48 protein-coding genes and 1 riboswitch (1 of these 49 only partly in view) are annotated in these 52429 nt (G+C 61.4%); of the genes, 14 read left to right on the top strand and 34 right to left on the bottom strand.

Annotated features, from left to right (window positions below):
• From ACFFSY_RS28175 to ACFFSY_RS28160, 4 genes are all read left to right on the top strand, one after another.
• The coding region (locus tag ACFFSY_RS28175; protein ID WP_377500441.1) for a DNA polymerase IV at window positions 1-895 on the top strand (895 nt) is incomplete at its 5' end.
• Window positions 892-1227, top strand: a complete 336-nt coding sequence (locus ACFFSY_RS28170; RefSeq protein ID WP_377500439.1) for a YolD-like family protein — start codon at window positions 892-894, stop codon at window positions 1225-1227. The genes ACFFSY_RS28175 and ACFFSY_RS28170, both read left to right, overlap by 4 nt.
• A gap of 124 nt (window positions 1228-1351) precedes the next feature.
• Window positions 1352-3010 (top strand): diguanylate cyclase domain-containing protein, encoded by a 1659-nt coding sequence (locus tag ACFFSY_RS28165; RefSeq protein WP_377500437.1) that lies wholly within the window; start codon window positions 1352-1354, stop codon window positions 3008-3010.
• A gap of 221 nt (window positions 3011-3231) precedes the next feature.
• Complete coding sequence (locus ACFFSY_RS28160; RefSeq protein WP_377500435.1) at window positions 3232-3621, top strand: hypothetical protein; 390 nt, start codon at window positions 3232-3234, stop codon at window positions 3619-3621.
• Between the two features lie 68 nt (window positions 3622-3689).
• On the opposite strand, the gene ACFFSY_RS28155 is transcribed toward ACFFSY_RS28160, so the two are convergent.
• Together ACFFSY_RS28155 and ACFFSY_RS28150 are read right to left on the bottom strand one after the other, a co-directional pair.
• Window positions 3690-4463, bottom strand: a complete 774-nt coding sequence (locus tag ACFFSY_RS28155; RefSeq protein ID WP_377500433.1) for an IclR family transcriptional regulator — start codon at window positions 4461-4463, stop codon at window positions 3690-3692.
• A gap of 655 nt (window positions 4464-5118) precedes the next feature.
• Window positions 5119-5493 carry a hypothetical protein gene (locus ACFFSY_RS28150; RefSeq protein WP_377500431.1) on the bottom strand — a complete coding sequence of 125 codons (375 nt, stop codon included), beginning with the start codon at window positions 5491-5493 and terminating at the stop codon, window positions 5119-5121.
• Between the two features lie 337 nt (window positions 5494-5830).
• Here ACFFSY_RS28150 and ACFFSY_RS28145 point away from each other — a divergent pair, with 337 nt between their 5' ends.
• Both ACFFSY_RS28145 and ACFFSY_RS28140 read left to right on the top strand, forming a co-directional pair.
• On the top strand, window positions 5831-6988 hold the full coding sequence (locus ACFFSY_RS28145; RefSeq protein ID WP_377500429.1) for a MerR family transcriptional regulator: 1158 nt from the start codon (window positions 5831-5833) through the stop codon (window positions 6986-6988).
• A 111-nt stretch (window positions 6989-7099) separates the two neighbouring features.
• Complete coding sequence (locus ACFFSY_RS28140; RefSeq protein WP_377500427.1) at window positions 7100-7798, top strand: class I SAM-dependent methyltransferase; 699 nt, start codon at window positions 7100-7102, stop codon at window positions 7796-7798.
• A 77-nt stretch (window positions 7799-7875) separates the two neighbouring features.
• On the opposite strand, the gene ACFFSY_RS28135 is transcribed toward ACFFSY_RS28140, so the two are convergent.
• Window positions 7876-8613 (bottom strand): GTP cyclohydrolase II, encoded by a 738-nt coding sequence (locus ACFFSY_RS28135; RefSeq protein WP_377500425.1) that lies wholly within the window; start codon window positions 8611-8613, stop codon window positions 7876-7878.
• A gap of 298 nt (window positions 8614-8911) precedes the next feature.
• Here ACFFSY_RS28135 and ACFFSY_RS28130 point away from each other — a divergent pair, with 298 nt between their 5' ends.
• The gene (locus tag ACFFSY_RS28130; RefSeq protein ID WP_377500423.1) at window positions 8912-9244 is read left to right on the top strand and encodes a winged helix-turn-helix transcriptional regulator; all 333 of its coding nucleotides are present in this window, start codon (window positions 8912-8914) and stop codon (window positions 9242-9244) included.
• 129 nt (window positions 9245-9373) lie between these two features.
• Here the strand turns inward: ACFFSY_RS28130 and ACFFSY_RS28125 are convergent, their stop codons facing one another.
• The 4 genes from ACFFSY_RS28125 to ACFFSY_RS28110 form a co-directional block, all read right to left on the bottom strand.
• On the bottom strand, window positions 9374-10045 hold the full coding sequence (locus tag ACFFSY_RS28125) for an HAD family hydrolase (protein ID WP_377500421.1): 672 nt from the start codon (window positions 10043-10045) through the stop codon (window positions 9374-9376).
• The gene (locus ACFFSY_RS28120) at window positions 10038-10556 is read right to left on the bottom strand and encodes a GNAT family N-acetyltransferase (RefSeq protein WP_377500418.1); all 519 of its coding nucleotides are present in this window, start codon (window positions 10554-10556) and stop codon (window positions 10038-10040) included. The genes ACFFSY_RS28125 and ACFFSY_RS28120 overlap by 8 nt, the downstream gene beginning before the upstream one ends.
• 274 nt (window positions 10557-10830) lie before the next feature.
• The gene (helD, locus tag ACFFSY_RS28115) at window positions 10831-13218 is read right to left on the bottom strand and encodes an RNA polymerase recycling motor HelD (RefSeq protein ID WP_377500415.1); all 2388 of its coding nucleotides are present in this window, start codon (window positions 13216-13218) and stop codon (window positions 10831-10833) included.
• Between the two features lie 552 nt (window positions 13219-13770).
• Window positions 13771-14691 (bottom strand): LysR family transcriptional regulator, encoded by a 921-nt coding sequence (locus ACFFSY_RS28110; RefSeq protein ID WP_377500413.1) that lies wholly within the window; start codon window positions 14689-14691, stop codon window positions 13771-13773.
• A gap of 182 nt (window positions 14692-14873) precedes the next feature.
• Here ACFFSY_RS28110 and thrC point away from each other — a divergent pair, with 182 nt between their 5' ends.
• A complete protein-coding gene (gene thrC, locus ACFFSY_RS28105; RefSeq protein WP_377500461.1) occupies window positions 14874-16136 on the top strand; it encodes a threonine synthase in 1263 nt (420 codons plus the stop codon).
• A gap of 205 nt (window positions 16137-16341) precedes the next feature.
• On the opposite strand, the gene ACFFSY_RS28100 is transcribed toward thrC, so the two are convergent.
• Window positions 16342-17076: an SDR family NAD(P)-dependent oxidoreductase gene (locus ACFFSY_RS28100; RefSeq protein WP_377500411.1), complete on the bottom strand. Its 735-nt coding sequence runs from the start codon at window positions 17074-17076 to the stop codon at window positions 16342-16344.
• A 239-nt stretch (window positions 17077-17315) separates the two neighbouring features.
• Here ACFFSY_RS28100 and ACFFSY_RS28095 point away from each other — a divergent pair, with 239 nt between their 5' ends.
• Together ACFFSY_RS28095 and ACFFSY_RS28090 are read left to right on the top strand one after the other, a co-directional pair.
• Window positions 17316-18356 (top strand): hypothetical protein, encoded by a 1041-nt coding sequence (locus tag ACFFSY_RS28095; RefSeq protein WP_377500409.1) that lies wholly within the window; start codon window positions 17316-17318, stop codon window positions 18354-18356.
• A gap of 451 nt (window positions 18357-18807) precedes the next feature.
• A complete protein-coding gene (locus ACFFSY_RS28090; RefSeq protein WP_377500407.1) occupies window positions 18808-19869 on the top strand; it encodes an LLM class flavin-dependent oxidoreductase in 1062 nt (353 codons plus the stop codon).
• 166 nt (window positions 19870-20035) lie between these two features.
• On the opposite strand, the gene ACFFSY_RS28085 is transcribed toward ACFFSY_RS28090, so the two are convergent.
• The gene (locus ACFFSY_RS28085; protein ID WP_377500405.1) at window positions 20036-20584 is read right to left on the bottom strand and encodes a hypothetical protein; all 549 of its coding nucleotides are present in this window, start codon (window positions 20582-20584) and stop codon (window positions 20036-20038) included.
• A 206-nt stretch (window positions 20585-20790) separates the two neighbouring features.
• Between ACFFSY_RS28085 and ACFFSY_RS28080 the strand changes: the two genes are divergently transcribed.
• Entirely contained in the window at window positions 20791-22014 is a 1224-nt protein-coding gene (locus tag ACFFSY_RS28080; RefSeq protein WP_377500403.1) for a low temperature requirement protein A, read from the top strand.
• Between the two features lie 80 nt (window positions 22015-22094).
• Here the strand turns inward: ACFFSY_RS28080 and ACFFSY_RS28075 are convergent, their stop codons facing one another.
• The 10 genes from ACFFSY_RS28075 to ACFFSY_RS28030 all read right to left on the bottom strand — a co-directional run bounded on the left by ACFFSY_RS28075 (window position 22095) and on the right by ACFFSY_RS28030 (window position 31336).
• A complete protein-coding gene (locus ACFFSY_RS28075) occupies window positions 22095-22682 on the bottom strand; it encodes a GNAT family N-acetyltransferase (RefSeq protein ID WP_377500401.1) in 588 nt (195 codons plus the stop codon).
• Window positions 22683-23386: 704 nt separating this feature from the next.
• On the bottom strand, window positions 23387-24403 hold the full coding sequence (locus ACFFSY_RS28070) for an SDR family oxidoreductase (protein WP_377500399.1): 1017 nt from the start codon (window positions 24401-24403) through the stop codon (window positions 23387-23389).
• Window positions 24404-24512: 109 nt separating this feature from the next.
• A complete protein-coding gene (locus tag ACFFSY_RS28065; RefSeq protein ID WP_377500397.1) occupies window positions 24513-25013 on the bottom strand; it encodes a VOC family protein in 501 nt (166 codons plus the stop codon).
• A gap of 12 nt (window positions 25014-25025) precedes the next feature.
• Complete coding sequence (locus ACFFSY_RS28060) at window positions 25026-26387, bottom strand: helix-turn-helix domain-containing protein (RefSeq protein ID WP_377500395.1); 1362 nt, start codon at window positions 26385-26387, stop codon at window positions 25026-25028.
• A gap of 252 nt (window positions 26388-26639) precedes the next feature.
• Window positions 26640-27479 carry an alpha/beta fold hydrolase gene (locus tag ACFFSY_RS28055; RefSeq protein ID WP_377500393.1) on the bottom strand — a complete coding sequence of 280 codons (840 nt, stop codon included), beginning with the start codon at window positions 27477-27479 and terminating at the stop codon, window positions 26640-26642.
• 70 nt (window positions 27480-27549) lie between these two features.
• A complete protein-coding gene (locus ACFFSY_RS28050) occupies window positions 27550-28476 on the bottom strand; it encodes an alpha/beta hydrolase (RefSeq protein WP_377500391.1) in 927 nt (308 codons plus the stop codon).
• 186 nt (window positions 28477-28662) lie between these two features.
• Window positions 28663-29022, bottom strand: coding sequence for a Lin0512 family protein (locus tag ACFFSY_RS28045; protein ID WP_377500389.1), 360 nt, complete (start codon window positions 29020-29022; stop codon window positions 28663-28665).
• A 23-nt stretch (window positions 29023-29045) separates the two neighbouring features.
• Complete coding sequence (locus ACFFSY_RS28040) at window positions 29046-29507, bottom strand: GNAT family N-acetyltransferase (protein WP_377500387.1); 462 nt, start codon at window positions 29505-29507, stop codon at window positions 29046-29048.
• 268 nt (window positions 29508-29775) lie between these two features.
• Window positions 29776-30915: a zinc-dependent alcohol dehydrogenase gene (locus ACFFSY_RS28035; RefSeq protein WP_377500385.1), complete on the bottom strand. Its 1140-nt coding sequence runs from the start codon at window positions 30913-30915 to the stop codon at window positions 29776-29778.
• A gap of 130 nt (window positions 30916-31045) precedes the next feature.
• Complete coding sequence (locus tag ACFFSY_RS28030) at window positions 31046-31336, bottom strand: hypothetical protein (protein WP_377500382.1); 291 nt, start codon at window positions 31334-31336, stop codon at window positions 31046-31048.
• Window positions 31337-31529: 193 nt separating this feature from the next.
• Between ACFFSY_RS28030 and ACFFSY_RS28025 the strand changes: the two genes are divergently transcribed.
• The gene (locus ACFFSY_RS28025; protein ID WP_377500379.1) at window positions 31530-33044 is read left to right on the top strand and encodes a phytoene desaturase family protein; all 1515 of its coding nucleotides are present in this window, start codon (window positions 31530-31532) and stop codon (window positions 33042-33044) included.
• Between the two features lie 125 nt (window positions 33045-33169).
• Here ACFFSY_RS28025 and ACFFSY_RS28020 read toward each other — a convergent pair whose 3' ends face one another.
• The 4 genes from ACFFSY_RS28020 to hrpB form a co-directional block, all read right to left on the bottom strand.
• Complete coding sequence (locus ACFFSY_RS28020; RefSeq protein WP_377500459.1) at window positions 33170-33967, bottom strand: EcsC family protein; 798 nt, start codon at window positions 33965-33967, stop codon at window positions 33170-33172.
• 643 nt (window positions 33968-34610) lie between these two features.
• Window positions 34611-36695 carry a HelD family protein gene (locus tag ACFFSY_RS28015; RefSeq protein ID WP_377500377.1) on the bottom strand — a complete coding sequence of 695 codons (2085 nt, stop codon included), beginning with the start codon at window positions 36693-36695 and terminating at the stop codon, window positions 34611-34613.
• A gap of 205 nt (window positions 36696-36900) precedes the next feature.
• Window positions 36901-37176, bottom strand: a complete 276-nt coding sequence (locus ACFFSY_RS28010; RefSeq protein WP_377500376.1) for a DUF1294 domain-containing protein — start codon at window positions 37174-37176, stop codon at window positions 36901-36903.
• Between the two features lie 46 nt (window positions 37177-37222).
• Window positions 37223-39703, bottom strand: coding sequence for an ATP-dependent helicase HrpB (gene hrpB, locus ACFFSY_RS28005; RefSeq protein ID WP_377500374.1), 2481 nt, complete (start codon window positions 39701-39703; stop codon window positions 37223-37225).
• Between the two features lie 259 nt (window positions 39704-39962).
• Here hrpB and gluQRS point away from each other — a divergent pair, with 259 nt between their 5' ends.
• Both gluQRS and ACFFSY_RS27995 read left to right on the top strand, forming a co-directional pair.
• Window positions 39963-40931 carry a tRNA glutamyl-Q(34) synthetase GluQRS gene (gene gluQRS / locus ACFFSY_RS28000; protein ID WP_377500372.1) on the top strand — a complete coding sequence of 323 codons (969 nt, stop codon included), beginning with the start codon at window positions 39963-39965 and terminating at the stop codon, window positions 40929-40931.
• Between the two features lie 20 nt (window positions 40932-40951).
• On the top strand, window positions 40952-41377 hold the full coding sequence (locus ACFFSY_RS27995; protein WP_377500370.1) for a GNAT family N-acetyltransferase: 426 nt from the start codon (window positions 40952-40954) through the stop codon (window positions 41375-41377).
• Between the two features lie 105 nt (window positions 41378-41482).
• On the opposite strand, the gene ACFFSY_RS27990 is transcribed toward ACFFSY_RS27995, so the two are convergent.
• The 11 genes from ACFFSY_RS27990 to ACFFSY_RS27940 form a co-directional block, all read right to left on the bottom strand.
• Window positions 41483-42199, bottom strand: coding sequence for an adenosylcobinamide amidohydrolase (locus ACFFSY_RS27990; protein WP_377500368.1), 717 nt, complete (start codon window positions 42197-42199; stop codon window positions 41483-41485).
• The gene (locus tag ACFFSY_RS27985) at window positions 42196-43953 is read right to left on the bottom strand and encodes a cobyric acid synthase (RefSeq protein ID WP_377500366.1); all 1758 of its coding nucleotides are present in this window, start codon (window positions 43951-43953) and stop codon (window positions 42196-42198) included. Before ACFFSY_RS27985 ends, ACFFSY_RS27990 begins: the two co-directional genes overlap by 4 nt.
• Window positions 43950-45131 (bottom strand): threonine-phosphate decarboxylase CobD, encoded by a 1182-nt coding sequence (gene cobD / locus ACFFSY_RS27980; protein ID WP_377500364.1) that lies wholly within the window; start codon window positions 45129-45131, stop codon window positions 43950-43952. Before cobD ends, ACFFSY_RS27985 begins: the two co-directional genes overlap by 4 nt.
• Window positions 45132-45157: 26 nt before the next feature.
• Window positions 45158-45964, bottom strand: a complete 807-nt coding sequence (gene cobS, locus ACFFSY_RS27975; RefSeq protein ID WP_377500362.1) for an adenosylcobinamide-GDP ribazoletransferase — start codon at window positions 45962-45964, stop codon at window positions 45158-45160.
• Entirely contained in the window at window positions 45943-46926 is a 984-nt protein-coding gene (gene cbiB / locus ACFFSY_RS27970; protein ID WP_377500360.1) for an adenosylcobinamide-phosphate synthase CbiB, read from the bottom strand. The genes cobS and cbiB overlap by 22 nt, the downstream gene beginning before the upstream one ends.
• On the bottom strand, window positions 46923-47681 hold the full coding sequence (cobU, locus tag ACFFSY_RS27965; RefSeq protein WP_377500358.1) for a bifunctional adenosylcobinamide kinase/adenosylcobinamide-phosphate guanylyltransferase: 759 nt from the start codon (window positions 47679-47681) through the stop codon (window positions 46923-46925). The genes cbiB and cobU overlap by 4 nt, the downstream gene beginning before the upstream one ends.
• A gap of 23 nt (window positions 47682-47704) precedes the next feature.
• The gene (gene cobT / locus ACFFSY_RS27960) at window positions 47705-48766 is read right to left on the bottom strand and encodes a nicotinate-nucleotide--dimethylbenzimidazole phosphoribosyltransferase (protein WP_377500357.1); all 1062 of its coding nucleotides are present in this window, start codon (window positions 48764-48766) and stop codon (window positions 47705-47707) included.
• 33 nt (window positions 48767-48799) lie between these two features.
• Window positions 48800-49582, bottom strand: coding sequence for a heme ABC transporter ATP-binding protein (locus ACFFSY_RS27955; protein ID WP_377500355.1), 783 nt, complete (start codon window positions 49580-49582; stop codon window positions 48800-48802).
• On the bottom strand, window positions 49579-50613 hold the full coding sequence (locus ACFFSY_RS27950; protein ID WP_377500353.1) for a FecCD family ABC transporter permease: 1035 nt from the start codon (window positions 50611-50613) through the stop codon (window positions 49579-49581). Before ACFFSY_RS27950 ends, ACFFSY_RS27955 begins: the two co-directional genes overlap by 4 nt.
• Window positions 50614-51618, bottom strand: a complete 1005-nt coding sequence (locus ACFFSY_RS27945; protein WP_377500351.1) for an ABC transporter substrate-binding protein — start codon at window positions 51616-51618, stop codon at window positions 50614-50616.
• 185 nt (window positions 51619-51803) lie between these two features.
• Window positions 51804-52051: riboswitch (cobalamin riboswitch) on the bottom strand.
• A 135-nt stretch (window positions 52052-52186) separates the two neighbouring features.
• Window positions 52187-52429: the 3' end of a PAS domain S-box protein gene (locus ACFFSY_RS27940; protein ID WP_377500349.1), read on the bottom strand. Its footprint extends 1299 nt past the window's final position; 243 of the gene's 1542 nt are visible here — the last part of the coding sequence; its start codon lies off the right edge, out of view; the stop codon is at window positions 52187-52189.

Below are 52429 nucleotides of genomic sequence, written 5' to 3'. Positions count from 1 at the left end.
CACCGCCGAGGAACTCGCTAGACATATCCGGATGCGCGTCTGGAAGGAAACCGGCATTAATACCCGCATCGGCGTCTCCGAGAACAAGATTCTCGCCAAGATCGCCTGCGATATCTTCGCCAAGAAGAACGACGCCGGCCTATTCGAGCTGACGCGGGACAACATGCACAAGATGTGGGAGCACGAGCTGAACAAAATGTTCGGCATCGGCACGCGCACGATGATGCATCTGCACAAGATCGGCATTCGCACGATCGGCGATCTGGCGCAGACGCCGCTCGAGACGCTGCGGAGGAAAATGCGCGTGCTGCTCGGCCGCAACACGGATATATGGAGCGAAGTGCTCTGGCGGACAGCCAACGGCATCGACGAGTCGCCCGTCAATCCGGATGCGTTCGACGGGCAGAAGGGAATCGGACGGCAGACGACGCTCCCGGTCGACTACTACAGCGCGGAAGACATCCACGTCGTGCTGCTGGAGCTCGCCGCGCTCGTCTGCGAACGCGCCCGCAAGAAGCATTACCAAGGGGCGGTCGTCAGCGTCGGCGTGCAGGGCGCGGACTTCGACAAGCCGACCGGGTTCAGCCGCCAGATGAAGCTGGATGTGCCGACCAACCTCACCCGCGAGGTGTACGCCGCCGCCAAGCAAGTGTTCGCGAAGCATTGGAACGGCCTGCCGGTCCGCAAGGTGTGGGTCCAGCTCGGCAGCCTGCTCTCCGACGAGGCGGTGCAGCTGACGTTGTTCGACGACCGTCACCGCCAGCTCGTGCTGGAGCAGACGATGGACAATATCCGCGACGCCTACGGGCCGACCGCAATCTTCTACGGCTCCTCCGCCTCCCGTTCCGCCCAGCTTACCAACATCGCCAGAAAAATCGGAGGTCATCTCAAATGAGCAAAAAACTGCAGGGCAACGGCCTATTCGAATCGTCGCGCATGATGCTGTTCGAGCATCGGGATGCGCTCATCGCGCGGGGGCGCGAGCCGATCCCCGCCACCACACCCTCCGCCCGCCGGGCGCTCGACGACCAGCGCCGCGAGGAGATCGCCGCCCGACTCGGCGCCGCGCTCTCCCACGGCGCGCCAGTCCGGCTGACGCTTGCCGCCGAGCCGGACAACGTCACGCTCGAAGGCGTGCTCGTCCGCTACGACGCCGCCGGACGCCGCGTTCGCATGGACAGCGGACAGTGGATCAAGCTGGATCAACTCGTCGATATTGACGAATAATAACAAGCAACGCCGTGTCCGAAGTCTCTCCCCAAACGAGTGACAATCAGTTATAATAATGTCATATTGCTTTCGACATTATTCGACTAGTTTTTTGTCGATTCACTTCATGGAGGAGATCGTCGTGTCGTTTTCACTTAATTTGCGAACTAGCTTCGCTATTATATCCGCCGTACTAATCATCTTGCTGTCCACCTTGCTCAGCTTTACGATGTCGAACCGGACCAGCGCCGCCATCGAAGCGGAGATCGGTAACTCGCTGTCCGAGATCTCATACCAGATGGCCGAGAAGCTTGATCATTACATGTGGTCCCGCGCCGGCGAGATTGACGTGCTCAGCCAGCTGGATACGCTGCGTCAACCGGAAGATCCCGCCGCGATCCGCCGACTCCTCGATGGGCTGCAGAAGAGTATCCCGTCGTTCACCTGGGTCGCCTTTCTGGATACCAAGGGGAATGTCGTCGCTTCGACGGCAGGCATTCTGACCGGGCAGAATATCGCGAAGCGCCCTGTCTTCCAGAACGGCATCAAAGGCCGGTTCATCGGCGATGTGCACGAGGCCGTGCTCCTCGCGAAGCTGCTGCCCAATCCGAGCGGCGAGCCGCTGCAATTCGTCGACATCAGCGTGCCCGTCAAGAACAGCGCGGGAGAGACGGTCGGCGTCCTCGCCGCGCATCTCAGTTGGGAATGGTCGGAGGAAGTCGAGCAGTCGATTCTGCAGCCGCTCAAGGATCGCAAATCGAGCTACGATATTTTTATCGTAAGCAAGACGGACAACAGCGTGCTTCTCGGCCCGGAGCAGCAGGTGGGCAAGAAGATTGCGCTGCCCGGTTTGGCCGCCGCCCAGGCGGGCCGCAACAATAACGGCACGATGGAGTGGCCGGACGGACAAACCTATTTGACCAGCTTCGCTTACGGCAACGGCTATATGGACTATCCAGGACTCGGCTGGACCGTCATCGTCCGCGAACCGGCGGACAGCGCCTTCGCGTCGGTGGCCGAGCTGCGCAACCGCTTCATGTGGCTTGGCGGCATATCCGCACTCGTCTTCGCCATCATAGGCTGGTTCGCCGCCGGCTTCGTCTCCAAGCCGCTGAAGAACATCGCGCAAGCGGCGGAACGTCTCCGTCAAGGCGAGGATGTTCCGATCCCGCAGCACCGCGGCATCCGGGATATCGAGACGCTGTCGGTCTCGCTGCAAAGCCTGGTCGACGATTTAACCCGCACCGAACACGCGCTGGATCGGATGGAGAGCCTTGCCCATCATGATAGACTGACCGGCCTGCCGAACCGGATCGCTCTCGATAGCTATATGGAGGAAGCCATGCGTCGGGCGGAGGAGAACGGGGAGACGCTCACCTTCCTGTACTTGGACTTGGATGGATTCAAGGGCATCAACGATACGCACGGCCATTCGGCCGGCGATGCCCTGCTGCAGAATGTCGCTGCCCGGCTTTGCGCCTGCACGCGGGGCGACGAAATCGCGGCCCGGCTCGGCGGAGACGAGTTTCTCGCGATTCTGAACACTTCGGCGGTCGGAGCCGAACAAGAGGCCGCGGCCGTGGCTGCCCGCTTGATCGAGACGCTGAATCAGGCGTTCGTCCTGGACGGCCGCATCGTCCGCATCGGCTGCAGTATCGGCGCCGCCGTATGGCCTCTTGACAGTCGTGATCCGATCGAGATCGTCCGTCTCGCCGACGAAGCGCTGTATGCTTCCAAGCGCGCCGGGAAGAACCGGCTCACCTTCTATGGCTTGCACCGCTCGAACACTCATACAGGATAATCGGCAGTTGCCTCAGTCGGAACCAGACTGCTGCCCCTGCAAGCAAGACGCTTTAGCCATCGCGCCGAAGCGTCTTTTTTGTTTTGACGTCGCCCTTGATCCAAGTAACTTTTGCCCGCTTACCCGCGTCATAGGAGATGTAATGCTTTTTGTACGAGGCAGCACCGTTGCAGCCTTCGTTTCCCGTTCATCTGAAGTAGCCGTCGAAAGGAAGATTTAGCATGATTCGAAGAGAGCTCATCTTGAACCTGTTCGCGCTATCGCTGCTGCTCGCCGTGGGGCAAGCGGCTTGGCTTGCGCTGGGCACGCCCGCACAAGACCAGCTGCTCGAAAGTTCCGCGTTCACGTTCTTCGCCGCCTTGCTGCTGCATTACCCGCTCAATCTGGCCATCAGCGTCATCTTGGCGGTCATCGCCCGATTCGTGCCCGGCCGCATCCATGCCCTTCTCCTGTTCAATGCGCTTGGTCTCGCGGCAGTCGGTTATTTCATCTATGAGGCAGGCAGCTGGTCATTGGCTTATCTATATGTCTCCTTTCTCGGCCTCTCCGCGCCCGCCGCGATCGTATCCTTCCTCCGTCTGACTTCATCGCGCACCTCATCATCCCGCTGACAACCAAAAGGCAGGCTCCTCCAAGCCTGCCGCCATCATTCGCCTCGTCCTCGTTCCCGTCACCAACCTTACACATTCATCCGATACAAATCCCGGTAACCGAGCTCCTTCGAGATTTTCTCGGCATATTTCCTGACATGATAACTATGCCGCTCGAGCAGCTCGGGCGTGAACCTCATCGAAGGTCCTGCGCAGTTCAAGGATCCGACCACCGTGTTGTCGTACGAGAAAATCGGAGCCGCGATCCCCGTCGTCCCTTCGGTCGCCTCCCCGGTCGATACCGCATAACCGAGCCGACGGATGCGCTCCAAATCCTTCTCGACCCCTTCGCGCGTAAGCGGCTTGAGTGCAGGCGTCATCGACCAATCGACGCCATCCAGCACGGCTTCCCTCGACCGCTGCGGCAGATGCGCCAGAATCGCCCGGTTCGACGCGCCGATGTACAGCGGTAGGCATAAGCCCACGGGCTCGGATATCCGGACGGTCTGCGGCGAATCGATGCTGTCGATGAAGATTCCCTCATGGTTCTCGAACACGGCCAGATAGACCGTCTCCTCCGTCTGTTGGCGAAGCGCCTCCACATAGGGCCGCGCCGCCTGACGCAGCATCAGGCTGTCCCAGATCCGGTTGCCGGGCGCTTGCTGCACGCGGCCCAGCTTGAATCGCTTCGAGCCGCCGTCTTGCAGGACGACCCCCTCTTGACACAAGGAGCCCAGCAGCTGCTGCGCGGCGTGGACCGGCATATCCAGCTCCCGGCTGATTTCATCCGCGCTGACCTCCTTCTCGATGCCCTGCGGCAGCAGGAAGTCCAACAGACGAACCGCTTTCGAAATGACAGACATGATTTCACCCCATCCAAAGGTAATGTTATATTTTTTAACATTATAATAACACCACATTACCATATCGTCTATTGCCGCTCATCAATTCCCGCCTTGGTTTAGCTGACCTCCTCTGCCAGACCAAATCGCTTAGGCAATTGAAGCGTATCCTATATGAGCGAGCGACGATTCGGCGACTGCAGGTTACGGCACGCCGATTCCGGCTGATCCCGGACATCCTTGCGCTCCAACAGCAGCAGGCTCGTCCACGCATCGCCTCCGACGATCTAACCAGCCCCAGGCGGCACAAAGACACTAGCACACCAGGACAACGCAACCGAGAAGCAGGGTTCGTCCAACACGTACTCCCGGGCATCCTCGCCCCAGCCGCAGGCGGCACAAAGACACCATACCGGGCAGCAGGGTTCGTCCAACACGTTACTCCCGGGCATCCTCGCCCCAGCTCCAGCGGCACAAAGACACCAACACAACGCAACCGAGCAGCAGGGCTCGTCCAACACGTTGCCTCCGGATGATCTTGCCTCAATCCCCTCCACGCAAAGACACCCGCACATCTCCGCTTAGCAACCGACTCGTCTACCGCTCTCCCTGGAAGACCGCGCCGGCCCCCCTCCACGCGAAAAAACCGGCGCATCCCGCGCCGGCCCCCCCGCCGTTAAATCGACACCGTCGTATAAATCCCCAACGCAAGCGCCATCATCGAAACCGCGCTGCACCAGTATGTGTGGCGTGAATTCTTCCCTGTGCCGCGCTGACGCCAAGCGAGCGTCAACTGCCGAACGGCGTAAAACATGCTCACCAGATTGATGAGGAATAGCGCAAGCATCAGCACGCCCATCGCGATATCGCCGCCGGACGAGCCGCCGCTCATGCCGGCATGATGGTTCATATGCATGCTCGCGGCCGCACCGAACAGCAGCGGCGCCGCCAGCCAATGCACGAGATGAAGCAGCACGACGCCGATTAGCGAGACAAACGACAGCCCCGTGTAGTGAATTTCCTTCCCCATGCCGCGCAGCTTCCGAAGCATGCGTCCCCCTCCTTCGCGCAGGCGCAATCGATTCCTATCCGCGGGTCAACCTTCCCGAAGCGCGTTCGTTTACCTTCCACCATTATATGGCGCAAAACGCGGTTCATGCGCAGACTGGCCTAGGCGGAGAGGAGCGTCATCATCCGCGTCGTAACGTTTCCCCGGCGTCCCCCGGCAGTCCTCGCGCGCTTCGCCCCTTACCTTCACCTTGCGTGAAGGTTTATAATGAGTCTACATGGAAGCGGCGCTGACGCGTATGTCCGCTAGGACATAGCTAGCTTCAACTCCCCTCTAGCGGAGCAGCCCCTCCACGAATCCCAATCTAAAGGACGGCGCCATGAACATTAACGAACTTGCCAAACGCCTCGATCTGACGCCCCGCGCGATCCGGCTCTACGAGGCCAAGGGACTGCTAATGCCAGCCCGCAATCCGGACAATGATTACCGCGTCTATACCGAACGCGATGCGTGGAGACTGCAGACGATCGCCGCGCTGCGGGAGATCGGGCTGAGCTTGGCGCATATCCAGAAGCTGCTGCTCGGCCGCGACGACGGAGACACTGCCAGAATACACCACGAGCTGGAGCTGCAGCGCATGGCGATGGTATCCAAATGGGTCGAGGCCAAATCCGCCATCGCCGTCATCGACGAGCTCATCCGCCGTCTGGAACGGCAGCAAGATCTGCAGCTCTCCGACTTGTCCCAACTGTCGGAGCAGCTGCGGCAAATTCACAAGAGCCGTGATAGCTGGAAGGATGCGTGGGACTTCGACCGGATTGCCGGCGAGTACGACGACGACGCGGCCTATTACGCGGCTGGGCCGCTCGTGCCGGTGCTCGTCTACGAGCAGGCGCTCGACCTGATCGTGCAGTGGATCGCGCCGCAGACTGGTGAAGTCGGACTCGACATTGGCACAGGCACCGGCAATCTTGCCGCCAGGCTTCACGGCAAGGATGCCGTGATGCACGCCATCGACCAATCCGCGCAGATGCTCGCCCGCTGCCGGGCCAAGCACCCGTTCATTCAAGCGAAGCTCGGCAACGCGCTGGCGCTGCCATACGTGCAGGAGCAGTTCGACTTCATCGTCAGCGCCTTCGCCTTTCACCATCTGAACGAAACGCAGCAGACGCTGGCTTTAGAGGAGATGGACCGCGTATTGAAGCCGGGCGGCCGGATCTGCTTGGCCGCGCTGATGGAGGATCACGGAGAGCGCCCGGCTCGACAGCCGAGAGCCGAACACCCGCAGACCGAGCAGCCGCCTGGGGAGACACCCGATGGACGGGCGATACCATTGGATGAGATTATCCAGGATCGTGTACATGCCGACCATACGGATCGGCCGGCAGCCGCCGCGGGTTCGCCTGCGAATGCCGCGCACAAATATCCGGCCGACCGCGCCCGTCTCGTGGAGTGGTTCCGCGGCCGTAACTACATCACGATCCAACAGCGGCTTCACGATGGCGTGCACGCGGTCTACGCGGTGCGCAAGTTTTAATCGCTTGACCTTCACCTAAGGTGAGGGTTTACGTTGATGTTGGCCGGGCGAGCAGCGCCAGAGAGCGTACGCGTCAGCGGTCAACATCACCGATAAGGGAGCGATAACGTAATGCCGGATCATGAGCAAATTTACGCCCGCGAGGCGGATATGTACGAACAACTAGTAGCCAGAGAGGATCGCGAACGCCAATTGGAGCGGACGCTTCACTCCATCGTGCCCGAGCTTGCCGGGTTGGACGTCGCGGACATCGGCGCGGGGACGGGAAGGTTAGCCTGCATGCTCGCCCCGCTTGTCCGCTCGGTCGTTGCCATCGACCGGTCGCCGGCGATGCTGGAGGTCGCCCAGCGAAGACTTGGCGGAACAGGCTTCTCGAATTGGGTGGTGCGCACAGGCGAGCACCATCGGCTTCCGGCGGCGGACGCGTCCGTCGACCTGGTCACGGCAGGCTGGACGATTTGCTACGAGGCGAGCGCGAGTCTTCCGGAGTGGAAGCTCCGTCTGGAAGCCATCCTTCGCGAGGCTCGCCGCATTACGCGGCCAGGCGGTTTGATGATCATTTTCGAGACGTTCGGGACCGGTTGCGAGCAGCCGAATCCGCCCGAGTTCCTGACCGCCTATTACCGCGAGCTGGAGCAAACCTACGGCTTCGACCACACCTGGATCCGTACTGACCTGCAGTTCGAATCGGTCGAGGAAGCCGAGCGCCTCTGCCGATTCTTCTTCGGCGACGAGCTGGCAGAGGACGTCCGAGTCAAAGGCTCGCCTATCGTGCCGGAGTGCACAGGCGTCTGGTGGAAGCGGCTGTAGTCCAATGGATTTGCACACAAAAAGGCCGGCGGGACGCTGCTTCAAGCGTCCCCCGGCCTTTCTCATTCCCGCTGCCGTTACTGCAGCACGTGCGTCTCGTCCAGGTGGCCCGAGCGGCCGACCTTCGTGCGCAAATAATTTTCATTGTACGACGAAATATCGCCCCAGAGCGGCACCCGGCCGTCCACCGTCATCCCCGCCTTATGCAGCGCATCCAGCTTCCTCGGATTGTTCGTGATCAGCGTAACCGGCTTGTCGCGAAGCGCGCTCAGCACGTTCACGGCATCCGTGTAGCTCCGCTCGTCGTCGCCGAAGCCCAGTTCCAAATTCGCCTCGACCGTATCGTAACCCTGCTCCTGCAGCAGGTATGCCAGCGCCTTGCTGAACAGCCCGATGCCGCGGCCTTCGTGATCGGCCAGGTAGAACAGCGCGCCTGCGCCCTTCGCCTTGATCATCCGCATCGACTGGCGCAGCTGGAAGCCGCAATCGCAGCGCTTGCTGCCGAAAATATCGCCCGTATGGCAAATGCTGTGCATCCGGATGTACGCCTCCGGGGCTTCGGCGAAATCGCCGTAGACGAGCACGCTTGACTGCTGGTGCTCCGCCAGACGGCTGGAGGACAGCAGCTCGATAATTTGAGCGGTGTCGCGCGGAACCAGATCGGCCTTCAGCCAGCAGTACCATTGGAATTCGACCGTCTCCCCGTCGAGATTGACGGGAAGGCGAATCGGGCCGACAAGGTAGAGGGCCTTGCCTTCGCTTTGAACCAAACGTATTTTATCTTCTACTAGAGAAGCGGCATGCGGTGCAAACATGGGGATACACTCCTTTTCGTCTATCGGTCGTCTCGGGCGCTTCTTACTCGGCCCGCGCATTTCATTCCCTTGCGATGCGCGAATCCGCCTCGCGTTTGCCCACAAGGAATCCGAGACACCTGCGCTGCGATTTTTTTTGGGAATAGCGGCAAAAATAGCAGTATAATAATAGTTACTTAATGTAACTTAGTTTACAATCTTCACAAACAATCGTCAAGTTATAATCCCCTGTTTTTGTAATATTGTTTTGTAAAGTAATCTTAAGCTATAATGTAAGCAATACCTCGAGGTGATATGAATGGAACTTACGCAAATGTGTCCTCGCTTCGAACGGGCCGTCGAGATGCTCAGCAAGCGCTGGACCTCGTTTATCGTGTTTCAACTATTAGGCGGACCGCTCCGTTTCGTTCAAATCGAGCAATCGCTTCCCAATCTGAGCGGCAAAGTATTGTCCGAGCGGCTGAAGGAGCTGGAGGCGGAGGGCATCATCAACCGTCACGTCTATCCCGAGACGCCCGTGCGGATCGAATATTCGCTGACGGCGAAAGGACTTGCCCTTGCCCCGATTTTGAAGGAAATCGGCAATTGGTCGTCGGAGTGGCTCCCTGTCCCGAGCACGCCGGAAGCGTAAATGAGCGAGGTCGAGGCTTGCCGCCCCAAGCGGCGGAAGCCGTTTCTCGTGTTTGTACAAAGAAGCGCCCAGGACTTCTCGTCATGGACGCTTCTTTGTGCTGCTTAAGGGGATCTGCCGCTCCTCCCCTTACTTCCACTCTGCCTCGATATCGCGGATAAGCTCGCCAAGGGTCACATCGGCCATCGAGGCGAGCCTGCGGCGCACTCCGTTCGGGAACTCCATCCCCGACGTCGTCGGATTCGGCACGATGACGCAGTGCATGCCGGCCCGAACCGCGGCTAGCGAGCCGTTCGGCGAATCCTCGAAGGCGATCGCTTCTTCCGGCTGGATGCCGAATTCGGCGAGCACGAGCTGATACAGCTCCGGATCGGGCTTCGCCCGCTTCACGTAATCGAACGTGCGAATGCACTCGAAATGCTCTCGCAGCCCGAGGCGGGCAAGCAGCGGCACGACCCAATCCTGCGAAGAGCTGGACGCAAGCCCGATCCGCAGGCCGAGCCGCCCCGCCTCCTCCAAGTAATCGACCACGCCTGCGCGGGCCTGCTCCGAACGGAATCGCTCCTCGAACAGCCCGCGTCGGATATCCTTCAGCGCGGCGTGTTCGAGATGCAGATGCGCCGCCCGGCTGCGCATGTCCTCGTAGGGATCGAAGCTGTCCCGTCCGCCGATCCGGCGCAAGTAGACCTCCTCGGGAAACGCCACCCCGTGCATGGCGTACAGCTGCCGGTAAGATTCGATCTCGCATGTCTCCGTATCCAGAATAAGTCCGTCAAAGTCGAATACGACTGCTTTAATCATGCGCATGCCCCCTTACCGAGGACTCGCCCGGCGCTTCTGTCAGCGCCATCCGAAGCCGGACCATGTCGCGGCACGGAATGCCGTTCTCCACGATCGGCTCCTCATAGTTGCGGACGAAGAAGTCATGGTCGATTGCCACCATGCGAAATCCGCATTTCTGATACAGATATAGCTGCTGAAATCCCGAATTGCCCGTACCGATCTCCATAAAAACCGCCCCGCGCCTTCGCGCTTCTTCTACGGCCTCGGCCAGCAGCGCCTGCCCGAAGCCGCGTCCCTGATAGCGTTCCGCTACCGCGATGTTCATGATTTCCAGCGTGCCCGCATGCTTCTCGAGCAGGACGAACACCCCGATCGTCTCGCCGCCAAGCTCGGCGACGTGACACGTGCCCGCGCTTAGGTATGCGTCAACGAGCGGCTTCGACGGATCCGCGAGCAGCAGCAGCTCATATGGCGGCGTCTCCTCCGCGCGTAGCGGCCGAATGCGCAAAGCCTCAATATGCTGTCCCATCTCCTGCCCTCCCGATATCCAATTGAACTCTCAATGTAACATGGGGAGGAAAAAGCTGGCAAGGTACAAAAGGCCGACCAGGCTGAACGCCGATCGACCTGGGAGCTAAGAATGCCCCGAATGACATCCTCATGCGGCTGGCCGAAGGCACGTAGGCCCCCAACCCATGGACGCGAATCCTGCGCCATCGAATCCCCGTCATCCTAAATCCAGACCGCCGTGCTCTACCTCGGTTTGACCGCCGACGTGTGACCGAACCCCGCGTGCCGGGCTGCTATACCTGGGCCTCTATGTTGGTAGCGGTTGCCGGCCCCGGCTCGCAGAGCGCTCTCGCCTGCCTCGAGATGAACGGACTCCAGACGCCAGCCGCGAACAAATGCAGCTCGTGCATCGCGCGCGTGCAGACGGTGTAGAACAACCGGCGCTCGCTCTCCAGCGCGTACGCCGCATCCGACGCGTCCTCCACCAGAACGGCATCGAATTCCACGCCCTTGGACAAATACGAGGGAATGACGACCGTTCCTTCCTCGAATTCGTTCGTCTCTTGCCGGATCAGCGACAGTCCGGCTATGCGGCCGCGGAGCGCCTCGAATACGCGCTCGCTCCGCGCGGCCGTCTTGCAGATCACCGCGATCGTCCGGTGCCCGGCTGCCTGCAGCGCTTCGATTCGGTCGGCAATGGCTGCCTGCGCCGCCGCCTCGTGAGAGGTTTCCGTCAACGTCGGCTTCAAGCCATCTCGGTTGAACGGCTCGATCGCCTCCCCGCCGGGGATGAGGGTACTCGTGAACTCGACGATCGGACGCGTGGAGCGGTAGCTGCGTGTCAGGACAATCCGCTCCGTCTCCTCCGTGTCGTACAGCGATTCCAGCGCGTCGAAGCCGCCGTCCCCGCCGGTCGCATGCGCGTTGATCGACTGGTTAAGATCTCCGAGCGCGGTGACCTTGGCTCTGGGGAACATCCGTCTGAGGAACGCGAATTGGAACGCCGTATAATCCTGCGCCTCGTCGATCAGCACATGGCGGACGCCGGTATTCGTCTGGAAGCCGCGAATCCGCTCGACGACATACAGGAACGGCGTCGCGTCCTCGTAAGCCATCTCGCCTTGGTCGAGGCGTGCAGCCGTCTGGTCGGCGATGGCGTCCCATTCGCCGGGCAAAGCTTCGCCTTCCGCAAGCAAGGACGAAGCGGCGCCATTGCCGAACAGCTGCCGGAACACCCCTTTAAGATCGACGAAGCCCAACTTCTTGATCCTTGCGCGCAGCGGCTTGAACCGCTCGCGCACGACGTATTCGGCCAGCACGGCTTTCTCCATGTCGAAGTCGTCGAAGGAGTCGGCCGCGAACCGCTTTTTGCGGCGCAGGCTTTGGTACGCCTTCAAGTACGTCTCTTTGTCGAGCAGCTCGATCTCTTCGTCTACCCACGGCTCATCAAGCGCCGCGGCCTCCCGCTCCTTCAGCCGGACAAGCAGCCGCTCCGCCACCAGCTTCAGCCGGTTCGGCAGCGAGATCGAACGATCAAGCGAATAGAACATTTCCTCGATATCCGTCGCCTTCACGATCGATTCGCCCCGGAATACAAGCGGCTTGAACCGCATCCCGCCCGAACGCAGCGAATCGAGGTAGCGGTCGATTAACCGGACGAATGCCGCCGACGCCTTGTAGCGTATCGCCTCCATCCGAACGGTATAACCGGGTTCGTCGACGCCGGCCAGCGCATATTCGAGCTGTTCGTAGGGCCCTTCCAGCCGGAAGGCGCGGCCAAGCCGGAAGTGCAGATAATCCTGGAACGTCGTCTGCTGCATGTTCTCCTCGCCCAGCTCCGGCAGAACGGTCGCCACGTAGCTGTTGAACATCGGATTCGGCGAGAACAGCACAATCTGATCGGCCGTCAGCTGGCCGCGGAAGCGGTACAACAAATACGCGACCCGCTGCAGCGCCGCGGACGTCTTGCCGCTGCCGGCCGCGCCCTGGACGACGAGCAGCCGGCTCCGTTCATTGCGGATAATCCGGTTCTGCTCGCGCTGGATCGTCGCCACGATGCTTTTCATCTGCGCGTCGGACTGTTTGCCGAGCACCTCTTGCAGCAGTTCGTCGCCGATCGTGACGCCCGTATCGAACAAGCTGACGATCTCCCCGCCGCGGATGACGAACTGGCGCTTCAGCTGGAGCTCGCCTTGTATAGTGCCCATCGGCGTCTCGTACTCCGCCGGTCCCGGCGGGTAATCGTAGTACAAGCTGGACACCGGTGCGCGCCAGTCATAGATGAGATAGTCCTCGTCCTTCGCATCCCGCAGCGAGGCGATCCCCAGATAGATGAGGTCCGTGCTTTCCCCGCCCGCTTCCGTGAAGTCGATTCGGCCGAAATACGGGGACGACTTCAGCTTGCGCAGCGTCTTCAGCTGCTTATCCGCTTCACGATGCGTCCGCTCCCGCTCCGACAGCAGTTCAGCCTGCTGCTTCATGCTGGCATACGTCTCGGCGGCTTCGGCCGCGTCTTCGAAGTTGACCGTGACGTCTTCCCAGAAGTTCTTCCGGATGTCGATCATCTCGCCTTTGGCATCCAGCGTCTGGTCTTCGAGCTTATCAATCCTCCGGTCGATCTCACGGACGATACCGGTTACCCGCTCCTGCTCGCGGCTCCATTGTTCATCCGGCTTTACCATTCGGCCACCCTCCCTTTCTTCCCCTGAAAATTGGGCGCTAGCGCCGCATTAATCGTTCCCGCGGCCCGTTCCCTCATGCGGACGCGAGTCTCTTAAGCTATCCGTCGGCCATCCTGCCAACTGTCGGAGGTAGCCCCCTCATGCAACCGGCGCATCGTTACAGGCTATGCTTGCCCTGTGACGGTGGATAGTCGAAAAGTTCAATATTGACACATTAAAAACCAACATGATATAATTACCGTGGATATTTACACTTCTTTTCCTCTAACCCCAAATGAAAGCCAGCTATGATTGTAGCAAATTGCCGCAATCCGGTCAACACCAGCATATCGAAGGAGCCGTCTCTATGGACAGGCTCCTTTTTTGTATGCGACGCTGGCCGTATGCGGCGACGGTGGACGGCAACCAAGAAGTTAACCCATTCGCAGCCGCCGCTAAGACAGCCACGGCAATAACATACCGCGCATACCCGTCTTCCGAATCAGCCAGCTCTCGCTCCTTCGAACCCGTACTCGGAACCATTCGGTCAACCGGCCGGCAGCCTGGTTATCGTCACGAACCCGCCTCCTGAACATCTCTCCTGCCGAATGCGGATCGTAGGCTCCGTGCGAACCATTCCGCCTGAGGCGTCGGCACTTCGCCGCTGCGAACGTAGAGCGTGATCGGGCTTGCGGGCAATTGCGCATCGGCGACGCGCACGCGGGAGAGCAATCCTCCCGAGACCGCCGCCTCGGCTTCCAGCGCCGATACGAGCGCGATGCCAAGACCTGCGCCGACGCATTGCAGCGTCTCCCGGACGCCGCCTACTTCAAGCGCGCAAGGGGGCGTATGAAGGCCGCGAGCCCGGAAGATGCCGTCCAACTGCCGTTGGGCCGCGCTGCCGGCTTCCCGCATGACGAAGGGGTAGACGGCAATTTCGGAGAGGCGGACATCGCCGCCTGCAAGCGGATGACTCGCGCTTGCGACGAACCACGGCTCATCCTCCATGAGCAGCGTGCCGTCCAGCCCCGGCTCGGCGCCGGACGTTCCCCCGACGACGGCCATATCCGCTTCGTAACGAAGCAGCGCTTCGCAGCACGTGCGGGCGTTCAACGTCCGAAGCTCCACGCGCACCTCCGGATATGCCAACCGGTAGGCAGCCAGCCTTGCGGGCAGAAGACAGCTGGCCGGCAGCGAAGTTGCGGCAAGACGCAGAATGCCAAGCTCGCCTCTTCGGTAGCCATCTAGATCCCGCGCGATATCCCTCTCCAGCGCAACGACCCGGGCCGCATGTGCGGCTACCCGCTCCCCCGCTTCGGTCAGAAGGACGCCTCTGCCGCGCGGGGCCAGAAGCGCAAGCCCCAGCTCCTCGCCCAGCTTGCGCACATGGGCGGTAACCGCCGGCTGGCTAATCTGCAGCCGCTCCGCCGCCCGCGTCACGCTTCCCGATTCCGCCACCTGATGAAACACGCGCAGCGCGTATAAATTCAACATACGACAACTCCTTCTGAGCCGTTCTTTTCTTCATTTTACTCATAACGAAAAGTTATGCAGAACAAATAAATCGATATTGGAATTATGAATGATTCCCCGCTATTGTATAGCTAAACGAAGGAGGATGGCTACCCTTCTCTTAAAGGGACCTTGCTTCTTCTTGAATGGAGGGAATCGGAATGATTCAAGCAGAATGTATCGCGTGCGGCAGGCCAATGCCGCTCTGCGCACCGATGGCGTACAGCTGCGATTGCGGCGGATTGCTGGACGTGCGGCGGTCGTTGAAAGGCATCGATGCGGATAACCTGAAACGAATTTTCGAGGAAAGGAGAGCGCTGCGGGGGTCGATCTACGCCAGCGGCGTGTGGCGATACAAGGAGCTGATCGCTCCCGAGCTGCCCGATGCGGTGATCGTTAGCCGCATGGAAGGAAACACCGGACTGTACCAGGCGGAGGGCGTCACCCGCTATGCTGGCATGCGCCGCGTCTGGCTGAAGGCGCAGAGCGAGAATCCGAGCGGATCTTTCAAGGATAACGGCATGACCTGCGCCATCTCGCACGGCAGAGCGCTCGGCTATCGCCGGTTCGTCTGCGCGTCGACTGGCAATACGTCCGCTTCGCTGTCCATGTATGCCGCCTATGGCGGCGCAAAGTCCATCGTGCTCGTGCCAAGGCGCGAGATCTCCGAGAATAAGGTGCTGCAGTCGCTCGCATACGGTGCCGAGGTCCGGACGTTCGATGGCACATACGACGACGGCATCCGGTTCCTGGCAGACCATGCCGAGCGGCTCGGGCTCTATGTCTGCAACTCGCTCAATCCGATGCGGATCGAGGGCCAGAAGAGCATCGCCTACGAGCTGGCCCAGGACATGAACTGGCGGCTGCCCGATTGGATCGTGCTGCCCGGCGGCGCGCTCAGCAACGCGGCCGCGCTCGGCAAAGCGCTCCGCGAGCTGCATAGCCTCGGGTTCATCGACGCCATGCCGCGCGTTGCCATCGTGCAAGCCGAGAGGGCCAGCCCTTTCCACCGCATGCACGCAGGCGGACGGAAAACGCTGGTACCCGACCCGGCTCCGAAGACGCGAGCATCAGCGCTCAACATCGGGCATCCGCCCAGCTGGCCGAAAGCGCTTCGGCTGCTGGAGGAGACGCGCGGCGTCACCGTCTCCGTCGAAGACGGCGAGATTATGGAGGCCAAGACAGTGATCGACCGCGGCGGGATCGGCTGCGAGCCCGCTTCCGCCGCCGCGCTGGCCGGTCTGCGCCGTCTCGTCCGTCAAGGGGTCGTACATCCGGACGAGACGGCGGCCTGCTTGTTGACCGGCCATCTGCTCAAGGATACCGATGCGATCCGGGAGTACCATCTAGAGGGTCGCTGGGGCGCAAGCATGCGCAATCCGCCGCGGCCGGTCGATTTGGCGCAAGCATCGCGCGAAGACCTATAAGCCGTCGCTGACAACCCCCAAAATGATAGGGCCAGCGAGTCAGGCCAATCCGTTCGCCTCCCAGCGCGCACGCGTTTATGAGGGGACAACGAACGCTTCGCCCCTCGCTTGACTAAATCCGAAGCACCGCCTGCTCATCCGCGCCATGCTCATCAAGCAACCGCACGCGCGAGTTGGGGCAGCGAACGCTTACCCCTCGCTTGACCTAAACCTTAAGCACCGCCCGATCGTCCGCGCCGTGCTCATCAAGCAGCCGCACGATCCGCTCGGCGACGTCTCGCGGCGCGAGCACCTGACCTGCGTCATGCGCCTGCTGAAGCAGCGTACCGACCGGGAACGACTCGCCTTGACGCGAGCGGGCATAGGCTTGCATATCCGTCTCGGCCATGCCTGGATCGATCGCAATGACGCGTGCCGGCCGCGGGGAGAGCCGCTGTTCTTCTCGCACGCAGCGCGTAAACATGTTCAAGAACGCTTTGGAAGCACAGTATAAACTCATCGAAGCGGCGGGAATGCCGGCAAGGCCGGACGTCAAGGTGGCTACCGTGCGGGGCACCGGCCAATCGGCCGTCTTTTGCAGAAACAACGAAGTAAGCAGCACCGGCGCGGCCGTGCCGACATGCAGATGAGCGGCGATATCGCTCGAGGCGCATGCTTCGATCGGTGCCAGAGGCGCAAGCGCGGCCGCATTGTTCACAAGCGTGATGCCGCTGATCGCATCAGGCGTCAGCGTCTCGAACAGTCGGTGCATCGCCATCTCGACCTCAGCCAAGCTGCTTAAGTCTACATTGACCGCCTTGAACTGCTCGTGGGCGATCGTCTGCTCCGATACCCCCCGCGACAAGCCGACTACGCAGTCCCCGCGGCCCAGCAGCGCAAGCGCCAGCGCTTCGCCGATCCCTCTGGAAGCGCCGGTGATCAACACAACGGATGGTTTCATCCCAATCCCTCCTCATCGTTACTACAAGTATTCGCCGCCAGCCACCCAGAACCTTCCACTTGCAAGGAGTCTAAACACCGACGGCGCTGCAGGGGAGTCGGACGAACGACTTGCGAAATAGCAATAGCCGGGCTTATCGCGTTCGCGTTAGCTCGCTGCTCAGCTTACCGCCCCCGACTGGCGAACGAAACAGCGGCCGTATAAGATAGAGGATATGACGCAAGCTTGGAGGGACGCGAATGAATATCGGTCAGGCGCGCGCGGCGGCCAAGGAATGGGTACATCTTCACGCGAGCAGTACGGCGGGATTCGCCGGTGCCTATTACAGCGGGTCGACCGTGGGCAAAGCGGACGAGGAGGAGCTGCCCGCCGCCTCCGACGTAGACATTGTCATCGTCGTCGCGATGGAACAACCGCCGATGAAACCAGGCAAATTCCGTTATCGGGACGTCCTGCTGGAAGCGACTTATCTCTCTGCGAGCCAGCTTGCTTCGCCGGATCGGGTACTGGCTTCCTACCATCTAGCCGGCAGCTTCCGGACGAACACCGTCATTGCCGATCCGACCGGCGGCCTGAGGAAGCTGCAGGCCGAAGTGGCTCGGCGGTTCACCGCTTACGACACGGTACGGCAGCGCTGCCAGGAGGCGCACGACCGCGTCCATAACGGACTGCTCGCGATAGACACGGAAGCGCCGCTCCACGACCTCGCGACATCCTGGCTGTTCCCGACGGGCATCATGGCCCACATTCCACTCGTCGCGGCGCTGCGCAATCCGACCGTGCGGCTGCGCTACGCCGCCGCGCGGGAGACGCTCGCCGACTACGGCTGCGACGCACTGTACGGCAAGCTGCTGGAGCAGCTCGGCTGTGCGGATTGGAGCCTGGACCAGACCTTGCGGCACGTGCGCCAGCTGGAGCGCGTCTTCGATGCGGCCGCCGCGGCCGCGAAGACGCCCTTCTTCTTCAGCTCCGACATCACCGAGTCCGCCAAGCCGATCGCGGTGGACGGCAGCCTCGCGCTCATTCACGCGGGTCTTCACCGGGAAGCAGTCTTCTGGATCGCCGCCACGTTCGCGCGCTGCCATAAAATATTGGCCGCGGATGCAGATCCCACGCTGCAGGAAGCGCATCTTCCGGCTTTCCGCGAGCTGCTGGCCGACCTCGGATTCAAGGATAGAAGCTCGTTCGTCACGCGTGCCCGCCAAACGCTGATGCTGCTGCCCGAGCTGTGGGACGCCGCGGAAACGATGCTGCGGACGAATCCCGACATCCGACGGTAGAAGCAAGACGGCTGCATGACCCGCGCCTAGTGCGGCCGTCCGCTTTCCGCTTGACTTGGCGCCATCAACACGAAGCGTCCCTCGCCTCACTTCTCGTCGACAACCCTCATTGACATGAGGCACCTCGACACGACACATCCAAGAATGCTCCCGCGGCGGCAGAGCGTTCCTTCCGTGTTTTGCGCCGTATGAACCTGAGACCCTTTCTCTGCTACCCGTAACGATTCTGCCGGTCGACTGCTATGTGTCCTCCCGCGCTCCCATCAGAGCTCTTCTACTTACGCCGCTGATGATTGCCTCCCCTGCTTGTCCATCGCGTTAAGCCACGATCCTATCGATTGCAAGGACCGCTCCTCAATCCCCACCCGAACTTCCTAATTACAACTTACTATACTTGTGAAAGTTCGTAGAAACGGGTACACTAGAAGCAACATTCTAGGAGGCGAAACATATGACCGACCACGCACGCACGATGGAAATTGGAATCAGCACCTTTTTGGAGACGACGCCGGACCCGGTTACGGGCGAAATTATAAGTCACGCGGAGCGGCTGCGCAACGCGGTCGAAGAGATCGTATTGGCCGATCAGGTCGGCCTCGACGTTTACGGAATCGGCGAGCATCATCGCCCGGATTACGCCGGCAGCGCTCCGGTAACCGTATTGGCGGCCGCTGCCGGCATGACGAAGCATATCCGGCTGACCAGCGCGGTCACCGTCCTCTCCTCGGACGATCCGGTCCGTGTGTACCAGCAGTTCGCGACCTTGGACGGCATCTCGAACGGACGCGCGGAAATCATGGCAGGCCGCGGTTCCTTCATCGAATCCTTCCCGCTGTTCGGCTACGACCTGAACGATTACGACGAGCTGTTCGAAGAGAAGCTGGAGCTGCTGCTGGCGATTCGCAAGTCCGAGAAGGTCACCTGGCGCGGAGGCCACCGGCCGGCGATCCAGAACTTAGGCGTCTACCCGCGCGCGGTGCAAGAGCCGCTCCCGGTGTGGATCGCGAGCGGCGGCAATCCGGAGTCGGCCATCCGCGCCGGCATGCTGGGCCTGCCGATCGCCTTCGCGATCATCGGCGGCATGCCGGAGAAATTCGCGCCGCTCGTCGAGCTGTACAAGCAAGCTGCGATTCGCGCCGGCCATGACCCGCGCAAGCTGCAGATCGCGACGCATTCGCACGGCTTCGTCGCGGACACGACGGAAGCGGCCGCGGAATCGTTCTATCTCCCGACGCAGGCGCAGATGAACGTCATCGGCCGCGAGCGCGGCTGGGGACAGCCGTATGACCGCGCGACCTACGACGCCGCTCGCAGCCTCCGGGGCGCGCTCTATGTCGGCGATCCGGAATTCGTCGCGGAGAAAATTTTGCTCCTGCGGCAAAACCTCGGCGTCACCCGCTTCTTCCTGCACGTCAACGTCGGCACGATGCCGCACCGCGAGGTGCTGCGGGCGATCGAGCTGCTCGGCACGCGCGTCGCACCGATCGTACGCAAGGAGCTGGCCAAAGCATAAGCGAGCCCAAACATCCAGTCATGAATGCACAAAGCAGCGGACGGCATAGCGCATTCCGCTGCTTTTTTGCTTGTCGCGCGCCCTCGCTCCTGCTGTGCTTCGAGCGCGACCTGCGTTCCTACTGTTCATCGGGCGCACGCGCTAACGCCGTTGCCCTATCTGCCAATTACGGACGATCGTACGGCACTTTCGGATAGATCGTCGTCCCATCCGCGGATAGCCCGTAAATTTCGATCGGCGCATGGATTGGAATGTCGTGGTAGGCCAGCCATAACCGGGTGCCCTCCGGCGTCGCGACGATTTTGGCCGTCTGGTCGATCGATCCGTCCGGCTTGCGAATCCGGACAGTCGCAATATTCGGATCATACAAAGCCCCATACGTATAGTTCGCCGGTATGTCCCGGTTATTGCTGGCCATCCAGCTCAAGCCTGCGTCCGCGTCCGTCTCCGCTTCCACGCCGCCATCGCCGATAACCCACCGCCAATCATCCCCGGATAGCCGAACGAAGCCAGCGTTCACATAACCTCCCTCATCCCGGTAGAAAATATGAAGTCCATCGCGCAGCGGCTCCATATGCAAAATTTCTGCAGCAGGCATTTTGGCATCCGCCATCGCCGCCTTTACCTCGTCCACGATCATGCGCGGTTCCGATCCCGTACAGCCAGATAACCCCGGCAACAACAGCAACAGACAAAGCACAACCGCGAGTCTCACGTTACCCCTCCCATATTTCCACATCCATCCATTTTAATCCATAACCTGCATTTTGAAAATCGCCTCTGCGCTCACATGCGGAAACCAGCCGTGGAAACTCCGACCAAATCCCTGTACTTCGCCCGGGTTAGGCATGCTATAATCTTGTCTAGCGTTCGCATTGGCAGATGTATCCAACGCACACACGAACGACAAGGAGGAAAGGAATGAAAAATTCCGTTTCGAACGCGATGCTATTCCGAACCCGGGGGCATGCAGACTCCGGGAAAGTGTCCTTTATCGAGCTGTTCTTCGATCTCATCTTCGTCTTCGCCGTCACGCAGCTGTCGCATTCCTTCCTAGAGCATTTCACGCTGGAAGGCGCCCTGCGCCTCGTTCTGCTGACGATGGCCGTCTGGTGGGTATGGATCTTCACCGCGTGGGTCATCAACTGGCTTAATCCGGAGACGATGCCGGTACGGCTTCTCTTAATCGGTCTCATGCTGCTCGGACTTGTCATGTCCACGTCGATTCCCGAGGCCTTCGAGACGACCGGTCTGTATTTCGCCTTGTCCTACACGCTCTTCCAGATCGGACGTTCCGCCTTCACGGTATGGATGCTGCGCAACGGCTCGCAGCAGCTGCGGATCAACTTCATCCGCATCCTGAGCTGGCTCACCCTCTCCGGAATCTTCTGGATCGCCGGCGGCCTCGCGCACGACGAGTGGCGGCTTGGCTTGTGGGCGGTCGCGCTTGCGATCGAATACGCGGCGCCATCGCTCGGCTTCTGGACGCCCAAGCTCGGCAAGACGCCGACCGCCGTATGGGACGTGGAAGGCTCGCATATGGCCGAGCGATGCGGCTTGTTCATCATCATCGCGCTCGGCGAGTCGGTGCTGGTGACCGGCGCGACCTTCTCGAAGCTGGACTGGTCGCCCGTCACCTTGGCTGCATTCGCGATCGCGTTCATCGGTACGGTGGCGATGTGGTGGATTTATTTCGACACGACGGCCAAGACAGGCCACCACTTCATCGCCCACTCCGCCGATCCCGGACGGGTCGCGCGCTCGGCGTATACGTACACGCACCTGCTGCTCGTCGCCGGTATCATCATCTCCGCCGTCGCCGACGAGCTGATGCTCGCCCATCCGACCGGTCACCTGGAGCTGAGGACGGCTGCGGTCGTGGTCGGCGGACCATGGCTGTTCCTGCTCGGCAATCTGCTGTTCATGCGGATCGTGGTCGGCACCATGCCGCTTCCTTATTTGGCCGGACTAGTCGCGCTGGCGCTGCTCTTCCCACTGGCTAGTGTCCTCAATGCGATCATGCTCGCGCTGCTGAGCGTAATCGTGCTCATCGCCGTCTCCGCGTGGGGGCATGCGTACTCGGAGCGACTGTGCCGAGCGCAGCCCGGCAAGGCAGCCGGGCATTCCAACTCTACGGCAGGCTAACGCAAAGACAACAACAAAGACCATCCTGAAGGATCGCGCCCTGGTCGAGGCATCGTTCCTTCGGATGGTCTTTTGTTTGCTTACTCGCGCGCGTCCGCGAGCTCGCCGCCTCGCAGCTGGTCGCGCGTCATCGCATACATCCATTCCCCGTTGCAGTCTGCGTCGTCGCCGCTCAGTCCTTCAAGCACACGTCCGAATCGAAAACCCACCTTCTCCAGCACCTTCCGCGATGCGCTATTACGCGGATCCGCCTTGGCATGAAGACGTCCAAGACCGATGACTTCGAACGCGTATGCCGCCAGGGCGCTGGCCGCTTCGGTTGCGTAACCGCTCCCCCAATGCTCCCGGCCGATCAAATAATACAGCTCCTTGTCCGGCGCGCTGAAATCCAGCTCGCCCACGCCGCACCAGCCCAGCAAGGCGTCGTCCGACCATCTGCGAACGGCGAACGAATATTTGAACGGCGCGTCGATCGGCGTCTGGTAGCTATCAGTCAGCCAATCAAACAAGCCCCGGTATTCCTCGATCGTCATGACATTCATATGCAAATAGGCAAACAACGCCGGATCTTGCATCAGATGGAACGATTCCATGAAGTCGCGCTCGTCATAAGGACGAATGAGGAGGCGCTTCGTCTCCAAGCGCATATCGGATATAGCTATCGTCATAGGCGAACACTCCTCCCCCCGCGTTCTGTGCCGCAGTTGGCGCGGCCATGCGGGTCAAGAAGCAGCATAAGTCAAGAAGCGCTTCAACGACAAGGGAAAGATCGGTTGTAATCAATTGCAGCCGGGCATGCGTGCACGGTGCGTTCCATCGTGCTTAAGGCACCTCCCGATCTACTATTCGACTGTTCTCGTTATCGTGAATCGCTGCCGATCACGGCGCGAAATCGGCATGCAGAAACCGGTAAATCGTAAAGGCGATCCAGCCCAACATCGCCGCCAAGACCAGCAAAATCACCAACCAACCGTGCTTAAGCAGAAAGTTCAACGCAAATCCCTCCCGTCCCCCCCGGCACCGGCGCTAACGGATACGACCATATAGCAGCCGGGCGGTACTGTTCTGATACTTCCATTATCCAGGGCGGGCTGGCCGCCGGGTAGTACCATTTTGGCCTGGTACCCTCCGCGGGAAGTAACAATTGGGATCAACCGTTAACCGCTCATCGCCGTACGATAAACGAGAAACTCGTCATTGGCGCGATGAAACCAAAACGAAGGCCTCGTTGGGCATCGGGCGCACACCAAAAAAACCACCCTTCGCAGGGTGGTTCCATAGCACGATTCTTCTTCCAAATCGCCGATTACAGCTGTACTGCGACGAACCGTCAATAGCGGAATCGATGCCGCGCTAACGCCTGGCTGGCCGATCACCCCTTGATCGCAGCGACCGCCCCGTCCAGCACGTCGATCACTTTGTCGCACCAGCTGTCGAACTCGGGGTCCTCCACCTGATACTCCGGATGGGCGAGGATATATTGCACCGTCTCCTTGATGCCTTGGTCGAACCGCTTGGTCGCGGCGAAGCCCGGCACGAGACGCTTCAGCTTGCTGTTGTCGAACACGACGGAATTCGCTTTGTCGCCGATGAGTCCGCCGGTGTAGTCTTCCTTGCTGCAGGCGGCCAGGAACGCCGACGGAACATGAACAGCCCTCAGCTGGACGCCCAGCGCGTCCGCAATCGCCTCGTAAATCTGGTTCCACGTAAGCGACTCGTCCGACGTAATCTGCACGGCTTCGCCGATCGCGTGCAAGTTGCCCATCAAGCCAATGAAGCCTTTGGCAAAATCGCTATTATGCGTCATCGTCCAGAGCGAAGTGCCGTCCCCGTGAATAATGACCGGCTTGTTCTCCAGCATCCGCTTAGCCACCTGCCACGATCCCCGGCTTCCGTGCACGCCGAGCGGAATGGAGCGTTCGTCATAGGTATGGCTCGGTCTGACGATCGTGATCGGAAAACGGTGCTCGCGGTACTGCTGGATCAAATATTCTTCGCACGCGATTTTGTTCCGGGAATATTCCCAGTACGGATTGGCCAGCGGCGTGCTCTCCGTAATGCGATAGTCCGACAGCGGCTTCTGGTAGGCGGAAGCGGAGCTGATGAATATAAACTGCTTCGTCTTGCCGTGGAACAGCCGGAAATCCCGCTCCAGCTGAGCCGGGTGGAAGGCGATAAAATCCGCGACGACGTCGAACGCCATATGCTCGATGAGCTCCGCCACGCGGGCCTCGTCGTTAATATCAGCCTGCAGCAGCCTGACATTCTCCGGCAGACGGTCGCCGCGGTTGCCCCGGTTCAGCAGGTACAGCTCGCACCCTTGCTCCGCCAGCTGCCGCGTGATGGCCGAACTAATAATTCCCGTTCCTCCGATGAAAAGCGCTTTCATGTCACAATCCACCTCCGCAAAAAATTCGAGCCTGACTCCGTACCTATTCGCCGCGGCGCGGGAATAGTCCTTCGAAGCCTTCGCGGGGTTCGTTTTTGGTTAGTTTTGTCTACTCCCGGCACACCATCAGCAGGTTCCCGTCCGGGTCCTTCACGACGAACCAGTGGTCATGCTCGATGCCGGTCACCAGATCGGCCCCGATCTCCCGCAGGAATTGCAGCGAGCCTTCCAAATCGCCCGTGAGCAGCATGAACGCCGGGGTCGCGATCGGCGGGGCGCCGCCCGGGTCGCTTCCGCCCCAGCGCGGCATCGTGTCAAGTACGATCCCCGTCCCCTCCATCGGCAACGGGCACAGATGGCCGAAATGCACCGGACAATCGGCCTCGTTCAAGCCCAGCACCTGGCAATACCAGCTGCGGGCGCGTTCGATATCCCGGACGGGAATGAAAATGCCGCCGACCTTATTTCGGACTGGGCTGGCGCTCGCAGCGCCCTGTTCTACTCCGTTATCTGCCATAACTCTTCCTCCTTGAATCATCGTCAATGCCCGAGGCAGCAGCCGCGGACGATAGCTCCCCGGCAAACCTTCCTTCTCTGAAGGCATACTCATGCCCTTCCCTCCTTATGTCTGGCGCCGCAGGATCGGCACACAGCATACCGCGGTCGCCGAGAGCGGCCTCTGCTCACCCGTTGCCCGTGTCGCAAGCCCAGCTTCCGAATCCGTTTCGAAATAAACGTATCCGATCCTGCTCGCATCCAGTTTGTATTCGGACGATCCGGCAAGAAACCGATGCACGGTCTCGATCACCCCGTCCATCGGTCCGTATACGTTGGTTCGCAGACAGGCGAACAATCCGCCCTCAAGCACAGTCTGGACTGCGCCCGCTCCCGGCTCAATGCCGCCGTCGAACGCCAGGACGAGCAGGCAATACGGCTCACCGCCTTGCGAAGAGCCGCGGTTGACGTACAGCCGAGGACGCCGCGTCAGCCGCGGCATCCGCTCGGCCAACCATCGGACGGCTGCTTCATCCGCCTGCGATTCGCATCGCTCGCCTTGAGCCCGGAACGAGATGCCGCTGACCGGCGGCCGGTCCGCGATGGCAAGCGAAGCAGCTCCCCGGCCGCGAACGACGGGCAGGTACAGCTTCATCCGCGCGATCTGCCCGCCGAACTGCTGGTATTCTTCCAGGAAGATTCCGCTCCGCAGCTCGAAGGCGCTGCGCGGCAACCATTCGCCGAGCAGTCCGTTCCAGGCGGCCGTCACCGCGGACGCAGGGCTCGCCGGCGCCCAGACTGCGGCATGCAGACCTTCTGGCAGCGACACGGGCTGCAGGCCGCATAACGCGGTTGGTACCGCCTGTTCGCAGACGGCGACAAGCTGGTACCCGCAGCAGGACGTGTCATCCCCCTCCGGCAGATCCACGTTCCAACCGAACAGTCGGGCCTGGCCGATATCCACGCCCGCGAAGGCCAGCAGCTCGCGGAATCGCGCCATCGCCGCATCTTCGATTCCTTCTTCGAAGGCGGCCGCATGCAGATAGCCGATTCCCCGTCTCGGTTGGAGATGGATCACCCTCACGTCGGACAGCTGCCCGTGCGACTCGCGCGCCTCCGCCGCCGAAGCCGGTTCGGGCAAGTCGATGGGCTCAAAGCTGTAGATGGAGGCCGCTTCCCGATACTGCCCGGGCGTCAGGCCGGTCATGCGCTTGAAGGTGCGCAGGAACGTCTGGTAGGTATCGAAGCCGCAATCGAACGCGATCTCGATCGCCGGCAGCGCAGTATGGCGAAGCAGACTCGCCGCCTCGCTGATTCGCCTGTTCCGGATATACGTCTTGATCGGATGGCCGGTCACCGCATAGAACAGCCGGTATAAATTCGGGACCGACATGGCGGCCGCGTCGGCAATGCGCGCAAGCGTAAGCCGTTCGCCCAGATTCGCTTCGACGTAGTCGATTGCGGGTTGGATGGCCGAATCGGACCGCATGGGCCTCCCTCCCCGATCCGCGCATGTTCGCGCGTTTGATGATAGTAGCATACCAAATGTTCAAGCCATTGGACTGTCTTTTTTTATCGCAAACGGCAGCGACGTATGATTCTGTGCGCGTATTCTGACGGCCCGACTCGGCTAACGCCGGTCAGGCCGAGAAGGCCACCCGGTTACCGAGCGGCCGTCCCTGATCTATTCGCGAGGGTCAGGCCCGCAACCTCACCTTCATGCAGCTCGTACTTCCGCTCCCTACGCCTGGCCGGTATGCCGAACGATCGCACCGAGGATCGTTTCCCAGTCATCCGGATGGACTTCGTGTCCCGTGCCGGGGAGCCGCAGCAGCGCCGCGCCCGGTATCACGTCGGCCAGCCTTTCGCCGTGCGGCAGCGGGATGATCGGATCCTCCGTGCCGTGGATGACTAGCGCAGGTGCCGTGATCTCCGCCGTGCGGGCCAAATACGATTCGTCGCCCGACAGCAAGCCGTGATTGTTGATGCGCGCCATATCCTCGCTTTGCTTCACTTCTTCTCTTGCCAGCTCGCGCACGCGACCTTCGTCGAATGGATGGGCCGATCCGGCCAGCACGCGCCATTTGTCAACGCCGAACTCCACGACCGCCTCGTCGTTCGCCCAGTCGATATCGGCCGCTTGGGCGAAGAACGCCAAGACCTTCTCCTCCATCGGCGGCAGATCCGGCGCGAAATTGGACGTGGCCAGCAGCGTGACGCTGAGCACGCGGCCGGGATGGCGCAGCGCGAGGATTTGGGTCAGTAAGCCGCCCATGGAGATCCCGACGATATGCGCCTGCGCGATGCCGTACGCATCCAGAATATGCATGGCGTCGTCCGCCATGTCTTCGAACGTATAAGCAGGATTGCCCGGTTCGCAGCCCGACGAACGGCCGGTGTCGCGGTTATCGTAACGAATGACGAAGCGGCCCGCATCCGCCAGCTTGGCGCAGAACGCTTCTTCCCACCAGATATGCGACGCCTGCGCACCCATAATCAGCAACACGGCCGGGTCTCCGGGATTGCCGAAGCTCTCCGTATATAGCTCCACCTCGTCATGACGCACAATCCTATCTTCCATCCTCATATCCCCCATTCCGATTCAATTACCCTTCGATTCGCGCCAGCCAAACCGATCCTCTGCAGCCTCTTTACTCCTTGCCTGCGTAGAACAACAGGTAGCGCTCCAGCTGACTGCTCCAATAGCTGACGTTGTGTCCGCCCGGAGCCGGGGACCAGACGGCGTCGATACCTTGCGCCTTCAGCGCTTCGTAGAGCGCTTGATCCGGCACAAATAACGGGTCACCCTCCCCCGCATCCAGATAGACGCGCATCCCTGCCAGCTTCTCCCGCGACGCCAGCTTGAACGGGTCTCGCCTGGCGCGCAGCGCATCGGACGCATACAACCAATCGCGCTGGTCGGTGAACAGATCCGATGGCGAATACGTCCACAATGCGGCGCTGTGGGCGCCAACTTTGCCGAACAGTTCGGGGTAACTGAAGCCAAGGTACAGCGCGGCATAACCGCCCATCGACGCGCCGCCGACATACCGCCCCGTCTTGTCGCCTTGCGTGCTGTAATGGCTGTCCACGTACGGAACGACCTCCCGAATCAAATAATCCTCGTAGCGGCCGATGCTGACCGAGCCGGGATCAGGTCCGTCTTCCACGCTCGAATTGACGCCGAAGCTGTTCCCATAATCGGGCGATGCGATAAGAAGCGGCTGCAGGCGGCCTTCCCGAATAAGCCGGTCCGCGACGTCGTCCATGGACAAATAATCGAACCACGACGCATGCGTGCCTCCATAGCCATAGAGCGCATACAGCACCGGATAGCGCACGTCGGGATCGTATCCCGGTGGAAGGTAGACGGATAGCGTCATATCCCGATTCAGCGCCTGGCTCGATATGCGGACCTGCTCGATTCTGGAGCTTGACGATTCGGCTGGCAAGGCGGATGCCGGAACCGGCGTAACCGGGACGGTCGTGCCCGACGCATTCGGAGGCGCATCCGTGCAGCCCCCAGCGACGCCCAATGCCAGCAGCCCGAACAACGTTGAAGTATACAGCGCTTTCATGATGCCGCCCTCCATCCCGATCGTGGATAGATGCTTAAGCAATGTCGCGACACTCTTGGTATTATATTACCATAATTGGCAACCCTAGAAGCGCCGAGAATGGCTGCATCTGAATCGTCCCTCTCTAAGATCGGCAGCGAAATACGGCATCCCTTCGCAGGAATGCCGCCTCGTTAAGCCTATTGTCTAATACCCTACTTCAACCGAGGCAACGACGACGTAAATGAGATCGTTCTTGTCGTCCTTGTCCGGCAGCACGACGCCGCTCGTCGTCAGCATGCCGCCCTCGACAACCTCGATCGTGACCGTGCCGTAAGGAAGCACGGCCTTGACCGCGGCATGATCGAGCAGCTCCCGGTCGCATGGGACGGCTAGCTTCACGTTCACCTTCATGTTGTCCAAACTGCCGCCTGGCAGCACCGAGCGCAGACCGGGCATCGAATTGTGGTGAATGGCATTCTGGACGGCGCGCACCGCCGCTTTCGTAATGTTCTGTCCGTGCAGATCCGTGCCCATGCCCAGCTCGATAAACATGACTTTCTCCATGTAATGTTCGCCTCCCGCTTCCATTATTGGCCGTTCGTTCGCAAAAAATAATGATAGAAGTCCACGTCCCGCTCGAAGCCGTTGCGCTCGTACAACCGTTGAGCAGTCTCATTGTCCGCGGCCGTCGACAGCTGCAGCCCCTTCGCTTTCGCGGATACCGCGTACGACTTGGCCGCATCCAGCAGCCGCTGCCCCACGCCGCCCTTGCGGTGCGCTTCCGCGACGAACAGGTCGTTCAGCACGAGCACGCGTTCCATGGACACCGAGGAGAAGATCGGGTACAGCTGCGCGATCCCCGCCGCCATCTTTCTTGCTTCGTCCCTCGCGATAAAAATAACGGATTGGCGGTATGCCATCCGATCGAACAGAAAAGCTCGCGCTCCTTCAAGATCCGGCTGTTGTCCGTAGAACACCCGGTATGCGTTGAACAGCCCGGCTACCTCGTCCAAATCCGCCATGTCCGCCTGTTTGACTTCGATTCCCATGCCTTGCATCCCCCTTCAGCTTCCAAAAAAACTTCCTGCCTAACGGCTAGTCCTGCCCGTAAGATTCGCTAGACGAACTACGGCGTCCAAGCCATTAGCATAGCATAATCGAACGGGGAGGAACACGGCGAAAAACGCGGCAGTTGGGCCATGGCGGCTAACTATGTCTGGTTCAAGGGAGCAAGGTCGAAGGACGCCAACAAGCCCCCTGGCCCGGAAGCCGGGCGGGGGCCTGCGATCATTCGCGCGTCGAACGGCAGCTTGACAGCTACGGCTTCAACACGACTTTGATGCAATCGTCTTCATGGTCGTTGAAAATCTGGTACATCGTGCTCGCATGCTCGATCGGCGCGATGTGCGTGATGATTTCGCGCGGATCGAATTCGCCGCTTACGATCTTGTCGAACAGGAGCGGCATGTAGTGGATGACCGGCGCCTGGCCCATCCGCAGCGAGATGTTGCGCTCGAACAGCCGCCCCAGCGGGAACATGTTGTAATTCGAGCCGTACACGCCCGTCAGCTGGATCGTGCCGAACTTGCGCACCGCCTCGATGGCGATATGTACCGCGCTCAGCGTGCCGCCCTGCAGCTTCAGCTTCTGGCCGAGCTTCTCGAGGGCGGACTTCTTGCCGTCCATGCCGACCGCGTCGATGACGACGTCGGCCCCGCCCTTCGTCTGCTCGCGCAGGAACCCTCCGATATCGTCGTAGTCTTCCAAATTGAACGTCTCGACCTGGTTCATCTGCTTCGCTTTGGTCAACCGGTACGGCAGGTTGTCGACGGCGATTACCCGGCCGGCGCCCTTCATCCACGCGAACTTCTGCGCCATCAAGCCGACTGGCCCGCAGCCGAGCACGACGACGGTGTCGCCCTTCTTGACGCCCGCGTTCTCGACCGTCCAATAAGCGGTAGGCAGCACGTCGGACATGAAGAGCAGCGACTCGTCCGGGAGCTCGCACGACGCCGGAACGACGAATGGCATGAAGTTGCCGTACGGCACGTGCAAATATTGGGCTTGTCCGCCTGGATAGTCGCCATAACGCTCCGTGAAGCCGAAGTACCCGCCGGTATCCAGCTCCGGATTGTGATTCGAATTGTCGCACTGGCTCTCCATGTCGTGGCGGCAGTAATGACACGTGCCGCAGGCGACGTTGAACGGAATGACGACGCGGTCGCCCTTCTTCACGCGCGTGACGTCAGGGCCGACCTCCTCGACGATTCCCATCGGCTCGTGACCGATGACGTAGTCCTTACGCGCGGGAACGGCTCCTTGGTAGATATGAAGGTCCGATCCGCAAATAGCGGTCGACGTGATGCGGACGATAATGTCGTCCCGCTTGTGAATCGATGGCGCTTCGACCTCTTTGACTTGAATATCCTTCGCTCCCTGGAACGTGACGGCTTTCATTCGATCATCTCCTTCGAATTGGCGTTACGTTGTTTGTAACCAGATTCTAGAGAGATGAAAGCGCATCTTGCCGAAAAGCCTTGAAGTGGAGGTCTTTAGGGCGACGGCGGAATCGAATTGCGGCGTGCGTTTATGGAACCGGCCTAATACCGGCTTCCCGCGCTTCGGCGGCGCGTTCCTCGGATAACAAATGCGGACGATCCGTTAACAGCTGCCGGGCGCCTTCAAGCGCGGAGACCGGAAGCTTGCCGGCATTCACCGCCGCAAGGATGGGAGCCGTCTGTTCATAATCGAGCCTGCTGATCTTCGGTCGAGGCTCCAGCATAGCGCCGGTTTCCATGTCCGTCTCGGCTTGCGCGCAGATGACCGCCGCCGCGATCAGCGCCGCGGCAGCCGAAGCGACGAGCATCGACTTGTTCACGATTTCGCCTCCTTGGATGTTTTTACAATTAGTAGACGACATGAGCTTCCTTAAGGTTTGCAAAAATGTCGAGTTGCCGTCCGATCCAACCGTATGTCCACCTCAGGATGGGTAAAGAATGGAAGCTATAGATCGGACTGCCTGCACGGGTAATCCGAATCCCTACTGCGCACATTGGAGGAGGAACATTCGCATGTCCGATATTGCCAAAAAAGTCATTGTCATCGGCGGCGGCATCGGCGGGTTGGCCGCGGCCATCCGGCTGCGGGCGGACGGCCGCGAGGTAGTCGTACTGGAGAAGAACGAGCGGGCCGGAGGAAAACTGAACATACGCGCGGGCCAAGGCTTTACGTTCGATACCGGGCCCTCTTCGCTTACGATGCCTTGGGTGCTAGAGCGACTGTTCGCTTCGGCTGGGCGCCGATTGTCCGATTACGTCACGCTCTCGCGAGTGGAGCCGCAATGGCGCGTCCTGTATGAGGACGGCACGGAGTTGGATTTAAGCGGCGACCTGGCCCGGATGCTGGACGCGATCGGCGCCGTCTCGCCGCGGGACCGCAAGCGGCTGCTGCCCTATTTGGAGCATGCGCGCAAGCTGTACGACATGAGCTTGAAGAGCTTCTATAAGCACAGCTTGAGCGGTGCGCCCGATCTGCGGCAGCTTCACTCGCTGAAGGAGCGGATTGCGCTGGATTCGCGGAAGACCGTTGCCCAGACGACGGCGCACTACTTCCAAGATCCCCGCATTCGCCAGCTATTCGATCTGTTCTCGGTACAGACCGGCTCGTCACCGATGGCCGCGCCCGCGCTGCTCTCGCAGCTGGCGTTCATGCAGCTCGGCCTCGGACTCTACTACGTCGAGGGCGGCATGTACAATATCGCCCGCGCGATGCTCGCGCTGCTGGACGAGCTGGGCGTAGAGATACGGACGAACGCCGAAGTCGAATCGATCGTCGTCGACCGCGGCGCGGCGGTCGGCGTCCGGGTGCGCGGAGGCGAGTTCATGCTGGCCGACGCCATCGTGTGCAACCGGGAGGCTATACCGGCCTATGCCACGCTGCTCGCCGATCATCCAAGGCGGGATGACGCCGTGCGCAAGCTCGCCCGGTACGCCCCATCGGCATCCGCGCATATTTTGCTGCTGGGCGTCGGTCGTTCGTACCCGAATTTGCGGCATCACAACTACTTCATGTCCGAAGATCCGGCGCGCGAATACCGCCGAATCTTCCACGAGAAGCTGCCCGCGGAGGATCCGACCGTCTATGTCGGCATCTCCAGCAAGACCGATCCGACCCAGGCGCCGGAGGGCAAAGAAAACTGGGTCGTCGTCACCCATGTGCCGCCGATCGGCGAAGGCGAGAGCTGGTCGTATCGCCGGGACTATTACCGCGACCTCGTGCTGGACAAGCTCGAGCGCATGGGCGCATCCGGGCTTCGCGCCGCGATCGAGTTCGAATACGATTTTATCCCTGACGATCTGCAGGCGCTCTATGGCGCGACCGGCGGTTCGCTGTATGGAGTCGCCGCTGACCGGAAGCGGAACGGAGGCTTTAAGATCCCGGCCCGCAGCGCCATCGTCGACAAGCTCTATTTCGTCGGCGGGGCCACCCATCCGGGCGGGGGTATCCCGATGACCGCGCTCGGCGGTCAAATGACGGCGGATTTGATCCGCAACGATTTTGCCGCTCAGGCGGTTATCTCTATGTAAGCCAAAGAACCTCGGGTTATCGTCCTACGACGGTGCCCGAGGTTCTTCAGCCTTTATCCTTTATCCTTATCCTTAATCCTTAATCCTTCATCCTTCATCCTACATCCGCGCCTGCGCCTTCGCGTTCAGCCCAGCTGATCCAGCCGCTCCAGCACTCTGCGCTTACGATACAGCATCGTGGCCGCTTCGGCCACATCCTGCAGCGTACCCCGATTGATGAACGCGCCGAAAATCATACCCGCGACCGGGATGAGCTGAAACAGCTTCTTCCACCCGTAATTGTCCCGGTACACCATGATGACCTCCCGCCAGCCTTGCAGCTGCGATGCCATCTGGTCATGCGATCGCTTCCGGCCGTACAGCGACAGCTCGTCGAGAATCGCCTTCTTGCCGACAATGTCCGAGGACGCGAACTGTAGGCATTTTACGGCGAAGATTCGCTCTTCCTTCAGCTTCGGGTCATACCCGTAACAAATCGCGATCTCCTGGATGACCTTCAGCGACAGCCCCAGCAGCGCCGGGACGTCGATCGCGAGCGTGAAGACGCCGCCGAATCCGGTCGTCGCGCCTTGCATCGTGGCCAGCGACTTGCGGCTGCTCGCCAAACCGGCCGCGACGGTATTCATGTTCGCAAGCGGCATCCCGGATACTTGCGCGATGGAATCGGCTTGCATCTTGCGCAAAATTTCGCGTTCGGAGATTAGATAACGGCCGCCCGTCTGCACGTAGCTGCCGACTTCGTCCAGCGCTTGGCCAATCTTCTGCTGCAGCATTTTTGGCGTCAACTTGTCGAGCAGCATGAACGGTATCCGGCCCAGCTTCTCGAAGAACCAAATATCCTTCTGATCCTTCTCCCATGTCTCGATCGATTGGAGGGCGGCCCGAAGCTGCTCCTTCGTCTCCGGCGGAGGTGAAGACGGCACCGTATGGACCGACGTCTGCTCTAGCTGATGGGCTGACGGGAACGGCGTTCCCTCTGTGGCCGATTGCACCGATGATCCGCTGGCGGCTTGGTCAACTTCGGTCATCCCGCTTCCGCTAACGTTGTCGCCGCTGGCCTGTTTTCCTTCCTGTCCGTTGGCAGCTGGCTGTATTTCATTCGCAGCACCGCCCGGTGCCCCCGTCGTACTCGCGTTGTCGCTTACCGCCGCCTCGCGTGCTGCGCTCTCGCTTCCCGTTTGCGTCATTACGCTTGCTTGAGATTCTTCCTGGCTCGCGGGTGCTGCAACCGCGTCTTGTTCGTGTCGCTCCGACATATCGGCACGCTCCTTTTCTCTTCCTTTAATCATTAGTACACTCGTACGCGCGGGACGAATACGAGGATGCACGTAATTGCCGCATTGCCGCGAAAACCCGACTTCAGACGGGGCGTTGCCGGCTTCTTAGACATGCTCGCCTTATCGCCGCTAGCAACTCCGAATTGTCTCACCAGCACGCCGTACGAGGCAGATCGCGACAAGCCTGCTATCCGCGGGGCGTCTTTCCCATAGCGTGGGCGCCGCACCGTGATGATATCCGACGAACAAAAAAAACGCCGGAGATCCGTTGGACCTCCGACGTCGGGAACTAATCGGCTTGCGGGGCAATCAGGCTCGTCGCCTGCCCGCTGTGAAACAAAGTCAGCTTATGCAGCGCGCGCGTACAGCCGACGTAGAGCAGCTTCGCGTCATCCTGTCCATAGCTGGCCGCGTCGGCGTCGGCGACGATGACCGCATCGAACTCGAGCCCTTTGGCCAAATACACCGGCACGACGGTCAGCCCGCCGCCGTAAGCCTCCTGCTTGCTGCGCACGACCGATGCCGCAAGGCCCGCTTGCGCCAGTCGCTCGCCGATCGCCTCGCATGCGGCGGCCGTTCGTCCGAGCACCGCGATCGTTTTGTACGCGCCGCCCTCCCGCCACTGCTTGACCGTATCCGTCAGCCGCGCGAGCCGCTCGTCTTCGCCCACCTCGATCAGATCGACGGGCTCGCCGCTGCGGAATACCGGCACGGCTGGCTTCACTTCGCCGCCCATGCCGCGCAGGACGTGGTTCGCGAATTCGATGATTTCCATCGTCGACCGGTAGCTGCGGTCAAGCTCGAAGTAACCGCGTTCGTCCGCTTCGAACAGGTCGGACAGCTCCCGCCAGCTGTGGATGCCCGCATAACCGTGAATGCCCTGCTGCAGATCGCCGAGCACCGTCATCGACGGCTGGCGCTGGCACAGGCGCAGCGATTCGAGCTGGAACGGCGAATAGTCCTGCGCTTCGTCGATGACGATGTGATCGTAGCTCGCGCGCTCCGTGCCGAATAGGCGCAAGTGAATGTAGACGAGCGGCGCGAGATCCTCTGCAGCGACAAGTCCTTTCTTCACCCGCTTCTTCGTCTCCGTCCGCACGGAAGCCGGGAGCAGGCCGCCCACCGTCTCATCGTCCATTAGCGCCGCATAGAACGCCTCGGCCGTGTACGAAGGGATTTTCTTGGCGTACGCGTTCAGCTTGGTTGTCGCTTTCGCCTTCACCTTCTTGTCGGTGAACCGGCGCGCCTTCCACTCGGATTCGAACCACCGCTTAAGCCGGCTGACGAGCCGCTCGCGGCGGCGCATGAGCGGCTCGCCCGACTCGTCGGTCGCGAGCCATTCGCGCATCTTCGCCGTGCTCAGCACGAGTCGATCGATCGGCTCGAATGGTTCTTCGGGCAGCAGCCTCGCTTCGATGTCCGTAAGCTTGGCGTCGATCGCTTCCTTGAAGCGGATGCTGCCCTTCAGCCGGCCGGACGAGCGCTCCATTTGCTCGCGGGTACGGGGATGCTCGAACCAATAGGCGAGCGCGTCGGCGCTATCGTCCATCCGCACCGCGTTGTGCAGCGTTTCGAGCGCCCACTCGGTGTACGTCGTCTGCAAAATATCGCCGACCCCAAGCTCCGGCAGCACGCCGGAAATGTAATCAAGGAACATCCGGTTCGGCGCGAAAATGACCATCCGCTCTGCGCGGATGCGCCCCGCGTACTGATAAAGCAAGAAGGCAAGCCGGTGCAGCGCGACCGTTGTCTTCCCCGAACCGGCCACCCCTTGGATGAAGACGGCTTTGTTCTTCTCGGTCCGGATAATGCGGTCCTGTTCGTGCTGAATCGTGGAGACGATGTCGCGAAGCTTGTTGTCCTTGCTCTCGCCGAGCCGGTAGAGCAGGAACTCGTCGGTCACCGCCTCGTCTTCCTGGCCGCGCACGTAGCTGTCGACCAGCCGCTCCAACGCGCTGTCGCGCACCATCAGGTTGCGCTTGAGATGGACGGTCCCTTCGATCGTGCCGTCCGGCGATTCGTACGTCACCGGCGCTTCCCCGCCGCTAAAGGCGTAGAATAAGCTGGCCACCGGCGCACGCCAGTCAACGACGAGCAAGTCGTTCGTCTTCTCATGCGCGACGCCCGCCTTGCCAATGTAGAGCGGCTTGACTTCACCTTGTTCGTCTTCCTGAAAATCCAGCCGACCAAAATACGGCTCCCGCTTCGACACCTCTAGCCGCTCTCTGCGCTGCTCGTTCTGCAGGTCGATCATCTGCTCGGTGAAATCGCTTCCCGTGTAACGCGGCCCGATCGCGCCCAGTTGATGTCCGATATGCCCCAGCACATCCGCTAGACGCTTCGATTCGTGTTGAAAGGCACTTTGAGCATTCATGTCAGTTACCCCCCATAATCAGCTTCCTCCTCCGGATGCTGATGGTGTATTGAAACCAGAAGCCGCATGGAATTCATGCGGCCTGTGATTTGTCGTATAGATGCAAGGCGCGTGGCGCGCCCGGCGAAAGGTAAATATAGCATAATGGCGAAGGAGGAGTCAATTGGTGCCAAACATGGGACTCCGACACATTTGGCTTCCTCTTTCAACTAAACAACAACCACCGGAACAACGCCACCAACACCACGACGTGCACGATGACCAGGACTGGCAGGCCGATGAAAAATTTCGCATGTTTCGTCTTGTGGCGATACGCCCGCATGCCGAGGTACGCTCCGACCGAGCCGCCGACCGCCGCGTACGTCATCAGGCGACGCTCGGATACCCGGCGCTTCCCCTGCCGCGCCAGCGCTTTGTCGCTGCCCATCAGCATGAAGGCTGCAATGTTAATCAGAATCAAATAAATGATAATCGCGATCATCGAGCGCGTTCTCTCCTCCCTATGGCTGGATGCTGCCGTGCAAATGCTACGAACGGGGCTTCGCCCGGTTCGTCGGCATCGCTTCCAGCGGATTATCCGGCCAGTAATGCTTCGGATACCGTCCCTTCAAATCCTTTTTCACCTCAAAATACGCTTCCCGCCAAAAACTCGCCAAATCGCGCGTTACCTGTACCGGACGCTGAGCTGGCGACAGCAGGTGCAGCGTGATCGGCAGCTTGCCGCCCGCGATGCGCGGCGTCTCCGCCAAGCCGAACAGCTCCTGCAGCCGAACCGGGAGCGATGGCGCCTCCGGGTCGCTGTAATCGACCGGAATGCGTGAGCCGCTGGGCACGGTCAAATGCGTCGGCACCTCGCGGTCAAGACTCTGCCGCTCGGACCAGCTAAGCAGCCCTTCGACGATCGCCGTCATATTGAGCCGCCCTAGATCGTTGCGACTGCGCATGCCCGATGCATATGGGGCCAACCAGTGCTCCAACGTGGCGGACAGCCCTTCGTCCGACACATCCGGCCACTCCGGATTGTGTCGGCGCATGAGCTCGACGCGCGCCTGCAGCTGACGCGCCGGCTTCGTCCACGGCAGCAGCTCGAGTCCTTGCTGGCGCAAGCCCTCGAACAGCGCTTGCATGACGCGCGCGGGGTCCGGGTTCTGTGCCGGGCCTTCCTGCAGCGTCAGCGCGCCCAGCCGAACGCGCCGTCTTGCCCTTACGGCTTGCGCTGACTTGTCCCACGCCACTTCCGTCTCTTCCCGGATTAGAGGCGCGCAATATTCGTCGAGCTGCTCGGCCGAGATAGGCGCGGCGAGCCGAATTTCGCCGTCCGTTCCGCCATCCGTCATCTCTGCCGCCACTAGATACGGCGAGGCCGACATCGGCTGCAGCTCCGAGATGGCGCCGCCGCGGCCTCCGCTCAGCAGGAATCGGCCGTCGCCGCGCCGCTTGCCGATCCGATCCGGATATGCCAGTGCAAGCAAGACGCCGGTCAACTCGATATCTCGCTCCGCTCCGCCATCGCGGATCCCGAGCTCTCTTCGCCAAGCAGCCGCCTCCGCCTGAAGGCGGCGAAGCGCCGCCTCGTCCGCTTCCGCGGCGATGCGCTTGCCGCGGAGCGCTTCGAGCCGCAGCCGAACGTCAATGCTGCGGCTGCGCAGCGGGTCGCGGTCGCTGAGCAGCGCAGCCAATTCGCACGCAGCCGCGCCTAGTCCGAGCGGCTCAGCCTTCAGAATCATGTGCGCGAGACGCGGATGCATGCCGAGCTCCGCCATGCTGCGGCCATGGGCCGTCGGCTTGTCCGGCTGAGCCGGTTCAAGCGCGCCGAGCTCGACCAGCAGCGAGACCGCTTGTCCGTAAGCCGCCGCGGGCGGCGCGTCCAGCCACTGCAGCTCGGCGGGATCGGCCACTCCCCATGCGGCGAGCTCGAGCGCAAGCGGCGCCATATCCGCTTCCTGGATCTCGGGCGTGCTCTGCGGCTTGAGCATCCGGTGCTGTTCCTCCGTCCACAGCCGGTAACAGACGCCGCTGCCTTCCCTGCCAGCACGACCCCGGCGCTGGTCCGCCGACGCGACGGATACCGGCACGGTCTCGAGCCGGCTCATACCCGTGCGCGCGGAGAAGCGCGGCACTCGGCTCAGACCGGCGTCCACGACGATCCGGACGCCCTTGACCGTGACGCTCGACTCCGCGATCGACGTCGAGAGGACGATTTTGCGCTCGCCGGGTTCGGCTGCGGCGACCGCCTTGTCCTGCGCCTCGGCGGGCAAGCTGCCATACAGCGGCATAATGCGGACATGCGAAGGCAGCCCCGCGGCGGACAGCAGCGAATGAACCCGCCGGATTTCGCCGGCGCCGGGGAGGAAGACGAGCACGTCGCCTTCGTCCTGGCGGATCGCTTCCGTCACCGCACGGGCGCAGGCTGCTTCGATCCGCTCCTGCTGGCGTACGCCGATGTACCGGGTATCGACCGGATACGCCCGGCCTTCACTGACGATGACCGGCGCGTCGCCGAGCAGCGACGCGACCGGTTCCGCTTCGAGCGTCGCCGACATGACGAGCAGACGCAGATCGTCGCGCAGCAGACCTTGCGATTGCAAGCTTAAGGCAAGCCCGAGATCACCTTGAAGATGCCGTTCGTGGAACTCGTCGAAGATGACGATTCCGACGCCTTCAAGCGCTTGATCCTGCTGCAGCATCCGGGTCAGCACTCCTTCGGTCACCACTTCGATGCGCGTCCTCGGCCCCGCTTTCGTGTCCATACGAACCCGATAGCCTACCGTCTCTCCCGGCTTCTCGCCGAGGGACGCGGCCATGAATCGCGCCGCCGAACGGGCGGCGATCCGGCGCGGCTCCAACATGAGGATACGTTGGCCGCCCAACCATGGCGCCTCCAGCAGCGCCAGCGGCACCCGGGTCGTCTTGCCCGCGCCCGGCGACGCGACCAGTACCGCATTACGGCCTATATTCAGAACGTCCGCCAATTCGGGCAGAACGCTATCGATCGGTAATTCTTTCATCGCGTACGGCTCCTTGCAACGATAAATTCAAGACAGCCTGATGGTTCAGGCAACCCCTTCTATTATAGGTGTCTACCCTCGCAAAAGATAGAGACGGGGGAACGGTACCACAAGAGACCATTCGTTGCGACCCCCAACCCCACATGCTATCATTAGGCTTGATCAAAAGACGCATCGGGCGCCATGCGCCCCGCCCCGCCAGCAATCACAACCCTAGTAATAGGCACCGAATTACAGGTGGCAAGAACGGAGGAATACGATGACGAGGATGCGAGGCAGATTCGCCCCGACTCCGTCCGGCCTCATGCATATCGGCAACGCGCGGACGGCGCTGCTTGCCTGGCTGCATGTCCGCAGCGAGGACGGCCAATTCGTGCTGCGGATGGAAGACATCGACACGCCTCGCTGCAAGCCCGAGTTGGCCGAGCAGGCGCTTGCCGATCTGCGCTGGCTCGGACTCGACTGGGATGAAGGCCCCAACGTGGGCGGGCCGTTCGCCCCTTATGTGCAGAGCGAGCGAATCCCCATGTATGAGGAAGCCTTGCACCGACTCGAGCAGGACGGCCGGCTCTATCCATGCTACTGCAGCCGTGCGGAACTGATGGCCATCGCCAGCGCCCCGCACGGCCTGGGCAGCGAAGGCCCCGCTTACCCGGGCACATGCCGCAGCCTGACCCGCGAAGAACAGGCGCGTCGAGCCGAGACGAAGATGCCATCGCTGCGGTTTCGCGTGCCGGATGAGGCGATGAGCTTCGTCGACCTGACCGCGGGCGAGCAGCGCTTCCCGCCCGGCAGCGGAGGCGACTTCGTCGTGAGACGGGCCGACGGCATCATCAGCTATCAGCTGGCCGTCGTCGCCGACGACGCGGCCATGGGCATCACCGATGTGCTGCGCGGCTATGATTTGCTCGACTCGACGCCGCGTCAGCTCATGCTGTACGAAGCGCTAGGCCTGCCTGCGCCGCGCTTCGCCCACGTGCCGCTGCTGAATGGCACCGACGGCAAACGGCTGGCCAAACGCCACGGTGCGATCTCGTTGGCCGGCTTGCGACAAGCCGGCGTGGCGCCCGAACGAATCGTCGGCTGGCTGGCGGCTATGAGCGGCCTGCTCGATCGACCGGAGCCCGTCAGCACGAAGGAGCTCATTCGGGCGTTCCGTCTTGACCTCATCCCGAAGGAACCGGTCGTGGTGACGGACGAGCAGCTCGCGGCGTTAACCCATAACTAAGCAATTCCAAGGAGGCTCTTATGTCAGCATCTCCCTACACGTTAATCGAACGCCTCCCTACCCCGGCCGAACATCGTTTCCTCTGGGAATCGGTCGGCTGGGGACACATCGATCCCGAGACGGCGGCAAACTCGCTCGACCATTCCATCTCCGGCGTCGTCGTCGTCCATGATGGCGAGGTCGTCGGCATGGGGCGCATCGTCGGCGACGGCGCGCTGTATTTCTATATTCAAGACGTTGCGGTACTGCCCGACCATCAGAAGCACGGCTTAGGCAAATTGATCATCGAATGTTTAATGGCTCAAATCGAAGCGCGCCGGGTTAAGAGCGGCACCGCATTCGTCGGGCTGTTCGCTTCCGAAGGGAAAGAGCCGTTCTACGAGCGGTTCGGGTTCAAAAATCACGCGCCCGGCATGACGGGCATGTTTACCGTCATCGATCCTTGATTTGCGATTCCGTCATCAATCTCCCGTCATGCCAAAAACCTCCTGTTCATCCGCGCAAGCAGATAAACAGGAGGTTTTTGGTATAGATTCCGTTGTAAGGAGCCGCTACTTCTCGTTGCGCGTTCGGACCGACTCATGCACCGATTCATACACCATGCGGCCGAGCAGGTTGCCGATCGAGGTGGCCGCCCCGCAGTAGGCATGGCAAGCTTCGAACCGCTCGGACTGGCTAACCGCGATCACGACCGAATCCGTCGTCGTGCCGGTCGCGAGGCGCCCGTCCAGCGGGTCCTTCACGTCCAAATCCTGCAGCGCGGCGGCTTTCGCCTCCGTCGCCGTCATGAGCGCGCCCACCATGGCCGCTTCGGATAACTGCCCGTCAATGAAGACGAGCGTATTAATCGTCCCTGCTGCATACGCCGAGAACACCGGCCGCTCCACGCCCGCCCGAGCCGCGTTGCCGATCCCCGCCGTGCTGATGCATAATGCGTTGAACCGGTCTCCCGATGCCTCGATTACCGACGCGTGCGTCAGCTTGGCCGCCGTCAACAGTCCGACCGTGGCATGCGCCGGATAGCCGCTGCGGCCGATTATCGCGGCCAGATCCAGTACGGGGTCATCTTCGTTATAGCTGAGCGGCACCTTGCGGTTCACGAAATGGTCCGCCTTCCCGCGCCCGCCGCCATACACGGCGCTGCTAACCGTCTCAAGCACGCGGTCCGACCGCGCAAGCAAATGATCCCCGTCGACGAAACGGATGTCGAGCCCGGGCCATAGCTTGGCGCAATAAAGCTCGCCCTCTCCGCGAAAAGGCTGGCTCATCGCGAATCCGCTCCCGCTTCCAGACCCATCAGCTGCTTAAGCAGGTCGACCCGGACATGCTCGCGGACGTGCGCAGCAAGCCTGTCGAATGCTGCCTCGCGGCGCTTGCGCGTCGGCACGATCGCCGCAATCGGCGCCATGCCGCGCGATGCCCGCACCCGGTTCAGCCATGCCCGGCGGAATTCGTCGTTATGGAGAACGCCATGCAGGAAGGTGCCCCATACCCTGCCATCCGCCGACGAGCAGCCTTCCGCGAAATAGTCTGCCGCCTCATGCTCCTTCAGGCGGAACGGACGAATCGATGCTCCCGGCCCCGGCGAGCCAATATGCCGCCCGCTCGCCATCGCTTCCCCGTCGGTCGCATTGGCGAATGTTTGCTCCTTCTCGGCAGCCGCACGGACAATCGTCGCGTTTGTTTCAGCCCGCTCCCGCCAGCTTACCGAGCCCATATGGATCTCGTACCCTTCCACGGGATAAGCTTCCGCAAGCCCCGGCAAGCTCGCCGTGCCTTGTACCCGCACGGTTCGCTTCTCCGCCGCGAAGGTCACTTCGAACGGAAACCAACCCAGACCGTCCGTTACGTCCCGGTCCGATTCCGCATGCAGCGGATCGAACAGACGCAGCCCGAGCATTTCGTAACCGCCGCAAATACCGACGACGTCGCCTCCGCCCGCGCGGTGTCCTTCAATAAGCCCCGCAAGACCGCTATCGTGCAAATACGCCAGATCGTCAACCGCGTTTTTGCTGCCCGGAATGATGACGATATGCGGCGCTCCCCATTCCCGCGCGTCGCGCACGAACCGTACGCGTACATCAGGTTCTTGCAGCAACGGATCGATATCGGTAAAGTTCGAGATGTGCGGCAGCCGGATAACGGCGATATCGAGCAGCACCTCAGACGCTCTGGCCTGCCCCCCGCCAGCTCCGTCCACGCGCTCGTCGCGACCGGCCACGCCCAGACCGTCGTCACCGCTTGCGCTCTCCAGCCTCCCGGATGCTCTAGCGGCAGCCAGCTTCCCATCCAGCGACAACGAATCCTCATCCTCGATGCCAAGATCCGGAAGGAACGGCACGACGCCCAGCACCGGCTTGCCCGTTCGTGCCTCGAGCCAGTCTAGTCCCGGCTGCAACAGTGATACGTCGCCGCGGAACTTGTTGACGATGAACCCGCATACCCGCTCCCGCTCGTGCGGTTCCAGCAGCTCCATCGTGCCGACGATCGCGGCGAACATGCCGCCCCGGTCAATATCGGCGACGAGCACGACAGGCGCCTCGGCCCAGGCGGCAGCGCGCATGTTGACGATATCCCGGTCTTTCAGATTGATTTCGGCCGGACTGCCCGCACCTTCCAGCACGACGACGTCGTATGCCGAGCGCAGCCGATCCAGCGCGCCGCGCACGATGGGCTCGGCTTCCCGCAATACCTGCTCGCGGTAGGTCCGCGCCGCATAATCCCCCATCGGCTTGCCGTGGATGACCACCTGCGACACCATGTCCTTCTTCGGCTTCAACAAAATGGGGTTCATGTCCGTCGTCGCCAGTATGCCGCAGGCGTCCGCTTGAACGCCTTGGGCGCGGCCAATCTCCTTACCATCCCATGTTACGTATGAGTTGAGCGACATGTTCTGCGACTTGAACGGCGCAACCTTATAGCCATCCTCGGTCAAAATCCGGCAGATTGCCGTGTTGATGACGCTCTTGCCCGCGTCGGAGGCGGTCCCTTGAATCATGACCGTACGCGCCGGTCTTCTCATCGGCTCTCGCCCTCCTTACCGGCCGCATCATTCGGGACGCGAACACGGACGGCATCCGTGCTGCCGCGTCTCTCGCGCAGCACTTCCCGTAAGTTATGGAGCAGCCGATCGTGCTCTTCCCGAAATCTCACCGCGATCCGGCAGTATGTCTCGTCCAAGCCCTCGAAATGCGACGCATCGCGAATGAGCACGCCCCGCTCGCCAAGCTTGCGCTGAAGCTCGCCGGCAGTTAGGCCGAGGGAAAGCGGAATACGGAAGAGCACGTAATTCACGTGACCTTCGGCGACGATCAACCCGAGCTCTTCCAGCTGTCCGGTCAGCCAAGCGCGCTCCTCCTGCAGCCATGCCATCGTCCGCCGCGCGTATTCTTCCTCATCCAGCACCGCCTCGCCAATCGACTGTGCTAACGAGTTGACGCTCCAGGGCACCTGCTGCTCCTTCAGCAGAGCAACCGTGGCCGAGTCTGCGACCAGATAACCGAGCCGGATGCCCGGAATGGCGTAAAATTTCGTCATCGACCGGATGACGATTAGACGTCCGCCTTTCGTACGGGCAGCTTCGCCGAGGAAGCTGTACCGCGTCGCATTCAAGACGAAATCCATGAACGCCTCATCCAACAAGACGCGCTCTCCCCTATCCACCAGCAGCCGGATCGTCTCGGGCTCGATCAGCTGCCCGGTCGGGTTGTTCGGATGCCCCAGAAACCAGATCGCATCCCCCGCCTGTCTGCCAGCTTCGCGAAGTTCGCGAACCGTGCGCTCCACATCAGCCGCGCTCAGCTTGAACCGCTCCGCCGGCGCAAGCTGAATTGTCCGGATCGGAATTCCGCTCTTGCGCGCGGCATCGCCGTATTCTACGAAGCACGGCTGCGCCAGCACCACCTCGGCCGGCTTCAGCACGCGTACGGCGAGATCGATCAGCTCCGCCGCCCCGTTGCCGACGAGCAGCTCGTCCTCGCGGATGCCATGATGAATGGCCAGCTTCCGTCTTAGTCCGCGCACCGCGGGATCCGGGTAGCGGCCGATCGCATCCGCATACGCGCGCAGCAGCTCGCCGACGATGGCGGGCGGTCCGAACGGATTCATGTTCGCGCTGAAGTCGGCGAATCGCTCCGCCGGGATGCCATACAGCTCCTGGGCCGTCAGCAGATCGCCGCCATGGCCGAATTTCTCCAACATGAGCCGTCAGCTCCTCTCTTCATCCTTTACATCATGCAGGCGCATGCTGCCAGCAGCAGCGCCGCCTCCAGCAGCTCGTTCATGGCCCCGTACGTGTCGCCGGTCAACCCGCCGAGCTTCCGGCTCAGCCACCATCCGCACGCGCCGCCCGCAAGCAGCGTCACTGCCGCACCGGCAGCGAACCATATTCCCGCCTCTATCAGACTGTATCCGAATGCCGCATAGATACCGAATAGTATGAAGGTATGTACGATAACCGCCCCCGCGATATGACGGCCTGCCACGCCGGCGAACATGCCGCCAAGTCCTTCGTTGCCGCGCGCGTTGGGCCAGAATATCATGGAGGCAGCCATCCAGAGCCGGCTCCACATGCAAGCGGCAGCCAGATGCGGGGCGACGGAAGTCATCGCTCCCGCTCCGAGCAGCTCGGCGAGCAAGCTGAATTTGAGCAGCAGCAGGATAACCGCCGCGATGACGCCCATCGCGCCCACGCGGCTATCTTTCATAATTTCCAGCATTCGCTCTCGGCTTCTATGGCTAAGCACGCCGTCGGCGGTATCCATGAGTCCATCGAGATGAAGCGCGCCTGTCAGCGCGACCCATACGAGCAGCGTGATTACTGCCGCCGGCATAGAAGGAATTGCTCCCTGGAGCAGCCAGCCGGCAGCGGCCGTCAGCAGACCGATTGCCGCTCCCACTAGCGGATAAGCGGCGACGCTGCGTGCAAGCACGTCGCGCGTGAACGGAATTTGAACCGGCACCGGGATGCGGGTGAGCAGCTGGAAGGCGGCGCCCGCCGCCTGCAGTCCCGCTATGAACGAACGAACAGCCATGTCCCGATAACCCCCATGAAAATCAAGATGCTCGTCACGTACAACAGTCTTACCGCGCTTAGGATATCCTTCGCCGCCAGCGGCCGCAGCGGCCAACCCATTCGCGCGCGCTCGCTGACCCGTCCGAAATAGACGTTGCGGCCCCCGAGCTCGATGCCGATCGCGCCGGCAGCCGCAGATTCCGGAAGGCCGCTGTTCGGGCTTGGGTGCAGTTTCGCGAAGATGAACACCGCCCGAATCGCCCTTGCCGGCGACAGTCCTGGCAGCAGCGCGGCCGCCAAGGTCATCGCCAAGGCGGCCAGCCGCGCCGGAATATAGTTCAGCACATCGTCCAGACGCGCCGACGACCAGCCGAAATACAAATATCGGTCGTTCTTGTAGCCGACCATCGAATCCAACGTGTTCACTGCGCGGTACAACATCGCCAGCGGCGCGCCGCCTAGCAGCGCGAACACAACCGGAGAGACGAAGGCGTCGACCGTATTCTCCGATACGGTCTCAATCGCTGATCGGGCCGTATCGCGCTCGTCCATGGCGGACGTATCCCGGCTGACAATATATCCTGCATAGCGGCGCGCCTGGTCGAGATCGCCCGCCGCGAGCGGCCGGTAGACCAGCATGGCCGCGTCCTTCAATCCTTTGACCGCGATTGTCGTGGACACGAACCAAGCGGACACCGCGTAGCCTACATACGGATGAATCCAATCCGCCGCGAAGACGACCAGAGCAAGCACGGCATAGGCCGTGAGCACGGTAATAAGCGCCAGCGCGACGCCCCGAAGCCGAAGCTTGCCGGGCGACAGCACGGCGCTCTCCGGCCGGAGCCAACGTTCGAGCCTGCCGATCAGCCTGCCGATCAGGATGACCGGATGCGTCGGCCATCTCGGATCGCCGATCGCCCAGTCGATGACGATCGCCGCAGCCGTAATAAGCAGCGTCTCTTGCAGCGTATAGAACATCACGCGTCCTCCAGCCGAAACGCCAGCTTCTTCAGATCGAGCGGGAACCCGGCCACGACCATATACGCCTCCTCGCAGACGCTCGCGAGCTTGCGGTTCATTCTCCCCGCCGCGTCACGGAAGCGTCTGCCGAGCGCATAAGCGGGCACGATGCCGCTGCCGACTTCGTTCGTCACGAGAAGCAGCGGCCCCCGATAAGCGGCGACCGCCTCTGCTAGCTGATCGACCAGCGCGTCTAAATTTTCCACATACGTCTGCCGTGCCGCGAAATGATCCGATTCAGACGCGAAGCCTTCCGCTCGTATCGGCAAATCCGCTGCCGCGGACTCTTCCCCTCGAGGCTCGCGATCTGCCCCCGCTTGCGCTTCAACGGGCGCCATGCGGTCGCTCACGGCCATACTGCCGCTCGCTCCTTCCGACTCGTCGGCTTCTTCAACAGGCTCCAGCCGAAGCAGCTGGTTACTCAGCCAGAGCGTGAGGCAATCCACGACGACGGCCGGCCGCTGCGCGGCGCTCGCCGCGAATTGCGCCTCGAGCGCGCGCAGCGTCTCGGCTAGCCCGTAAGGCTCCTCGATCGTCCGCCACGAGTAGCCGGAATCCGCGCGGGAAGCTTGATGCAAGCCGATCCGCTGCCGCATCTCCTCATCCCAGATTTGGGAAGTGGCGATGTAGACCCCGCTTGCGGCCAGACGCATCGCGTACCGTTCCGCGAAATCGCTCTTCCCGCTGCGCGCTCCGCCGGTAATGAAAATAGCCATCTCCCGTCTCCTCCCAGCTGCGGCTAGCCTCTCGACACGCCCGCGCTCTCGAATGTCGCCATCTCCCGCACGATTCGCTGCGCCGCGTCGACGAAGTGGAACCCGAGCACCGCCCCGGTACCTTCGCCAAGTCGCATGTCCAAGTGGATCATCGGCGAAAGACCGATCGCAGCCAGCAATTGACCGTGGCCCTGTTCCTGCGACAGATGGGAACCGATCATGTAGGCCGCGGATGCTGGCGCGATGCGCGAAGCGACCAGCGCGGCCGCCGAGGAGATGAACCCGTCGATCAAGACCGGCAGGCGGCTAGCGGCCGCACCCAGAATGACGCCCGTCAAAGCCGCAATTTCAAGACCGCCCACCTTGGCGAGCGTACCGAGCGGGTCGCTCGCGTCCGGTGCGTTGACGGTCAGCGCGCGCTCGACGACGCCGACTTTATGAAGTCGGCGCGAGGCGTCGATGCCCGTGCCAAGACCGACTGCATCTTCGGCCGTCATGGAAGCGAGCGCCGCGCATAAGGCTGCGCTTGGCGTCGTGTTGCCGATGCCCATCTCGCCGGTCGCGAGCATCGCATACCCTTGCTCTGCCAGCTCGCTTGCCGTCTCGATACCGACCGCGATAGCCGCCAGCGCCTCTTCGCGCGACATCGCAGGACCTTGTGCAATATTATCCGTGCCTGGGCGCACCTTGCGCTGGACGAGCGACGGATGTTCGATCGCGGCCGCGACTCCAACATCGACGCAGACAACGTCCGCTCCGGCTTGCCGGGCGAGCACGTTGACGGCCGCGCCGCCAGCAAGGAAATTCAGCACCATCTGAGGCGTCACCTCGGACGGGAACGCGCTGACCCCCTCCGCGCAGACGCCATGATCGCCAGCCATCACCACGACGGCCCGCTTCGAGAGATCTGCGCCGAGCTCGCCCGTAATGCCCGCGATTTGTTTGACGATATCCTCCAGCTTGCCGAGGCTGCCTGGCGGCTTCGTCAGCGAATCCAATCGCGCTTGCGCCGCGCGGATGGACTCCGCGTCCAGCGGTCTGATCGCGTCTACCGTTCTATCCAACAATTGCTGCGTATCGCTCATGATTAACCAACCTCTCCTCTTCCCTTGACGAGTCTATTCGCCGGCCTTCGAGTGCAGCAGCAGCTGCGGAACGCCGCTAACCGGATGCCGAACGACGACCGAACGCGCGCCGTATACCCGCTCGACGAGCTCCGCGTTCACGACGGCCTCGGGCGGACCCGATGCCTCGATCCTCCCGTTACATAGGACGTACAGCTCCTCGCAATATTGAGCGGCCAAATTCAGATCGTGCAGCACCGCAACGACGGTAATCCCCTGCTCGCGCTGCCACTGCTTGACCGTATCGAGCAGCTGCATTTGATAGCCAATATCCAAATAGGTCGTCGGCTCATCGAGCAGCAGCAGCCGCGGCTCCTGGACCATAACCTTGGCCAGCGCCACCCGCTGCCGTTCTCCGCCGCTTAGCCGGTCGATCTGCCGATCGGCCAAACCTTCAAGCCCCGTCAGCGCCAGCACGCGCGCTAGCAGCGGGGCGGGGTCGCTGCGCTCCTCGCCCATCCAATTCTGGTACGGGAAGCGCCCCATCGCAACCACTTCCTTGACCGTGAAGCCGACGGACGCTAGTCCGCCCTGCTGCAGCACGGCCACATGTCTGGCCAGCTCCTTGCGCGTCCACTGCCCCGCCGGCTTGCCGGCAAGCAGCAGTTCCCCTTCCTCCGCCTTCGCCGTGCCCGCGATCAGGCTGAGCAGCGTCGACTTGCCAGCCCCATTCGGACCAATGATACCGTACATCCCTCCCGCTTGAAAGCGAAAAGAAACGTCCGACAAGACACGCTTGCCGTCCAGGCTCAAGCTTAAGCTTTTCCCTTCGATCATAACGCGCCTCCTTGCTGCATTTTGCGTCGATAGAGCAGGTACGCGAAGAAGGGCGCGCCGATGAACGCCGTCACGACGCCAAGCGGAATTTCCTTGGGACTAGCCACAGTGCGCGCGAGCGTATCCGCCCATAGCAGATAAATCCCGCCGCCGAGCGCCGAGAGCGGCACGATAAGCCGGTAGTCGGGACCTACGATCAGACGGATCAAATGCGGGATGACGAGCCCGACGAAACCGACGACACCCGCAACGGAGACGGCCACAGCCGTCAGCAGCGTCGAGACGATCAAGACGGTAAGCTTTGTCCGTTCGACCTCGATGCCCAGATGCGAAGCATGCCGTTCGCCGAACACGAACAAATTCAATGCCATCGAATAGCGGATCAACACAACCGCGCCGACGGCAAGGAACGGCAGCACGAGCTGCGCATGTTCCCATCCGCGCGCGCTGATGCTGCCCATGAGCCAGGCGTTGATTTCGTTGACGACGCCTTGCGACATCGACGACATTAACGTCACGACCGCACCGAGAAACGCCTGCACGATCACGCCTGCCAAAATGAGCGTCACGATGTTCATCGCCCCCCTCGCGCGCGCCAGCGCCACGACGACCCCGAGCGTGGCGATGCCCGTTACGAACGCAATGCCCGGAATGAGCCACATGCCTACCGTGAGATGATAGCCAAATAAAAGAATGAATGCCGCTCCGACGGAACACCCCGTCGCGACGCCCAGTGTGAACGGATCGGCAAGCGGGTTGCGCAGCACGCCCTGGAAGCCCGCGCCGGCAAGCGATAAGCAAGCCCCGACAAGGACGGCAAGCACGATGCGGGGCAGGCGGACTTGGGTGACGATCGCAATCGAGCTAGAGTCCGCCCCCCCGTCTCCGTCTGCGCCCATCACATAATGCAGCAGGATGCGCCATACCTCGGATAGCGGCAGTCTCGCCGATCCGATCGACAAACTAACGACGATAGATGCGGCAAGGAGGAGCATCGCTGCTCCTCCATACAGGTACAATTTGCGCCGCATTTACTTGACGAGATCCGGATGCAGCTTCTTCGCGACTTCGAGCAGGCCTTCCGCCAAGCGCGGACCTACGCGAACAAGCGGATCTTGATCGACTTCATACAGCTTTTTGTTCTGGATTGCGGCGATCGATCCCCAGCCCGGACGCTTCTCGATAGCGTCGAGTATTGGGTTCTTCTCGCCTTCTTTCACATTAATAGACGCGTAGACGATGACGTCCGGATTCTGCTCGATGACCTTCTCCGGATCGATCTCGTACCAGCTTGCCTGATCCGCGATATTCGTGCCGCCCGCGAGCGTGATGATCTCATCCAGGAACTCGCCTTTACCCACCGTCCAACCCGGAGAGAACTCGAGGTATACCTTCGGCTTGACCGCGTCCTTCACGGCATCCTGTACTTGCTGGCGCACATCCTTCATATGGTTTGCGACTTCCAGCGCCTCGCTTGGCTTGTTCATGATCGCGCCGATCTGGCCGATCTTGCTAATCACTTCGTCGTACGTCTTCGGATCGGTCGCCAGCACCGTCAGATTAAGGCCGCGCAGCTTCTCGACCGCCGGCGCGTTCATCGACGAGGAGGCCAGCACAAGGTCTGGCTTGAGCGCGACGATCGCCTCGATATTCGCTTCCATACCGCCGACCTTCGCCTTCGATGCCACTTCCGCCGGATAATTCGAATTGTCGTCCACGCCAACCACCGCATCGCCCGCTCCGATCGCGAACATGATCTCGGTTTCGCTCGGCACGAGCGTCACGACTTTCTCGGGCGCCTTCTCGAACGTAATCTGCGTGCCTGTCGCGTCGGTTACTGTAAGCGGGTATACCGGGGCCGCGTCCGCCGTTTCTCCCGCATTGCCCGCACCTGTCGTGGCGTTGCTTTCTGTGGCCGTGTTATTATTCGCAGCCGCGCCATTATTCTCGTTCTTGCCACCGCAAGCTGCCAGCACCGCCAGCAGCATTGCCGCTACTAGCAGCATCGCCAATCTGTAGCCGATCGTTCTGTTCATGCTGTCCCCACTCCTCGTTCTTGCCGATATTGCAATTGCAACAAAAAAAGCACTCCCAGGACCGTGCCGGAAGTGCTTGCTGCAGACTTTCGCGCGTTCAAAGACGTTCATCCGGCTCAGGCAGCCGGCATGCACCGTATCGATCGTCTAATCCAAGCTCCAACACTTCCCCAAGTCCACGTGGGCAGCGTGCTATTGAACAGGCAGGTCTCCTGACTCGAAAGCTTGCGCGCTGCCGTCTTCCCGGTCCGCTAGGCGGCCAGTGACGTCGATAGGCTTCACGTTGTCCGCAGAACGGCCAATAGCCGTACGTTAGACGCTTCCTTACAGTGGCGGGTCCGTGCCGGCGTTGCACCGGTCTTCCCTTTTAACCTCCGCGTCGGACGCAACACTATGCATTCCTCGCTTCGGCACCTGTTCCAACATATGCAATTGTTCGACTGTAACTATATCACTCGGAGAAAAGGCTTGTCTACCCTTTTCGGCCGCGGACGGTTAACGAGCACGCCCCATGGCAAGAACCCCGCAGGCATTCAGCCTGCGGGGTCCCGATGACAACGCCTCTTGGTTATCCTTGACCTGCGCCCGCCGTTATCTTCGCCGTCTCGGCTGCTCGGCTTCCTGCGAGCGGAAGCACGACCGTTACCGTCGTCCCTAGTCCGCTCTCGCTGGCGAACGACATCTCGCCATGGTGTGCTTGAACGATGCGGTTACAGATCATAAGGCCAAGCCCGGTTCCGCTGCTCTTGGTCGTATAGAACGGTCCGCCGAGTTTGTCGATCAGCTCGATCGGGATGCCAACCCCCTGATC

The organism is Paenibacillus aurantiacus (genome assembly GCF_042431225.1).
Classification (GTDB): Bacteria; Bacillota; Bacilli; order Paenibacillales; family Paenibacillaceae; genus Paenibacillus_Z; species Paenibacillus_Z aurantiacus.
Note: the sequence above shows the minus strand (reverse complement) of the source record. Positions and strands in the feature narration are given on the sequence as shown.

Bases quoted from the DNA above. Each gene is read 5' to 3' on its own strand.
- ACFFSY_RS28170 (WP_377500439.1), top strand. From the start codon at position 892: ATGAGCAAAAAACTGCAGGGCAACGGCCTATTCGAATCGTCGCGCATG.
- ACFFSY_RS28160 (WP_377500435.1), top strand. From the start codon at position 3,232: ATGATTCGAAGAGAGCTCATCTTGAACCTGTTCGCGCTATCGCTGCTG.
- ACFFSY_RS28155 (WP_377500433.1), bottom strand. From the start codon at position 4,463: ATGTCTGTCATTTCGAAAGCGGTTCGTCTGTTGGACTTCCTGCTGCCG.
- ACFFSY_RS28150 (WP_377500431.1), bottom strand. From the start codon at position 5,493: ATGCTTCGGAAGCTGCGCGGCATGGGGAAGGAAATTCACTACACGGGG.
- ACFFSY_RS28145 (WP_377500429.1), top strand. From the start codon at position 5,831: ATGAACATTAACGAACTTGCCAAACGCCTCGATCTGACGCCCCGCGCG.
- ACFFSY_RS28140 (WP_377500427.1), top strand. From the start codon at position 7,100: ATGCCGGATCATGAGCAAATTTACGCCCGCGAGGCGGATATGTACGAA.
- ACFFSY_RS28135 (WP_377500425.1), bottom strand. From the start codon at position 8,613: ATGTTTGCACCGCATGCCGCTTCTCTAGTAGAAGATAAAATACGTTTG.
- ACFFSY_RS28130 (WP_377500423.1), top strand. From the start codon at position 8,912: ATGGAACTTACGCAAATGTGTCCTCGCTTCGAACGGGCCGTCGAGATG.
- ACFFSY_RS28125 (WP_377500421.1), bottom strand. From the start codon at position 10,045: ATGATTAAAGCAGTCGTATTCGACTTTGACGGACTTATTCTGGATACG.
- ACFFSY_RS28120 (WP_377500418.1), bottom strand. From the start codon at position 10,556: ATGGGACAGCATATTGAGGCTTTGCGCATTCGGCCGCTACGCGCGGAG.
- helD (WP_377500415.1), bottom strand. From the start codon at position 13,218: ATGGTAAAGCCGGATGAACAATGGAGCCGCGAGCAGGAGCGGGTAACC.
- ACFFSY_RS28110 (WP_377500413.1), bottom strand. From the start codon at position 14,691: ATGTTGAATTTATACGCGCTGCGCGTGTTTCATCAGGTGGCGGAATCG.
- ACFFSY_RS28100 (WP_377500411.1), bottom strand. From the start codon at position 17,076: ATGAAACCATCCGTTGTGTTGATCACCGGCGCTTCCAGAGGGATCGGC.
- ACFFSY_RS28095 (WP_377500409.1), top strand. From the start codon at position 17,316: ATGAATATCGGTCAGGCGCGCGCGGCGGCCAAGGAATGGGTACATCTT.
- ACFFSY_RS28090 (WP_377500407.1), top strand. From the start codon at position 18,808: ATGACCGACCACGCACGCACGATGGAAATTGGAATCAGCACCTTTTTG.
- ACFFSY_RS28080 (WP_377500403.1), top strand. From the start codon at position 20,791: ATGAAAAATTCCGTTTCGAACGCGATGCTATTCCGAACCCGGGGGCAT.
- ACFFSY_RS28075 (WP_377500401.1), bottom strand. From the start codon at position 22,682: ATGACGATAGCTATATCCGATATGCGCTTGGAGACGAAGCGCCTCCTC.
- ACFFSY_RS28070 (WP_377500399.1), bottom strand. From the start codon at position 24,403: ATGAAAGCGCTTTTCATCGGAGGAACGGGAATTATTAGTTCGGCCATC.
- ACFFSY_RS28065 (WP_377500397.1), bottom strand. From the start codon at position 25,013: ATGAGTATGCCTTCAGAGAAGGAAGGTTTGCCGGGGAGCTATCGTCCG.
- ACFFSY_RS28060 (WP_377500395.1), bottom strand. From the start codon at position 26,387: ATGCGGTCCGATTCGGCCATCCAACCCGCAATCGACTACGTCGAAGCG.
- ACFFSY_RS28055 (WP_377500393.1), bottom strand. From the start codon at position 27,479: ATGGAAGATAGGATTGTGCGTCATGACGAGGTGGAGCTATATACGGAG.
- ACFFSY_RS28050 (WP_377500391.1), bottom strand. From the start codon at position 28,476: ATGAAAGCGCTGTATACTTCAACGTTGTTCGGGCTGCTGGCATTGGGC.
- ACFFSY_RS28045 (WP_377500389.1), bottom strand. From the start codon at position 29,022: ATGGAGAAAGTCATGTTTATCGAGCTGGGCATGGGCACGGATCTGCAC.
- ACFFSY_RS28040 (WP_377500387.1), bottom strand. From the start codon at position 29,507: ATGGGAATCGAAGTCAAACAGGCGGACATGGCGGATTTGGACGAGGTA.
- ACFFSY_RS28035 (WP_377500385.1), bottom strand. From the start codon at position 30,915: ATGAAAGCCGTCACGTTCCAGGGAGCGAAGGATATTCAAGTCAAAGAG.
- ACFFSY_RS28025 (WP_377500379.1), top strand. From the start codon at position 31,530: ATGTCCGATATTGCCAAAAAAGTCATTGTCATCGGCGGCGGCATCGGC.
- ACFFSY_RS28015 (WP_377500377.1), bottom strand. From the start codon at position 36,695: ATGAATGCTCAAAGTGCCTTTCAACACGAATCGAAGCGTCTAGCGGAT.
- ACFFSY_RS28010 (WP_377500376.1), bottom strand. From the start codon at position 37,176: ATGATCGCGATTATCATTTATTTGATTCTGATTAACATTGCAGCCTTC.
- hrpB (WP_377500374.1), bottom strand. From the start codon at position 39,703: ATGAAAGAATTACCGATCGATAGCGTTCTGCCCGAATTGGCGGACGTT.
- gluQRS (WP_377500372.1), top strand. From the start codon at position 39,963: ATGACGAGGATGCGAGGCAGATTCGCCCCGACTCCGTCCGGCCTCATG.
- ACFFSY_RS27995 (WP_377500370.1), top strand. From the start codon at position 40,952: ATGTCAGCATCTCCCTACACGTTAATCGAACGCCTCCCTACCCCGGCC.
- ACFFSY_RS27990 (WP_377500368.1), bottom strand. From the start codon at position 42,199: ATGAGCCAGCCTTTTCGCGGAGAGGGCGAGCTTTATTGCGCCAAGCTA.
- ACFFSY_RS27985 (WP_377500366.1), bottom strand. From the start codon at position 43,953: ATGAGAAGACCGGCGCGTACGGTCATGATTCAAGGGACCGCCTCCGAC.
- cobD (WP_377500364.1), bottom strand. From the start codon at position 45,131: ATGTTGGAGAAATTCGGCCATGGCGGCGATCTGCTGACGGCCCAGGAG.
- cobS (WP_377500362.1), bottom strand. From the start codon at position 45,964: ATGGCTGTTCGTTCGTTCATAGCGGGACTGCAGGCGGCGGGCGCCGCC.
- cobU (WP_377500358.1), bottom strand. From the start codon at position 47,681: ATGGCTATTTTCATTACCGGCGGAGCGCGCAGCGGGAAGAGCGATTTC.
- cobT (WP_377500357.1), bottom strand. From the start codon at position 48,766: ATGAGCGATACGCAGCAATTGTTGGATAGAACGGTAGACGCGATCAGA.
- ACFFSY_RS27955 (WP_377500355.1), bottom strand. From the start codon at position 49,582: ATGATCGAAGGGAAAAGCTTAAGCTTGAGCCTGGACGGCAAGCGTGTC.
- ACFFSY_RS27950 (WP_377500353.1), bottom strand. From the start codon at position 50,613: ATGCGGCGCAAATTGTACCTGTATGGAGGAGCAGCGATGCTCCTCCTT.
- ACFFSY_RS27945 (WP_377500351.1), bottom strand. From the start codon at position 51,618: ATGAACAGAACGATCGGCTACAGATTGGCGATGCTGCTAGTAGCGGCA.